We start from the raw sequence: 55,853 nt of genomic DNA on the forward strand, positions 1-55,853 counted from the left end.
CGTGGTGGAGCCGTTCGGACTCTATGACTGCACCCCGCAGAGCGACGGTGCGGCCGCGGTCATCCTCGCCTCCGAGGAGGTTGTGGACCGCTACACCGATCGCCCCGTGTGGGTGCGTGGCGTCGGACTCGGCATGGATCGGGTGATGCATCAGCACAAGAGTGATATGACGACGTTCCCGCCGACGGTGCGGGCGGCCAAGGCAGCTATGACGATGGCCGGCGTGACGCCCCGTGACATCGACGTCGCAGAAGTTCACGATTGCTTCACCGGGGTCGAGCTGATCAGCTACGAGGATCTCGGCTTCGCCAACCGGTTCGAGGCCTACAAGCTGGTCGAGGGTCGCGAACACTACGTCGGCGGATCGATCCCGATCAATCCCAGCGGCGGTTTGAAGGCCAAAGGGCATCCGCCGGGCGCGACCGGTGTCGCGCAATGTTACGAACTGTTCAACCAGTTGCGCGGTGAGGCCGAGAATCAGGTCGACGGCGCCCGCGTGGCGTTGGCACACAACATCGGCGGCCCGACTGCGGTCGCCGCGGTGACCATCCTTTCCAACGAAAAGAACTGACGGGATATCACATGACGACTTCAGAGCTCGCTCCCGACACCCTGGCCGGCTACGAGCAGTTCGCCCCCTGGCTGCTGGTGGAGAAGCGCGGCAACGTCCACGTGGTGAGTATCAACCGGCCCGAAGCGTTCAACGCGGTGACCGAGGAGGTGCACCATGCGTTCGCCACCATCTGGAAGGTGCTCGACGCCGACGACGATGTGAAGGCGGTTGTGACGACCGGCGTCGGTAAGGCCTTCTCCGCCGGTGGTGACATGGTGATGTTCGGCCGCCTGATCGAGGACGAGGCGGCGCGCGCATTTCAGATCCACGAAGCGCGGACGGTGTTCCTCGAAGTGATCAACTTCCCCAAGCCGCTGGTGTCGGCGGTCAACGGGCCCGCGGTAGGCCTCGGCTGCTCGATCGCCCTGCTGTCCGATCTGCTGGTGATGGGGGAGAGCAGCTACCTGGCCGACCCGCACGTCGCGGTCGGGCTGACCGCCGGTGACGGCGGCGCGGCGATGCTGCCGTTGCTGGTCGGCATGATGAAGGCCAAAGAATTTGTGCTGCTGGGTGATCGGATTACCGCGCCGATCGCAGAGAAGCTGAACCTGGTCACCAGGTTGGTCGGCGACGACGCGGTGCTTGATGAGGCGCTCGCACTCGGTGAACGGCTGGCCGCACTGCCACCACAGGCTCTGCGCTCGTCGAAGGTGGCGCTCAACATGCACCTGTCCCGCGCGGCGCACGGTGTGCTGGAGTACGCGCTCGCCGAGGAGCTGACGTCGTTCTCGACCCCCGAGTTCAAGGACCGGGTGGCTGCTTTCCGGGCCCGCTCCAAGAAATAACGGGTCCGATTCAGCGGTAGGCGGTCACCCTCGCGGTGATCGCCGTCTTGCCGTCGTCACCGACAGCTTGCGCGTCGCCGACACCCGTGTTGCGGCCCACCCGCAGGCGGGTGCCCACGTAGCGGGAGTGTGCGCCGGCGAAAAACGGCCGCAGGAAGTTCACCCGTAGCGAGCCGGTCCGCAAAGCGCCGTCGGCCCCGTTGATCGCTGCGGAGGCAGCGAGCTCGAGGCCGGCCGCGGCCACACCGCCGTGCACGATTCCGATGTCGTTGTTCAGATTTGGGTCGACGCGCTGCATCAGTACCGGGCCGGAGTCGTCGTCGCCGACGTCTGCCGCCATCAATTCGGCGAATGACGTCTCGGGTGAGGGTTGCAACGTCTCCGGCGCCCGGGGGATGAGAGCACCGTCAACCGGGATGAAGAAAGAGCGCACGGTGCCGCCGCCGATCACCTTGTCGCCGTAGGTCAGTGTGCAGATTCCGAGCGAGGTCGACCCGAGCGGTCCGAACGCGTGCGCGGTAGCCAGCACAGAACCGTCGAGTTCTTCGACGCCGTCGAGGCTGAGGTCCATCGAAAGCTCGCTGGACACCGTCCACTGACCGGGCCGACGCCGGTAGTGGTTGACGATTCCGGCCGCTGCGTCGATGAGGATCGCCAACGGACCGACCGTCGGGGCGCCCGTGATGGGGTTACGGAAGCGTTCCATCGGCATCGAGTAGACGGCGGTGGCCTCGTCCGGTCGTGATTCCAGGTACTCGATGCCGAACCGAACCTGGACCGAATCCGGAGTCTCGAGGTCGTACTCGGTGGCGCGCTCGTCTACACCCGTCATTCGAGAAGGTCGACGACGGTGGACAATTCCGATCCGGTCAGGACGAACTCCTCCGCCTTCTGCAGATGCTTCTTCCAGAGTTCGCCTGCCTTCTCGGCATCGCCTGCTTTGATCATGTCGAGGACCATCCGGTGCGTCTTGGCCGAGCGGCGGACCGCTTGTTCGGCTCGCGTCCCCTTGGTGGGCTGCAACGACCGGTTGGCCTTTTCGATGATGTGGTGCAGCATGTCGCTGACGATCTGCAATGTGCTGTTGCCCGACAAGCGGGCGACCGCGGCGTGGAAGTCGGTGAGTTGGTCGACGGCTTCGCTTCCTGGGCTCAACTGTGACTCGCGTTCGACGATCTGCTCGAGTTCGGCGATCGACTTCGGGTTGCGGTCTTTGGCCAACTGCTCGACCATCGGAACCTCCAGCGTCACCCGCGCTTCGTAGACGTCCTTGACCGTGACGCCCTCGTATTCGAGGATCAGTCCGGCGTAACGGGCCAGTGTTTCGCGCCGGGGACGGGTGACGCGTGCGCCGCCCCGGACCCCCCGCTGCACCTGAATCAGCGACTCCGATTCGAGCACGCGAAATGCTTCGCGCAGCGTCGGCCGTGAGACCCCGAAGCGCTCCATGAGCTCGGATTCCGGTGGCAGCATCGTGCCCTCGGTGATCTCACCCCGGATGAACATCCGGCGCAGCACCGTGGCCACCCGATCGGCCATCTTCGGCTCCCGAAGACTGGTGACCTCCATGACAACCTCCACAGTTAGTGCAGCGCTCGAAAATAATTAACTATTTTGCAGGTTAACCGAATCCTCGAAGGGATCTGGGGATACGCGGCCCGCCAGTGACCAAGATCATCGCCTCCCGGCCATCGCTAATACCCCATCGCCCGGCCCATGAGGTCTTTCATGATCTCGGTCGTCCCCGCGTACAACCGCTGGACCCGCGAGTCACGCCACAGCCGGGCCACCTCGTACTCGTTGATATAGCCGTAGCCGCCGTACATCTGCAGGCAGCGGTCGATGATCTCCCACTGGACTTCGGAGGTCCACCACTTCAGGCCGGCCGCGTCCTGGTCGCTCAGGGTGCCGTCGTTGACCGAGAGCACGCATTGATCCAGATAGGTCTGGGCTGCATCGAGCTTGGTCTGCATCTCGGCCAGGAAGTGCCGGTTGACCTGGAACTTGCCGATCGGCTGGCCGAAGGCGGTGCGTTCCAGTGCGTACTGCTTGGTGAGGTCCAGCGCGCGGCGAGCGGCAGGCAGTGCGTAGCAGGCGACGCCGACCCGTTCGCTGGGCAGATTGGACACCAGATGATAGAAGCCGCGGTTGAGTTCGCCGACGAGGTTCTCCTTGGGCACCTTGACGTCCTCGAAGAACAGTTCGGCGGTGTCCGCGGAGTACTGGCCGATCTTGTCCAGCTTGCGGCCGCGCGTGAACCCCTCCATGCCGTCCTCGATCATCAGCAGGCTGATGCCCTTGTGCCGGGCCTCGGGATCGGTCTTGACCGCGGTCAGCACCAGTTTGGAGAGCAGCCCGTTGCTGATGAACGTCTTCTGGCCGTTGACCACCCAGTGGTCACCCGCGTCGCGGGCCGTGGTCTTGATGCCCGCCAGGTCGGACCCGGCGGCGGGTTCGGACATCGCGATGGAGCCGATGTACTCGCCCGAGACGAACTTGGGCAGCCACCGCTGCTTCTGTTCTTCGGTGGTGAGGTTGTTCATATAGGGCATCAGGATGTCGTTCTGTACGCCGAGGCCGATGCCGACCGATCCGGTGCCGAACATCTCCTCGGAGATGATCTGGTTGAACCGGAAGTCCTTCACACCGAGACCGCCGTACTTCTCATCGAACTCCCAGCCGATCAAACCGTGTTCGCCGGCCGCGAGCCAGGCCTCGCGGCTGACCTTGCCATCCTTCTCCCACTTCTCGACGTTCGGTACGCATTCGCGCTCGAAGAATGCCCTTGCGGTGGCACGGAAGTCGTCGTGGACTTCTTCGAAGATATTGCGGCGCATGGATTCCCTCCCTAGTTGGCCCAGGTGACGACCGCGGGCAATGCGCGGCCTGGGGCGTAGCTCTCGAAAAGCTGTTCGCTCAAGTACGATTCGAGCTGATCGTAGGAGCCGCACAGCGCGTCCAGCTGGAACCCGCGCGTGACGTAGCGGTGCAGATCATGCTCGGCGGTCAGGCCGATCGCACCGCACACCTGAAGTGCGACATCGCTGACAGCGCGGTGCGCTCGCCCGGCTGCGGCTTTGGCGATCACCGCCGAGAGCCTGCCGCCGTACCGCCACGATTCGCCCAGGAGTGCGCGGGCGCCGGCGATCCTCGCCGCCGCATCGGCGAGCGCGTGTCGGGGCGACTGGAACGATCCGATCGGTCCGCCGAACTGTACGCGAACGCTCACCTGGTCGACCGCTATGCGCAGCGCCTGCTCGGCCAGCGCAACCAGTTCGGTGGCCAGTGCCCGCTGCGCCGCGGCGAGGGCCTGGTTCCACTGGGCGGATGCCTCGGCAAGGGGGACATCCAGAGGTCCGCTGACCCGGGTCCAGAATGTCGACGCGTCGAAGGTGTCGAGACGCTCACCGTGCAGTTGCGACGCGTCGACCACACCGACCGACACGGTTCCCATCGGCCCGGCCACCGGCACCACCAACCGGCCTTCGAGCGGGCCGAGCAGGACGCCTGATACCCGTTGCTCGTCGGAGCCGGGCAGATATCCGGGGGTCAGGCCGGGCAGCAGGACATGGTCGGCGGGCCGTCCGGTTACCCCGGCCAGTTCGGCCAGCATGGTCCGATCCAGGCAGTCGGTCAGGGCCAGCGAACGACCCTGGGCACGGAACAGCAGCTCACACGCCTCTACCGGGTACTCGGCCTCGATATCCGACCAGCCCAGTTCGGCCAGCCGCGGCCCGATCGCGACGTGTTCGGGCGAGCCCTTGCCTGCCAGTTCGTCGAAGAGCCGGAATACCGCCTCCTCGACCATCGGCCACGTGTCGTCGGTCGCGTGCACGCCCATGTTCATCGCCTCTCCTTGGGGAGTCCGAGGAGATGGTCGGCGATGATGCCGCGCTGCACCTCGGCGGTCCCGCCCATCACCGTGGCGGCACGCGAATACCACCACTCGGCACGCGCGGTGTTCAGAGCCGGGCTGCTCTTCCCCGCAATCATCTGTTCGCGGGTGATTTCCAGGATGAGGTCGTTGACTTCTTTCTCGGCCCGGCCGAACAACAACTTGTCGATGCTGCTGTCCGCGCCGACCGCGTCGCCCGCGGCAAGCCGGCGCACGGTGGTGGCGGTGCGGGCTTGCGCGGCCGCCACGTCGACATACACCCGCGCGAAGCGCTGACGCTGCGCGTCGGTGGCACCTGCGGTCACCATGTCCTCCCGCAGCCTGCTCAGTTCGGTGAGCACCTTGTTGAGCACGGCGTAGCCGTACATGCCGCGCTCATACTGCATGAGGTGCATCGCCACGGCCCAGCCACCGTCGACGTCACCGACCACCCGCTCATGGTCGACCCGGACGTCGTCGAAAAACACCTCGGCCAACTCGCGGCGCCCGCTGGCCAGCGCGATCGGGCGGATCGTGACGCCAGGGGCGTCGGCATCGACGAGGAACATGGTGAGCCCGCGGTGGCGGCTCTCGGGTGCGCCGGTGCGCACCAGCGCCAACAGACGCGTCGCCGTCGGCCCCTGGCTGGTCCAGATCTTCTGGCCGTTGATGACGAATCCGCCTGCGCCGTCGTCGGCCGCGCGGGTGCGCAGCGTCGCCAGGTCGCTACCGGACTCCGGTTCGGAGAAGCTCTGGCCCCACCACTCGGCGCCGCCGAGGTAGCCGGGAAGATACCGGGCGCCCAGGTGCGGCGCGAACTTCAACAGGGCCGGACCAAGCGTCTCCAATGTCCAGTGCTGGGCCGGGATCGGCAGCATCGCATGGCTGAGTTCCTCGTAGTACACGGCCCGGTGGATTTCGTTGCCGCCGAGACCCCCCGCAGACTCCGGCCAGCCGTACCGGTTCCAGCCGTCGGCGTACAGGCGCGCCAGCACGGTGGCATCGTGGGCCAAGCCGTCCTCGGCGCTGGTGAACGCGGCCGAGCGCCATTGATCGGCCGTGTCCAGCTCACGCAGATAACGCCGGAATTCCTGGCGATACACCGCGACTTGGGCGACATACTCGTCGTGACGGCGTGCCGTTACTGCGCCGTCGGCAGGGGCGGTCAACCGGTTCCCCCTTCATTGGGTCGAGGACCCGGTCGAGAAACCGAATCCGCTAAACAGTTATCTATAAACGGCTACAATAGCCCACGCTGACACTTCCAGGAGAGGGACTGCCAATGACGGCTTCATCCGTCGCTGCCGCCACCGTCAACTTCAACCCCGAGTCACGGCTGCTCGTCGACGGCCAACTGCGTGACGCAACGGCCGGTCGGACCGCTGACAACATCAACCCGGCCACCGAAGAGGTGCTCGGCGTCGCCGCTGATGCCGGCGCCGAGGACATGGACGCCGCGATCGCCGCCGCCCGGCATGCGTTCGACAGCACCGACTGGTCGACAAACCGGGACTTCCGTCAACATTGCCTGATGCAGTTGCACGAGGCGCTGCAGCAGGAAAAGGAGGACATGCGCGCCGAGCTGGTCGCCGAGGCCGGCGCGCCTCTCGGCATGACCTACATCGCCCAGTTGGACTGGCCGCTTGCCGATGCGATCCGCTGGCCGGCCGAGCACATCTCGGAGTTCGCCTGGGAACGTCAGCTCGGCGAGGACGCCAAAATGGGTGTGCCCTACAACCGCATGGTGGTCAAAGAGGCCATGGGCGTTGTCGGGGCGATCACACCGTGGAATTTCCCGGTCGAGATCGTCGCTAACAAGGTCGGTCAGATCCTGGCAACGGGTAACACCATGGTGCTCAAGCCGGCTATCGAGACGCCGTGGAGCGTGCTGCGCTGGGGTCGCATCATCGCCGAAAAGACCGATATACCCCCAGGTGTTGTGAATATCGTGACCGCTGCCGACAACAACGTCGCCCAGCGTCTGTTGACCGATCCGCGAGTCGACATGATCTCGTTCACCGGTTCCACCGCGGTCGGCGAACTGATCCAGCAGCTCACCGCCCCGACCATGAAACGCAATCTGCTGGAATTGGGTGGCAAGTCGGTCTACCTGCTGCTCGACGACGTCGACCTTGCCGCTACGGTTCCCGGCTGTATCGGTGCGTTGATGCACTCCGGCCAGGGCTGCGCCCTGACAACCCGGATGCTGGTGCCGCGCAAGCACTATGACGAAGCAGTGGAAATGGCCACCGCGGCGTTCGGCGGTGTGACGGTCGGAGACCCCAGTGACCCGGCGAATTTCTGCGGGCCACTGGTGTCGGCCAAACAGCGTGACCGAGTGCTGGACTACATCCGGGTGGCCAAGGAGCAGGGTGCCCGGGTGACCGTCGGTGGCGGCAAGCCTGAGGGTCTGGACCGTGGATACTTCGTCTCACCAACGGTTCTCGCTGATGTCGCCCCGGAGCACCGGGTGTTCCAGGAGGAGATCTTCGGTCCGGTCATCACGATCACCCCGTATGACGGTGGCGACGACGGTGCGGTCGAGATGGCCAACAACTCGATGTACGGACTGGCAGGCACGGTGCTGGGCTCCAACGAGCGCGCAATGGCCGTGGCCCGGCGCATTCGCTCCGGATCGGTGAACGTCAATGGCGGAATCTTCTATGCGGCCGACGCACCGTTCGGTGGCTACAAGATGAGCGGTATCGGCAGGCAGAACGGCGTCGAGGGATTTGAGCAGCACCTGCAGACCAAGCTGATCGCCTACACGACGGACTAAGTTTCTGACGCCATCGTACATACCGTTGGTGTTGCTAAATATCGTCTCTCTCAGATCAACACCTTCAATTCGGAGTTCTGCTCCGATAGTCTTCTGACAGTACTGTTCACTATATGAAAGGCGATCGCCGGTGGATTTGAATGTCCGCGACAAGGCCTATGTCTTCGTCGGAGGTACGGCTGGGATGGGCTTGGCCGGCGCCGAGGTGGTGGCTGCCGAGGGGGCCGCCGTCGCAGTGATCGGCCGCGACAAGGTGAGGGCCGAAGCGGCCGTCGATTTCCTCACCAGGGCCGGCGCATCCGCGGTGTACAGCGTGATCGCCGACGTGAGTCAGGCAGGCGCGGCCGTCGATGCCGTGACCGAGTCGACGACACTGTTGGGCCGCCTCGACGGCATCGCCGTCACGATGGGCACCGCGGGCATGATGCCGATCGACTCGGACGACGACGCGTGGGGCGGGGCTTTCCGTGATGTGCTGCTCGCGACGACCCGGAGCGTCCAGGCCGCGATCCCGCATCTGATCAGGACGAAAGGGGCGGTCGTCACCACGTCCGCCTACTCGTCACGTGCGCCGCATGAGCCCCGACTGCCGTATGCCAGCCTGAAGGCTGCGGTGGCGACATTCACCCGGGGTATCGCCCGTACGTACGGCAAGGACGGCGTTCGGGCGAACTCCATTGCGCCTGGCGCAGTGGAAACCGATGCACTGCACGCCATTCGCGGCTACGTCGCCGAGAACAAGGGCTATCCGTACGAGGAGGCCCTCGAGCGAGCCCTCGTCGAAGACTTCGGGTTCGATGCGGCCCTGGCCCGCCCGGGGCAACCCGACGAGATCGGCGCGCTGATCGCGTTCCTCTTGTCGGACCGGTGTGGGTTCGTGACGGGCCAGACCATTTATGCCGACGGAGGAGCGCCGTAGCCATGGCCGATCGTGCAGAGGTCGAACGTGAATTCCGGCATTACTACCTGACCGGCCCGGTTCTGGAGGACTGGGTCGGCTGGGCCAACCTGTTCACCGACGACGCCCCCTATTTCGATCACTTCTACGGAACATTCGTCGGCCCCAGCGAGATTGCGCCATACCTGGAAGGCACCATGGGCGCCTCACCCATGGTGTACACGGTTCTGAAGTGGTACGTCATCGATGGCGACCGCGTCGTCTACGAGTGCGTCAACCGGGCTGACAACCCCGAACCGGGAGCGCCACCCATCGATTTCTCGTCCTATCAGATCGTCGACTACGCCGGCGCCGGCAAGTGGAGCCGCGAGGAGGACATCTGGATCATGGGCGAGATGAAGGATTTTGCCCAGCGTTACGTGGCAGCCGAGCGTGCGTTTCCGCAGACCCTCGAGGACAAGCTCAGCCGGGCAGATTGGGGTCCATGGGTCGACTGGGCCCGTCCACAAGCCGGGCACCAGGCCCGTCCGTCGTGGTACGGCAGACCTGATTTCACGCCGTTCCGCAGTATCCGCGACATCGATTTCGGAATCCGATCCCACTGACCAGCAGCCCCAGATCTGAAGCGAGGAATCAATGACCGATATTCTCAACGGAATCCGTGTCGTCGAGTTGGCGGCATGGACGTTCGTTCCGGCCGCAGGTGCGGTGCTCGCCGACTGGGGGGCCGACGTGATCAAGGTCGAACATCCCGAGACCGGAGATCCCCAGCGGGGTTTGATCAGCTCCGGAATCGTCACCGGCGCAGGGGGAGTGAACCACTTCATCGAGCAGCCCAACCGCGGCAAACGCAGCATCGGCCTGGACACCTCGACACCCGAGGGCCTCGAATTGCTGATGAAGCTGATCGAAACCGCCGATGTGTTTGTCACGAACCTACTGCCGGATTCGCGGCAGCGAATGGGCATCGATGTCGATCAGGTCCGGGCGCGCAATCCGAAGATCATCTACGCCAGGGGCCATGGCTACGGGACCAAGGGCGACCAGGCCTCCCAAGGCGGCTTCGACCTCGCGGCCTACTGGGCACGCGGTGGCATCGGCGATGCGTACTCCGACGGTGCCGGCTCCTATCCGCCGATCCAGCGGCCGGCGTTCGGCGACTCGTACGGCGGCCTGGCGATCGCCGGTGGCATCGCCGCGGCTTTGGTCAAGCGCGAGCGCACGGGTGAACCGTCGGTCGTCGACGTGTCGCTGCTCAACGCTGCGATCTGGCAGCTGGGTCCGGACATCGTCGGGTCCGGGGTCACCGGTGAGGACATCCCGAAGTTCAATCTGGACGAGATGCCCAACCCGATCGCCAGCATCTACAAGACCCGCGACAACCGATTCATCGCGTTCGTGCTGCTGCAGGCGGACCGGTTTTGGTCGGATTTCTGTACCCGACTGGGCAGGCCCGAGCTGATCGATGACGAACGATTCGCCAGCGCTGCGGTGCGATTCGGCAACCGTAAAGAGTGCATCGCCGAGCTGCGCCGCAGCTTCGAATCCGAGGATCTGTCGCACTGGGAAAAGGCGTTCGCAGGGTTCGACGGCGTCTGGGACGTGATGCGCACCGCGCGGGAAGTCCACGATGACCCGCAGGTCGTCGCGAACGGCTACCTACCCCGCGCAACGGACGTGAACGGCACTGAGTTCGCGTTGGCGGCCAGCCCGGTGCAGTTCGACGAGGTGCCGTTGAACCTGACCGCTGCTCCCGGCCATGGAGCGCACACCGACGGGCTGCTCGCCGAACTCGGCTTCAGCGAGGACGAGATCATCGACTTCAAGATCAACTCGGTGGTGCTGTAGTAGTGGCTTCCGAAGTGCTGGCCCGGCGTTTCCTGCACGTCAACCTCAACTGCGTTTCGTTGGATACCACCGAGCGGGTATACGGAGATGTGCTCGGTCTGAACGCGCGGATGCGTACCGACCCCGAGGTCGCCACGGACGGGACGATTCTCGGTCTGGACGGTGAAACCTTCTGTGCCACCTCGTTTCTTTACGATGCCCGCGGTGGCCGGGGCGGCTGCGCGCTCGAGGCGATCGAGTATCACTCACCGGCGTTGAGCCGCGACCCGAGTGCTGATCCGGTGCGGGCCGGGATCCGCGCCGCGCAACTGGGCGTCGCGGACGTCGAGAATGTGGCCGCGGCACTACGTGACGCTGGGCTGACGGTGGGGGAGCCGGTCGACGGTCTGATCGGAGGCGGGAAGTCGGTGCTCGCGTTGGACCCCGATGGCGTCGTGATCGAACTGACCGAACTTCCTGCCGGTGCGGATCCGTCCAGGGGTGCTCTGTTCAACGGCATCCGGATCGCGGCGATCGACGCAGCGGCCACCGGCGCGTTCCTGACTGCCATCGGATTCGAGGAGGTGGATGCCCCGAGGGCGGTTTCGGTCTCCGGGACGCAACTGGCTCCTGGCGGATCGGGCGAAACGGACTGCGTTGTGGCCCGTTACGCGCTGGCCGAGGACGGACATCAGTTCACGTTGGTGGTGGTGCAGCACCCTGACACGGCACCGGCACCGGTGCCGTGGGGTGGCAATCGGCAGGGGTTGTACCGCTGCGCACTGCGGGTGGAGAACGTCCGTGACGGGTTGGCAGCAGTGCCCGATTCGGTTGAGCGCATGGGTGATCCGGTGTGGTGTCCGCTGCCGGGGACCAAGATCGAGGGGCTGCACATCGCCTTCCTGCGCTCACCGGACGGTGTGGTTTTTGAGTTCGTCGAGCGACCGCTCGCCTACTTCAGCCGTTAGCTCACGCCGTCTGGCAGAGCGTGAAGGGGATCAATATGGAACAGCTGACAGGCAAGGTCGCGTTGGTTACCGGCGCGGCGCGTGGCCAAGGACGCAGTCACGCCGTGGCGCTAGCTGCAGAAGGCGCCGATATCATCGCGATCGATCTTGCGGCGAACATCGACTCGATTCCGTACGCGTTGGGAACCAAGGAGGATCTCGACGAGACCGCACGACTCGTCCGCGAGACCGGTCGAGGTGTCGCAACGTATGTCTGCGATGTCCGACACCTCGCCGAGCTACAGGCGTGTGTGCAGTCGGGTATCGCCGAGCTCGGAGACATCGATGTGGTGGTGGCCAATGCCGGTGTGGTTGCGACCGGCCGGACCGATCCGCTCGACGAACAGGTCTATCGGGACATCGTCGAAACCAATCTTTTCGGCGCCTGGAACACGATCGTCGCCGGAGTGCCTTCGATCATCCGTAAAGGCACCGGCGGCTCGATCGTCTTGACGAGTTCGACGCAAGGGCTGGTCGGCCGCGGCGGCGACGGATCGGCGGCCGCGTTTGGCTACGCCTCGTCCAAACACGGGGTCGTCGGCCTGATGCGGTCGGCCGCACATGCCTACGCCGAGCACAACATTCGGGTCAATACGGTGCACCCGACCGGGGTTGCCACGCCCATGGTACTCAACGAGCATATGGCCCAGGTGTTTCAGGACAATCCGTCGGCGCCGAAACTCGCGACTAACCTACTCCCGGTTCCGTTCATCGAGGCCCAGGACGTCACCAACGTGGTGGTATGGCTGGCCAGCGACAAGGCGCGGTATGTCACCGGAGCCACTCTTCCGGTGGACGCCGGCTTCACTGCGCTGTAGAGCGCCGTATGGCAATGAACGCAGCGCCCCAGCCCGCATTCGTCTTCATCCACGGCGGTAAGTTCGACGCTCGATGCTGGCAACCGACCATCACCGAAATGGAACAGCGTTCTCCGCACCTGTGGTACCTGTCCGCGAACCTGCCTGGAAGACAGGACATACCAGCCGATGTGCGGACTCTGACGATCGCCGAGTGCGTCGACTCCGTCGTGGGGCAGATCGAACAGGCCGGCCTCGACGACGTGATCCTGGTCGGACACTCTCTGGCAGGTGTTGTCATCCCCGATGTTGCGGCCCGACTCGGCGCCCGACGTGTTCAGCGGACCATTCTCCTGGCCTGCAATGTGCCGCCCGACGGCAAGAGCGTCGTCAGCACGCTGAAACCGCCGATTCGCTTCTTCGCCAGGATGAACATCGACCGACTACCGGTGTGGATGGCACGCTGGATGTTCTGCAACGGGATGACCGATCAACAGCGCGAGCATTCACTGCGCCTCTTGGTTCCCGAATCGCTCAGTATCGTGCATGAACCGGTTGATCGATCGCGGATGCCGATGGAGGTTCCTCGCACGTGGATCCTCACCCTGCGTGATCACGTCCTGCCGGTCGACGTTCAGCGCCGCTTCATCGCCAACCTTGGTGGTGTGGACGAGGTCATTGAGCTCGACACCTGCCACAACGCCATGATTTCCGAACCGGCCGAACTTGCGTCAATTCTTCTGCGCCACCTGGCCGTGGCGCCGACACCGAAGTGAGGTCCGATGGGCAAGACGATCATCATCACCGGAGCCAGTGACGGGATCGGCCGCGCGGCAGCGCAGGCTCTTTCCGGAGCTGGACACACGATCGTCGTGGTGGGGCGTTCGCCCGACAAGACAAAGGCCGTCGCCGACGAGGTCGGCGGTCGATATCACGTCGCCGATTTCGCCCGGCTCGATGACGTTCGCCGGCTGGCCGCAGAGCTACTCGAGCGCTATCCGGTTGTCGACGTGTTGTGCAACAACGCCGGTGGTATCATGGGGCCGCGCCGCACCACTGTCGATGGTCACGAAATGACGTTCCAAGTCAATCACCTTGCGCCGTTCCTGCTCACCCAGACCTTGTTGCCGTGCCTGGCAGCCAGTAGGGCAACGGTTATCGCCACATCGAGCAGCGTCAATCGTCGTGGCCGGATACGGCTGGACGACGTGGACGGACAGCGAAAGTATTCGGCCACCGGCGCGTATTCGGCGGCCAAGTTGGCGAATATCCTGTTCACCAAAGAACTTCACCGCAGATACGCCGACGCCGGAGTTGCCGCCGCGTCATTCGAACCGGGTCCCGTCGCGTCGAACTTCGGGGCCGAATCAACGCTGCTGATGCGGCTTGTGTACCACTCGTTTGTACACCGATTCCTGCTGTCGCCATCGCAGGGTGCGGACACCCTCGTGTGGTTGGCCGGCTCAGAACCGGGGGTCGACTGGGCCCCTGGTCAGCACTATGGAAAGCGGAAACCGGTGAAGGTAAACAGGTCAGCCGACGACGCGGTGCTCGGGAAACGTCTCTGGGAGCAGACCGAGCAGATGGCACAGTGATGCACGCGGCAAACGTGGCTGATTTCCTGCGCCACAATCGCCGCGCGTTTCTTTTCTGCCGAGACGGGTCGGGTCGGCCGATCGGCTACGCGATGCAATCCATCGGGTACAAGCCCGCAAACCTGTACTTCGCGACCTACGTCAAGAGCCCGAAAGTGAAGCACCTGCTTGCCGATCCCGCGGTGGCGTGCATTGTGTTGGGGGAGTGTGACGGCACCGTTCGGCCTTGGGTTTCGGTCCGTGGTACCGCGGAAGTCTATCGACCATCCGTCGAGGAGATCCACGAGATGATCGGGATGGCACCGTCAGACCGGCGTGTTCCGGAATCGGTGGTGGCTTCCGTGCGCGATCGATTGATCGTCGGCAAGCGGTGCTTCATCCGCCTGGCGCTCGACGAAGTCGTAGCGGCCCGGCTCTGCGGCGGGGATAACGATGTCAGGCAGGGTGATCGTGCCATCTGAGCGCAAGGGCGGGCCGGTCCCCATGTCGCCCGACGAGCTGGCCGCGTTTCTCGGCGCGCAACCGACCGGGGCCATCTGTGTGACCGACTCCGACGGCGGGCTGGTGGCGCTGCCCGCGCGCGTTCTCGGTCAGAAAGAGGGCTTCCTGGAGGCCGAGGTGGAAGGGCTGGACGTTGCGCCCGCGCCATCGACAGGCACGTGTGTCGTCGCCGACCGCTTCCCGTCCTACGAGGCGATACGCGGGGTCATAGCGCAAGGTTCAGTTGCGTCCACCGATCACGCCGCGGATGGGATATCGACCGTTGCAGTGGCAGTTTCCCGGACGGTCACGTTCTCTTTCGCCAACGTCACCTTCTGACCGTGGGACCTACGTGCTGGATTGCAGGTATGCGCCGTCGATTTCCACGGTGGTCGCGGTGATGAAGCTGGCCGCGTCCGAGAGCAGGAATGCCACGACATCGGCGACCTCCTCAGGGCGACCCATGCGGCCCATTGGGATGATCCGTGCCCACTCGTCCTGCATCTCCTGCGGAAAACTAGCCATCTGGGGCGTCTGGACCGTCCCTGGCGCTACCGCGTTGACGCGGATGCTGTTGCGGGCGTAGTCGAGTCCGGCGTTGCGGGTCAGTCCGACGACTCCGTGTTTGGCCGCGACGTAGGCGTGCAGGCCGGACGCCGCCTTGAGCGCGGCTCCGGAGGCGGTGTTGACGATTGCCCCACCGCCGTGGTCGATCATGTGCGCGATCTCGGCCCGCATGCAGAAAAACGTTCCGCGCAGCCCAATTCCGGTGATCGTGTCGAACAGCTCGGTGCTCAACTCGTGGAGGGGGGTTGGGACGTGGCCGATGGCCGCATTGTTGTGCGCCAGATGCAGTCCACCGTAAGTGGAGACGGTGAAGTCGATCAGGGAGTTCACGTCCTCTTCGAGGGAAACGTCAGTGCGCCGGAATACGGCATTGCCACCGCGTTCGGTGATCTCGGTGACCACGCGGTCCCCGCCATCCTCATCGATGTCCGCGACGACCACTGTGGCCCCGTGTTCGGCGAGTCGTTTGGCAGTGGCTTCCCCGATACCTGATGCCGCGCCGGTGACGACCGCGACTTTCGAGTCGAAATTGATGAAGGTCACGTCGCTCCTGCTGCGTAGTAAATCAACACTGGCACCGACCCGGGTCCAGCTACGAATATTTGACAGTCTACTGTCAAATATGTGAACCATGGATGCACACTGGTCGAATTGCCGCCGGGCCGACCCTAATCCGCGTGTGACCGCAGTAACGAGCGCTGGAGAAGGCGCACCATGAGTGCCGCGGTGCGGTCCACATCATCGTGGGGCGACGACGACTCGGTCATCCGTCCGAGGACCGCCATGAAGATGGCGGTCGCGGCCCGCCGGTCCATGTCGCCCGGTAGTGCGGCGCCATCGAGTACCGCGGTTGCGGCGGCGCTCATCTGTTCGATTCCGGCGCGGAGTTCTTCGCTCGACAATTGTTCGGCCACAGCGCCGTCGAACCACGCCCGGATGACGCCACTGTATGTGCGGTGGAACGTGACATAGCGCCTCATCCAGGTTTCGAGCGAAGCCGTGGCGTGACTGAGCTCGGCGAGCGCGGACAGCTCGGCGGCGAGGCGTGAGCTGTGGCTGATCGCTGAATTGGTGAGTTCGGCCAGTACCTTGGTTTTGCTGTTGAAATAGCGGTACAGCGTGGCGCGGCTGATGCCGGCGGCCGAGGCGATGTCGTCCATCGAGACCGAGTAGTAGCCGAGCTCGGCGAACAGGGTTGAGCTCACTGACAGGACATCCTCGCGTGCCGGCCAGTCGTCGCCCTCGGCCGACACCGACGACTGGCCCGGTTCGGCGATGCCGGCATGGGGCAACCTCTTGACGGGCGGGGCCTGTCCCGCCCCGATCACTGCCGTGGGGGTGTCAGGGAACAACATCAGCTGCAAGGCGATGGCCAATGCGTCCGAAGTTGCGGTGCGGCTGGGCAAGTCGAACATTGCGCGATAGCGGTACAGATTGACCATGTGCGAGATCCGCATCAGCACACTGGCCGCGTCCGTGGGATCCAGCCCCTCGATCCCGATGCCCGTGAGGTGATCGGTGATCAGGGCACGGAACTGCCTGGCGACGGGGCCCGCATCGGTGACCGGGAGGCTTTCGAAGGTGCCGATACCGGGGAATTCCAGAAGCACTACCGCGTACCTGTCGTAGATGTCCGCCCATTCGTACAGCCAGCGGCGGAGGTTGTGCAGGCCATGGGCGTGCGGGCCGAGAGCGGTGAGGGTGCGGGCGTGCGTCAATACGGCGGCCTCGCACTCACGAACCAGTTCGGCGTAGATGTCTTCCTTGCTGGTGAAATACTGGTAGATGGTCGCGCGGGATCTCCCCATGGCTTTCGCGATCGCCTCGACCGACGTTGCGTGATAGCCGTTGACGATGATGAGGTCCGCCGCATGGGCTTTGATCTTGTTCCTGGTGCGGGCGCCTCGCCGGCCCACAACGGACTCCGGGGCTGTCGCGTAGCCGGGACGCCGACCGGCCCGGAGCGGCGGGTCGCCGTTGGTTGGTGTTGGCACCACTTCAGTCAACCGCAGGGCCCGGTAGATTTCGCTTCGCTCTCCCGGGGTAGCCGAAGAATTTTTCGAAGTTGACGTCGTTGATGGGCTGTGCCGCGTTGCGCTGGGCCGCAGCGCGCAATACGACCAGCCGCGCCCGGGCAGTTTCGATACCTGTTGGCGTGCCCGATATCTGAAGCTGGTCGAGATGCGCCGACGCGGCTGCGATCTCGAGCCGCAGTCGCTCGCCGGCTTCGCCGAAGGTCAGCAGGTCGTGATCGTCCTCATCGACCTTCTGGCGGGCGTCCCCGTTCACGGAGGGGTCCTTTGAGGCGGACATTCTTTCCTTTCGGGTGTGGACGACTGTGACTCCCATCATATACTCTCGTGAGACGCACCGTCAGGTTTTGAGACTGACCGTCAGGCGTTAGACGTTATGAGGGAGACACCATGCCGCTTCAAGACGACCATCAGATCGTGTCAGTTGACGACCATCTCATCGAGCACCCCCGGGTGTGGCAGGACCGGTTGCCTGCCAAGTGGCGCGAGGCGGGTCCGCGCATCGTCGAGACGGACAGCAAGCATCTTTGGCACTACGACGGGCAGGTCTACCCGACGATCGGTCTGAACGCGGTGGCGGGTAAGCCTCCCGAGGAGTGGGGGATGGATCCCGTTCGCTACGAGGACATGATCCCCGGTTGTTACGACCCGGTCGCCAGGGTCGCCGATATGGATCTCGACGGTGTGCAGTCCGCGCTGTGTTTCCCCTCGTTCCCGGGTTTCGGCGGCGGCACCTTCTTCCGCGCCAACGACAAGGAGTTGGCCTTGTTGTGTGTCAAGGCGTGGAACGACTTCTACATCGACGAGTGGTGTGCCACTGCGCCGGATCGCTTCATCCCGCTGGCGATCCTGCCCGTCTGGGACATCGACGCTACCGTGGCCGAGGCGCAGCGGGTCGCGGCCAAGGGTGCGCGCACGATTTCGTTCCCGGACAGCCCGGTTCCACTGGGCCTGCCGTCATTCCACTCCGATCACTGGGATCCGCTGTGGCGGGTGTGCTCGGAGACTGAGATGCCGGTGTCACTGCACTTCGGCTCGGGGTCGTTTGTTCCCGGGTTCTCGTTCTCCTCGTTGAAGCCGGACAACAGCATGACGAAGGCGTTGCCGGATGCGCCGTTCGTTGTGGCGACCACGCTGTTCTCGTGCAACTTGATGTGGAGCACAGTGGATTTGTTGTTCTCCGGCAAGCTGCAGCAGTTCCCGGACCTGCAGATCTCATTGGCCGAGGGTGGGATCGGTTGGGTGCCCTACATCTTGGAGCGTGCCGACTACGTGTGGGAGCGCCACCGTTACTACCAGAACATTGATTTCGACGCCCGGCCGTCGGATCTGTTCGGTAAGCATTTCTGGGGTTGTTTCATCGATGACGAGCACGGGTTGAAGAACCGTCACGAGATCGGTATCGACCGCATCACCTTGGAGATCGACTTTCCGCATTCGGATTCCAACTGGCCGAACTCGCGCAAGCGCGCCGCCGAAGTGCTCGCCGATGTTCCCGACGACGAGTGCTCACTGATCGTCGAGGAGAACGCTCGCCGCATGCTGAACTACCCGCGCGTGCAGACGGATTCACCCGTTTTGGTTTCCCAGTAGACCGTGACGGGCCGGACAAAGCTGGTAATCGGTGCCAGCGGCTTCTTGGGGTCGCACGTCGCACGCCAGTTGGTGGAGCGGGGGGAGTCGGTGCGGGTTCTGCTCCGCCGGACCAGTTCAACCAAGGCGGTCGACGATCTCGAGGTCGAATGCAGGTACGGCGATATTTTCGATATCGCCGCGGTGCGCGAGGCCATGGACGGTTGTGACGATGTGTACTACTGCGTCGTTGACGCGCGAGCATGGTTGCGCGACCCCGCCGATCTGTTTCGTACCAACGTCGAAGGGCTGCGTCAGGTCCTCGAGGTTGCGGCTGACGCCGAGCTGCGGCGCTTCGTGTTCACCAGCACGATCGGCACCATCGCGTTATCCGAGCATGGCGGACCCGTCACCGAGGACGAGCCGTTCAACTGGCTCGATCGGGGCGGGGGCTACATCCGCTCTCGCGTCGAAGCCGAGAACCTGGTGCTGGACTACGCGCGCGACCGCGGGCTGCCTGCGGTCGCACTGTGCGTGTCCAACACCTACGGTCCCGGCGACTGGCAACCCACCCCGCACGGCTCGTTGGTGGCCGCAGCCGCCGCGGGGAAGATGCCTGTCTACGTCAAAGACATGGCGATGGAAGTCGTCGGCATCCAAGACGCCGCCCGCGCGCTGATCCTCGCCGCCGACAAAGGTCGCGTGGGGGAGCGCTATATCATCTCGGAGCGGTTCATCACCGCTCGGGAACTGTACGGAACCGCGGCGGACGCCGCCGGTGCCAAGCGACCGCGGTTCGGGATTCCGCTCAAGGTGATGTACGCCTTGGGGTTTGGCGGGGATGTGGTCGCAACCGTGCTTCGCCGCGACATGTTGCTGTCCACGCTGAGCGTGCGATTGATGCACATCATGTCACCGATGGATCACGGCAAGGCCGAGCGGGAACTGGGATGGCATCCCGAACCCGTCCACGACTCGATCCGCAAGGCCGTGGAGTTCTATCGCGGCCGGGCGGCTGGTTAGGCCGGTCCGAGCTGCAGACTCTGGCAGATGTCGGCCAGCGCTGATCGCAGCTGCCCGAGGCGCCGGGCACCGATGATGTCTGCGATCTCGGCATCGAGTCGCTCACCGACCGCGGCGGCGTCGGCCATCATGTCGACCCCCTGCCGGGTGTATCGAACGACCTTGGCGCGCCGGTCCTGAGGGTCGGCGACACGCTCGACGTAACCCAGCTTTTCGAGTTCGTCGACGAGCTGTCCGATGGCGTTCTTCGAGACGTCCTGGGCTCGGGCGATATCGGAGATGCGGCTGCCCTCCCAGCTCAGGAAGACCATCAGCCGGGCATGTGCGGGCCGCAGCCCGGTGTGCCCGAGCGAGTGGGCGCGTTCGAGGCTGGCGCGCATCATCCACTCACCGAACTCGATGGCATGACGCTGCAGCGAACTCGTCTGAAACAACACGAGTTCGCGCTCTGGCCTGGCCCGAGACGTTTCGCTGTTCACCCGGTTGACATTACAGCCGCAAATGGTGAAGCTAGGTTCACCATTTGTCCGCACTGGAGGGCCCTGTGTATCTCGCCGCCGACCAGCTGGTGCCACCGGCCACGCTTGATCCCAGCGGAGTCTGGGTGTTCAACTGGGTGATCCCGATCGCGGGCGGCATCGTCATCGTGCTGGCCATCGCCGATGTCATCCGAAGAAGACGACTCACCTGGGGTTTTCTGTTCCTTTTCAACAGCATCGCCGTGTACTGGATGGAGTCCATCGGCGACTGGGGCCAGCAGCTGTTCTACAGTCCGGCGTTCACTGAGCACCACCTGCTGGAATGGCTGCCGTTGAAGACGCCCAACGACCCGTTGTTCATGCCCTTCGCCTACGCAGTCTACTGGGGTGTGCATGCGCTGCTGGTGCTGTGGCTGAGTCAGTGGGTGTCATCCAAGTTCGGCTGGAGCATGCTGAAATCGATGCTGGTGCTGGCGATCCCGGTCAACTATGTCTGGGATTTCCTCGTGGAGGGCACCGCTACCGCGATGGGTTGGTGGACCTACGATCCCGGCATCGGCCCGGTCCTGGAATGGGACAACGGTGGCCGGATCACGCTGCTGTGGACCATCGGCATCATGTGCACCTGGCCGAATCTGATTGCCTATTGGGCCGGTAAGCCCCCGATCCGGGGACTCAACCACCTTGAGCGGTTCTGTCGCTTGGATCGGTTCACCAGACCCAAGTCTGCATCGAGCGGGCCGGCCGACGGTGGCGTCACACCAAAGGGTGGTGTCGCAGTGGCCGCGGTGCGGGCGATGACAAAAGAGCATGAGTTCGACAGCTTCCTCAACTACGAGGTCACCATCGCGCGTTGGCGGTTCGAACTGATGCGCCTGGGCGCATGGTTCATCGGCTTCCAGGTGACGTTCCTCGTATTCCTGGTTCTGCCATTGGTGATCATGCGGTGGGCGACCGGATCCAGCAGTCCCTACATCCCGTGACTCGAAAGGGCGACATGTTCTCCGAACCGCGCAAGCGCACGAGCATGAAGGACATGCCTGCCGAGTTTTTCCTCCCGCCGCAGACCAACACCGCACTGTGGGCCGAGACGGTCAAGCTCGTCGTCGGCTGCGTGGCTTATCTGGTGGTTCTCGGTATCGTCGTGGCGCTTACCCAGGGCATCGTCGTGTCAGTGTGATTTCGCGGAACGGTAGGCACACCGCTACAACGCAGGCAGGGGACCGGCCAACCCGCGCGGCGACGTGCCATAGAGCCAGCTGACTGCCTGGCCGATCTCGGAGAAACTCAGCGACTCACCATCTTTGGCGTGGTACGCGCCCGGCGCTTCGGTGAAGCTGTCGATCCGGGTGAGTTTGTCGCCGTCGATGCGCAGGATCTGCCCGGTCAGCCAGGATGACTGCGCGGACTGTAGCCATGCCACCACGGCCGAGCTGCGAGCGGGATCCAGCGCGGGATCGTCGGCGCGGCCGCTGAACACATCTTCGGTCATCCGGGACCTTGCCAACGGTGAGATCGCGTTGACGGCAACGCCATAACGTTGCGCCTCCATTGCGGTGACCACGGTCAGGTTTGCGATGGCGGCCTTGGCGGCGCCGTATGCACTTTGCCCGACATTGCCCCACAACCCCGCACCCGAGACGGTGTTCACGATATGCGCATCGATCTGGTTGCCGGCCTTTGACTCTGCGCGCCAATACTCGCAGGCGTGCCGGGTCACCGTGAACGTGCCCTTCAGGTGCACGGCTATCACCGCGTCCCAGTCCGACTCCGACGCGGTCGCGATCATGCTGTCGCGCAGGATGCCCGCATTGTTCACCACACCGGTGAGCGAGCCGAACGTGCTGACCGCTGTGGAGATCATGTCGGCAACGTCGTCCCACGACGACACCGACCCGGTGTGCGCCACGGCCTTGCCGCCAGCCGACTCAATCTCGGCAACGACGTCAGCGGCGGGACCAGATCCGTCGCCGCTGGAGCCGTCCCTGCTGACGCCGGGGTCGTTCACCACGATGGCAGCGCCCTGTCGGGCCAGTTCGAGGCAGTGGCCACGGCCGATGCCGCGACCGCCACCGGTTACGAGGACAACCTTGTCGGTCAGGGAACCCTCAGGCATAGCGCGTTGTCTCCTTCGTTACGAGAACAATTGAGTGATGAGCTGTTTGCGCTGCGCCCAGTCGGCACCGCGCAGATCTGCGTGACCGGATTCGGTGACGATCATGTCCACATCGTGGGCAGGTGTGGACACTGGTCGACTCAGCTGATCCACCAAGGGGGAACGACCTCGCGTCGAGGAGGGGACGGCGATGATCGACAATCCGCCGCAACTCATTCGGGCAGCGGCGCAGTAGTCGGGGTGGCCGCCGATCCCTCCGAACACCTTCTCGCCCACGCCTTCGACATTGACCTGTCCGTACGGGTCGAGTTCGACAGCAGTGTTCACTGCGATCAGCGGTGCGCCCCGCGATAACCGGGTGAAGTCGTGGGTATACGCAAGTCCGTGCAAGATGGGCCGGCCGTCGGCCCAGTCGTACAACTCCGCACCGCCGAAGAGGTAAGTCGCCGACGGGATGCTCGCCAGAAGTCCTCGCCGGTCGAGGTCGACGACGCCATCGGTGAGCATGCCGGTATCGATGTGCAACGGCACCCGGGCCCGCCGAAGCAGGGCGACGCCGAGCTGTCCGGGGCCGTACTGCAGGCGAGCACCATCGGGTATCAGTGCCAGTACCGCGTCGGCCAGCGCATCGTGAACAGGTTCCGGGGCGCGCTGCGGCATGCGGACGGGTCCGTTGCCGACCGTGCCGAGCACCTCGACCTTTGACGGGTCCAACGGCGGTTCAGCCGACGCCCCCGGTGCACTGCTGTCGACAACAGCCAAAGTCCTTGCCCCGCCATCGATCACCGCACGTTTCCAGGACACCTCGGTGCCGAACTGGAGCTGTCCGTCACGGTGAATCAGGCTGGTGAGCAACAGCTGGGGGCGCAGCACGTCGGCGAGGAGGGCAGGGGTGGCGGCCAAACGGCTCGGCAGGAACCGGGCCTTGGGGCTGCGGAGCACGTCGCGCACACCCCAACCGGGCATCAGGGCGATCACCTCGGTGAACGCATCGGCATCCAGGCCGTCCATCGGTTCGGGCAGCCAACCCAGCACCAGTCGCACCGAGCCCACCGCGCGCGCCGCGGCGCTCAGCGTCGCACCGATCGATGTGCCGTCATCGAGGCAACGCAGCTGGCCCACACCGTCGCCGAGGGCGACCGTCATGCCGGGCAGAAGTGCATCACGCAATGCAGCCTCGAGCGTGGCTGCGGTCAAACCAGGCTTCACCGTGGCTCTTTGGGGAGACCCAGAACCCGCTCACCCAGGATATTGCGCTGAATCTCGCTGGTACCGCCCAGAATCGTCTGTGCGTGCCCGACCAGCATGTGGTGGACCAGGTCGGCAGCGTCACCTGAACCCGTTGGATCGGTACACGCGTCGGTGCCCAAAACCTCGGTGGCCATGTCACCCAGGTCCCGGTCGGTCTCCGACGTCATCAGCTTGAGCACCGAGAACGCCGGTGAGGTCAGGTCGCCCGAGTCGATCGCACGCTGCCAAGTGAAGCGCAGCAGCCACATCCGTGCCCACAGCCGCGTCATCGACCGCGACAGCACCGGGTCGAGCAGGTCGCGGTCACGGGCAGCGGCGACCATCTGCTCGTGCAGTTGGAACATCGCCACCGCCTGTGTGCCCAGCGTCAGCCGCTCGCGGCCCAGCGTGACCATCGCCACCGCCCAGCCCTGACCGACCTCACCGATCAGAGCGTCATCGCCCAGTTCAGCGCCGTCCAGAAAGACCTCGTTGAACTTGCTCTCGCCGTCCATCTGAACCAGCGGGCGAACCGTGACACCCGGAGTGCCCATCGGCACGACGAACATCGACAGGCCTCGATGTTTGTCCGGACTGGTGCGGGCGAGCAGCAGACCGTAGTCGGCGGACGCCGCGGCTGAACTCCACACCTTCTGACCGTCGATCCGCCAGCCGTTCTCGGTGTGCTCGGCCCGCGTGCGCACACCAGCCAGATCCGAACCCGCTCCCGGCTCGGAGAAGAGTTGCGTCCAGATGTCGTCGCCGAGTCGGATGCCATCCAGGTAGCGGTCCTTCTGGTCTTGATTCCCGAACTTGATCAGGACCGGGCCGACCAGATCCACCCCGGTGATGTTCAGTTGACGCGGCACACCTGCGCGCGCGCATTCTTCGGCGAACACAGCTTGGTACGCGACAGATGCTGCAGCACCGCCGAACTCGCGTGGCCAGTGCAGGCACGTGTAACCGTGGTCGGCAAGATAGCGGTGCCACAACTGGCCCGGCTCCACATCGGCGGCGGTGGGCGTTGGCCCGTAGTTCCGCAGGCCCACCGGCTTGGGTGCATCGTCCAGAAACTCGCGCACCTGGACGCGCACCTCGTCGATATTCTCGACGAGGTCAGCGGAAGCCGACACGTTTACTCCTTGGCCTCGGCCGGGTGGCGGTCACTTCCCGGCCAGATAGTCGTTGTATTCGTTCCGCGTGGACTCCATGGCATTGAGCCGGCGTTCCAGCAGCGCGATCTCGGCTGGGTCGCCGGAGGCCGCCCTGACCCCGTCGAGCCGGGTCCGGGTGCGGGCGATCTCCTCGACAAGCCGCTCCCGCGCCTCGTCTTTGGTGAGGAGATCCTGATCGGTCCAGTCAGACCGAGGAAGTTGCTCGATCCGCTCCACATCGTCTCCGGTCACGCGGCCCGCGGAAAGTTATAGAAGTCGCGGGCATTCAACTCGACCATGCGATGCACCTCATCGTCGGGCACCTTCTCCAGGGCCTGCGCGGCACGCTCGCGACTCTGCGGCCAGAATGAATCCGAGTGCGGGTAATCGCACTCCCAGGTGATCTTGTCGATGCCGATCATGTGTCGCATCTCCACACCGAAGTCATCCTCGATGAAGCAGCCGTGGATGTGTTTCTTGAACAGATAGCTCGGCGGGTGGTCCTGGTTGATGTTGTTGTAGAAGCGGTGTTTACGCCATACGCTGTCGCAGCGCTCCAGGATGTAGGGGATCCAGCCGATGCCGCCCTCGGACAGGCCGATCTTCAATTTGGGATGGCGATACAGGGTGTTGGAGAACAGCCAGTCCGTCATCGCGGTCATCGACATGGTGCCCATCAGCGTGATGAATACGGCGAACGGAGCATCCGGCGCGATCGGGGGCGGGAATCCGCCGGAACCGAAGTGCTGAGCCAGCACCATGTCGGTCTCTTCCATCGCCGAGAGCACAGGGTCCCAATGATCGGAGTGCACCGACGGCAATCCCAGCCGGTCGGGCAGGTCCGGAAATGTCACGCATTTGGCGCCCTTGGCGGCGACGCGGTGGATCTCCTTGACGCTCGCCTCGACATCCCAGAACGGCAGCATCGCGACCGGGATGAACCGGTCCGGTGCGGTGGCCGCCCACTCGTCGAGGTGGAAGTCGTTCCACGCGGCCGAACACAGCTTGGCGAGTTCCTTGTCCTCACCTTCGGCGAACACGGCGCCGGCGAACCGCGGGAACGACGGGAAGCACGTCATCGCCTGCACACCGTCGATGTCCATATCGGCCACCCGTGCCTTCGGGTCGTAGCAGCCCGGGATCATGTCGTCGTAGCGCACCGGTTCGATGCCGTACTCCTCGGGCTTCTTACCGGCGACGGCGTTGAGGCCGATGTAGGGATAGATCCGGCCCTCGTACTCCCAGACCTGGCACATCGCCTTGGTGTCAGGGCGTTCCCACTCGATGATCTTGGGGCCCGCCTCCAGGTATTTGGAGGGCAGTCGGTCACTCCACACTTTCGGGTGTTCGATCAGGTGATCGTCGACGGAGATCATTTCCATCCAGGGCTGCAGCGGCACAGGTGCCTCCTCGGGGCGGGTTCGGACGGGCCGAGAAAGAGAAAAACATTTAGTTATTTAGCTGTGAGTCTAGTCGCCCCCGGTGGAGGCGGGCAAGCGGATCTTGACGGGGTTGCACGGCGAGGTCAGACCAACTTGATCAACGTGGCCAAGCGGTCCCAGTGTTGGGCCGGTGAGCCGAACAGCACCTCGTCGGTCCGGGCCCGCCTGAGGTAGAGATGCGCTGAATCCTCCCAGGTGAACCCGATGCCGCCGTGAATCTGGACGTTGGCATGGACCGTATTGCGCAGTGCCTCCGAGCACACCGCCTTGGCCATGCTGGCCCGCCAATCCGCTTCGCCGGCGCCGCTGTCCGTGCCGTCGAGAGCCTGCAACGCCGCCTGCGACGCCGACCGGGCCCACTCCAGATCGACCAGCATGTCGGCGCACTTGTGTTTGATCGCCTGGAAGCTGCCGATGGGGCGGCCGAACTGTTCTCGGGTGCGCGCGTAAGCGGTCGCGTTCTCGAGCACCCGCTCGCACGCGCCGACCTGCTCGGCTGACAGCACCGCAATCGCCACGTTGACATTGCGCTCGATGACCTCGTCGACGGGTTCCGCGCCGGACAGGCGAACCGCACGGGCTGCGCGCAGTGTCATGGTGGCCATCGGTCTGGTGCCGTCGAGCACGTCTTCGGGCTGTACGACGACGGTTTCGTCCGCCGGGTCGAGGAGGAACACCGCGGGTTCGCCGTCCTCGGCGTTGGCGACCACCACGAGATCGTCGGCGACGGCGCCGCCGAGCACATGTTGTGCGGTGCCGTTGATGCGCCATTCGTCATTGCTGCGAATCGCCCTCAGCGTCACCGCATTCCGGTGCCAGAGCCCTCCGTCGCCGGTGAGTGCTGCTGCGGCGGTGCGCCCGCCCTCGGCGAGACCGGCGAGCCGCTTGTCGGCGTCGGGATCGCCCTCGCCCAGGTCGAGCAGCAGGCCCGTCGCCAGCACCGTGGAACTGACGAACGGTACCGGCGCCAGCGCGCGGCCCAATTCGTGGGCCACCACGCCAAGCGCCGACGCGCCATAACCGGCGCCCCCCAGATGTTCGGGCAGCGCGATAGCGGCCACCCCGACCTGGTTGCACAACGCGTCCCAGAGGGACGGGTCGAAACCGGAGCCGCCCTTCCTGTCGTCGCCGGCCTCGCCGTAGGCGACGGCACGCACCCGCTCCTCGGACGCCATCCGTTCGCAGGCGGCACGTACCGACTGTGCGAGTTCCTGACGCTCGTCGTCCGCCAACGCGGTCATCGGGTTCCTCCTGTGATCTGCCGGGCCAGTTCGGATTTGGCGACCTTGCCTAACCCGGTCAGTGGGAACTCGTCGACCAGGACGAGCCGTTCCGGCCACTTCTGCTTCATCAGTCCGCGCTCGTCGAGGAAGCTGCACAGCTCATCGAGGGTGACCTCGCGGTGCCGCGGCGAGCGCCGCACCACCGCGCACACCAGCTCACCGCGCAGTTCGTCAGGCTGGCCCAGCACCGCGATCTCGTCGACGAGCGGATGCGCGAGCAGCTCGTTCTCGATCTCGTCGGGCGCGATGTTCTCGCCCTTGCGGATGATCAGATCCTTGGTGCGACCGGTGACCACGATGCGACCGTCCGGACGCAGGTGGCCGCGGTCTCCGGTGCGGAACCAGCCGTCGGCGGTCAGGGCCCGGTCCCAATGTTCGGAGTCGACATAGCCCGGTGTCAGGTTCCCCCCGCGTAACTCGATCTCGCCGGCCGGCCCGATCCGGACCTGCGATCCGGGGATCGGCCGTCCCGCGCTGTTGGCGAGTTGTTCGTCCGAGTCGGTCGTCTCACTGACGCAGACCATCGGAGCCTCGGTCATGCCATACGCGTGCACCACCGGGATGCGCAGCTGCCTGCGTACCTGCCGGTGTACCTCCGGTGGGCAGGCCGCGCCCCCACCGATCAGCATCCGTAGTGACGGCATCAGCAGTTCGTCTGTCGGAGTGGTGTTTTGGGCGGCAACGAGCATCTGGTAAAAAGCGGTGCTGGCGCCGGTCACCGTCACGCGGTGCTCGGCGAGCAGGCCGGGCAGGCTCTCGGTGACCTTCGGGACCAACAGCACCGGGAAATCACCGAGCAACGCGGCCGCGAGATAGACCATCCCGCCTACGTGTGCGATGGGGAAGGCGATGGTGCCGACCTCCTGCGGATGACTGCCCACCCCGAGGTGGGTGACATAACCGCGGGCGGCGCTGAGCAGGGTGGCGTCGGTGTGCTTGACGCCCTTGGGGCGACCGGTGGTGCCCGATGTGAAATACACCCAGTGCGGGTCTGTCGAGCTGCGCGCGCCGTTCGAATCCGGTTCCGGCGCTGCCTGCACAATGTCGAGCAGGTTTTCGGGCAGGAGGACGGTAGGTACGTGTGCGGGAGCATTATCCGCTGTCGTCTTGTCTACCAACAGGATATCGGCTCGAGCGACGTCGAGTGCCGTGCACACCTCGCGCTGACGGTAGAGGTGCAGCACCGGGGCCTGGGTGACCGGCATGCGGGACAGCGCCAGCATCACCACGGCTGCCGTGACATGCGAGGGTAACTGCCACGCGACGGTCATACCGGGCCGCACACCGGCGTCGCGCAGCCATCGGGTGGCCTCCGAAGAGAGTGCAGCAACGTGAGCCACCGTCAGCGTCACTCCGTCGGTGTCGCGTAACAGTGGCCGGTCCGGCCGCGCGGTCGCACATTCGTCCAGCAGACCGGCGACGCTGACTGCCGGCACCGGCTGCCGCTCTTGGGTATTCACCGGCTCAGCCGCCCAGGAACTGGCGAATCAGGGCCGCGGTCTGCTCGGGACGATCCAGCATCACATACGTGGACGAGCCGGCGATCCGCTCCAGTCTCGCGTTCGGGAAAGCATCGGCCAGTCGCCGGGCGTGGGACAGGGGAAACATATCGTCGGCGTCACCCCAGGTGAACAGAACCGGTTTGGTCCACTCCTCGATGGCACCTGCGGCCGCCATGGTGTGGCGGGGTTGCAGGTCCGCGGTGAAACGCACTGCGTCACGACGAACGGCCGCGGACGACAGGAAGCCGCCGAAGATCGCGGCGCGGCGATCGGCGTCGATGCCGTCCTTGGTGACGGCCCCGATGAAGACCTTCAGGCCGGGCGGGGTGGTCAGCAACCGCATCAACGCCGCGCCGACGAAGCGGTTCAGTCGGCACAGCCGCACCATCGGGGCGAAGCCGGCGGGCGGGAAGTGTTCGTAGCTGTCGCAGTTGGTGAATACCAGTTGCGACACCCGGCTCCAGTCCAGCCCCTTCGCCCCCAGCGCCGCCAACACGATGCCACCGCCGGTGTCGTTGGCCACCAGCGTCACGTCGGACAGGTCCAACGCCTCGAGCAGCGCCGGAATGCGCCGCCCGGCCGCTTCGACCGAGAGGTCGACCGCTTCTCCGAGTGGGGTGCGCTGCGCGCCGAACGGCCAGGTCGGAGCAATGCACCGATGTGTGTCGGACAGTCGGCGGGCAACGTCATCCCACAGGGCCCCGGTCACATACGCGCCGTGCACGAACACCACCGGTGGGCCGGTGCCGGATTCGGTGTACGCGATCGTGGCCCCGTCCACGTGCACCGTGGACACGGATACCTCCAACGTCAGCTCGCCCGCGGGCCTGGAGTGAACTTGACCGGCAGCTGCCGTACGGCGTACACCTCGCCGGCGTCTTCGAAGAACTTGGGCTCGCCGTCCAGTTCGAAGTCCGGGAGGCGCTTCAGTATCTGGGTGACCAGGACATCGAACATCATCTTGGCGTAGTGCGATCCCAGGCAGCGGTGCATTCCGATGCCGAATGCCATGTGCTTCTTGGCGTTCGGCCGGTCGAGGTCCAGCGCGTTGGGATTCTCGAACATGGCCGGGTCGCGGTTCGCTCCCGCCCACATCAGGATCGCCCGGTCACCCTGGCACAGCTGCTGGCCGTGGAACTCCGCGTCCCGCGATACCGTGCGTGCCAGCCCGAGCGTGGGGGTGTACAGCCGCAGCAGTTCGTCGGTGGACTTCTTGATCAGGCTGGGATCGTCGATGAACTTCTTCCGCAGCTCGGTGTCCTCGCACAGGCGACGCAGCACGTTGCCGGTGAAGCCGCTGGTGGTGTCCATACCGCCCAGCATCATCAGCACCGTGTACATGGTGATCTGGCCGTCATCGAGCGGCTTACCGTCCACCTGGCCACGCAATATGTCGCTGAACAGGTCGTCGCCGAGACCCTCGGCACGCCGCTGCTCCATGTGTTTGACGATCTCGCCGAACATCTCCATGCCCGAGATCCCGGCTTTTTCAGGGTCGGACGCGCGATCGTGGACGACGCTGTGCACCCAGTGCACCCAGTCCATGGCACGCGATTCGTCGAAGTTCAGCAAGCGCAGAATCAAGCGGGCAGGCAGCGGCGTGGTGAGCTCGGTCACCAGATCGCAATGGCCACGCTCGATGAACGCGTCGATCGCCTCGTTGGTCATCTCGATTGCGGCATCACGGAACCGTTCGGCGGATCCGGGGGAGAACCGTTTGAGGGTGACCTCGCGCAGCTGCTGGGTCTCCGGCGGATCGGATTCGATCGGCAGGATTGGCAGCGGCAGCTCGCTCGCGGGCACACCGACCGATGGGTAGGAGTTGAACAATGCGTCGTCGCGGGCGGCTTCGAAGACCGAGGCATAGTCGGTGAGCGCCCAGAATCCTTCGTAGTGATCGGAATGCGCAACCGGACAGCCGGATTCGCGCATCTGCCGGAACTTTCCGAGAGGATCGTCGCGGAACTCGGGCGAATGGTGATCGAGGTCGACCGTGGCGCGCGGACGCGATTCGGCCTGGATGTCGGTCATCGGGTACTGCTCCCTTCGTCGGGCTATCTGGACAGGATGGCGACGGCGGCGGTTCCGGGCGCCCCGTACAGCTGAGCGAGCCCGACCTGTGGGTCATCGGGCACTTGACGCTCCCCGGCCGTACCGCGCAATTGCTGTACGAGTTCGTAGATCTGGCGCAGACCGGATGCACCGACCGGCTCCCCGTTGGCGAGCAGGCCGCCGTCGGTGTTGATCGGCAGCCTGCCGCCGATCTTGGTGGCCCCGTCGGCAAGCAGCGCTTCCTGCTCGCCGTCCTTGCACAGCCCGGTCTCGGCCATGTGGATGATCTCCGAGCCGGAGTCGGTGTCCTGCAGCTGTGCGACGTCGATATCGTCGGGACCGATGCCGGCCAGTTCGTATGCCGCCGCGGCGGCTTCCGCGGTGGTGCCGGGCACGATGGGCAGCTCGATCGACGTCCGCAGCAGTTCGTAGGCTCCTTCACGACGGCTGCGCAGGGCCGTCGAACGCAGGTAGATCGGTGTGTCGGTGTACTGCTTGGCTTTGTCGGCCCGGCAGACCACCACGGCGGCGGCGCCCTCGTTCGGGTTGCAGTACATGTACTGGCGCAGCGGCGCGTTCACCACTGGTGAATCGAGGATCGCCTCGACGCTCATCGGCTTGCGCCGCCAGGCGTGCGGTGCCAGCGCGCCGTTGTCGAAGTTCTTGGCCGCTACCCGGGCGAGTGTCTCTTCGCTGATGCCGTGATCGTGCATGTAGCGCGTGATCTTGGTGCCGAAGTAGTGGGTGGTCAGGAACATGCCCTGATCGCCGTACCACTGAGGCAGCCCGGATACCGACGGGTCGGCGCCGAAGGCGCCGCGGGGGTGCTTGTCCAGGCCGACGCCGACCGCGATGTCGGCCTCTCCGAGTTGAACGTCACGGGCCGCCAGTGTCAGCAGGGAGTTCCCGGTGGCGCAGCCGCTGAGAGTCGCTCGCGCCGGAAGACCGGTCATGCCGGCCAGCCCGGTGACCGCCTCGGGGTTGGCCACCTCCAGACTGCCTGCATAGAGGCTGCCCACGTCCGACCATTGCGCCCCGGCGTCACGCAGTGCCCTGCTGATGGCCACGGCGCCCATCTCCAGCGCAGAGCGGTCCTCGTACCGCCCGAACGGATGGAGTCCGACGCCGATGATAGCGATATCGGGCGTGCTGCTCATTGTGCTCCTGAGGTGTGCTTTGACTTGAGTACGCTAACTCTATAACTATATAGCTGATTCTCGGCCTCCGGGTCTAGAATCGCGTCATCGCCAGCCGGCGGTGGACTGGTCGGCAAGCGTGAAAGCGGAGGACGTTGAGTATCTCGTTGCTTCTTGAGATGGCTGTTTCGGGCGATCCGGACCGGGTTGCCCTCGTGGACGGCGATATTCGGCTGACCACGGCCGCGCTGAGCCAACTCGCCGATGGCGGCGCGGGTGTGGTGGCCGCCTCGGGGGCGTCGCACGTCGCCTATGTCGGCACCGGGGGTGCGATGCTGCCGCTGCTGATGTTCTCGGCAGCACGCGCCAACGTTGCGTTCACCCCGCTGAATTACCGGCTGAGCGCCGACGGGCTGGGTCAGCTTGTCGACCGGCTGGCCGACCCGTTGATCGTGGTCGAAGACGACTATCGCGATATGGTCGCCGTGGCAGGGGCTCGCGTACTGAGCCCAGAAGAGTTCATGGCCTCCGCGCGATCCGCGGAGCCCGTTCCGGAGTTCGCCGATCCCGACGGTGTGGCGGTCGTACTGTTCACCTCGGGGACCACGTCGCGGCCCAAAGCCGTTGAGCTGACGCATAACAATCTCACCAGCTACATCACCGGAACCGTTGAGTTCGGTGCGGCCGACCCGTCGGACGTGGCGCTGGTATGTGTGCCGCCGTATCACATCGCCGGAGTCATGTCCGCGCTGTCGAACCTCTATGCCGGTCGGACAGTCGTGTACCTGCGCCGGTTCGATCCGCGTGAATGGGTGCGTCTGGTAGCCGACGAGCGGGTCACCACCGCGACCGTGGTGCCGACCATGCTGGACCGCATCGTGTCGGTTTTGGAGCAGCAAGCCACCGAGCTGTCGACGCTGCGCAGCCTGGCCTATGGTGGATCGAAGGTGCCACAGCCGCTGGTGCGCAAGGCGCTTGATCTGCTCCCACACGTCGGCTTCGTCAATGCCTACGGGCTGACCGAGACCAGCTCGACCATTGCGGTGCTGACCCCGGACGACCATCGCCAGGCGCACGGCGCCCACGATGACGCCGTGGCCCGGCGGTTGAGCTCGGTCGGACGTCCGGTCCCCGACATCGAGGTGCAGGTCCGCGCGGACGACGGCACGGTGCTCGGACCCGGTGAGACCGGCGAACTGTTCGTGCGCGGCCCGCAGGTGTCGGGCCGGTACGCCGAGATCGGTTCGGTGCTCGACGCGCAAGGGTGGTTCCCGACCAGGGACATCGCGATGGTCGACGACGAGGGCTACCTGTTCATCGGCGGCCGGTCCGACGACACCATCATCCGTGGCGGAGAGAACATCGCCCCTTCGGAGATCGAGGACGTGCTGGTCGAGCATCCCGACGTCCGCGAGGTCGCGGTCGTGGGCCTGGAGGACGCCGAATGGGGCCAGATCATCGTCGCGGTGATCGTGCCCGAGCCCGATCGCGATCCAGCACCCGAGCAACTGCGCGAATTCGCCCGCGCGAAACTGCGCGGGTCGCGCACTCCCGACCGCATCGTGTTTCGCGAGCAATTGCCGACCACCCCGACCGGCAAGGTGTTGCGCCGCGAGATCCTGGACGACCTCAGGGTCGCCGCCGCTGAGCAATGAATAGTTTCACCGGAAAAGCAAGGAGCACAACATGATCAAGAATGGCACCCGGTTGCAGAGCCAGGTATGTGACACCCAGGTGATCGTTGTCAAGGCCAGTGAGAGCCTCGACGATCTGCGCTGCGGCGGTCAGCCCATGGTTCCGATGGGCGCCGATCGACCGGTCGGCGCCTCGCCGGACCCGGCCTTTGCCGACGGTAACGCGATGGGTAAACGCTATGTCGACGACGCCGACGCCGAGGTGCTGGTCACCAAGGCCGGCGCAGGAACCCTCACCGTCGGCACGGTCACGCTGGCGCTCAAGGAAGCCAAACCACTGCCCGCCAGCGACTGATCGATCGCACCGATCTCTCGCGAACAGACGCGAAAACCCCCATTTCCGCCCATTTTCGGGGGTTTTCGCGTCTTCTCGCGCCGGAATGATTAGGCGTTCGCCAGCACCGGCGGCTTCACGGCTTGGGGGTCGGGGTTGGCGATCGGCAGGCCCATGAATCGCCGGGCATTGTCACCCATGAAGTCGTAGGTGCGCCGCACATCCATGCCCTCGGCATACTTGAAATAGCCCTTCGGGGTTGCGAGGCCTTCGGGATGCGGCCAGTCCGAACCGAACAGCACTTTGTCCCACCCGACGGTTTTGACGACGTCGGCCACCGAGCCCTCCCAGAACGGGCTGACCCAGATGTTGCGGCGGAAGACATCGTGTGGATGCTCGGGAAAGTTCTGCGGCATCTTGCCGTAAGTCGACGCCAGATCGTCGAAGAGCGGCTGGATCCACGAGCTGCCGTTCTCCACGCTGGCGATCCGCAGCTTCGGGAACCGGGTCAGGGTGCCGTGGCAGATCAGGCTGGTCAGCATGTCGGCAATCTCGCGGTGTCCCAACGCCGTCCACTTGAATGCCGACATCTCGAACGCGCTACTGGTGGTGGGTGGCTCCCACATGTCGATGTACTCCTGCAGCGGGGGCTGGCTGGCATGGAGCACGATCGGCAGCCCGGCGTCCTCGACGTCGCGCCAGAACGGATCGAACTCGGGCAGGGCCGGCGAACGCCAGCCTTTGTAGCCCTTGACCGGTGCAGGTTTGATCAGGGCCACCTTGGCGCCGTTTTCCAAGATGTACTCGAGCTCCCGGCGGCCTTCGTCGACGATGCCCAGGTTGATCACCGGCGTGGAGTAGATCCGGTCGGCGTGGCTGAATCCCCAGTGCTCGAGCATCCACTGATTGAGGGCGTGGATGATTGCCGCCGTCAACTCGGGATCCTCCGCGGAGGAATGCTCGACGAGGTTGGCCAGCGTGGGGTAGTTCAGGCACGCATCGACGCCTTGACCGTTGAGCTCGGCGATCCGGTCCTCGGGGTTGCGGGCGCCGGGGGGCGTGTCGATGCCACGTCCGGACATCTCGCGCATCGTCAAGCCCTCGGGGTTCTGGCCCGAGTAGAACTTCTCGTGCGCACCGGGGGCAGCGACCCGCTCGAACGTCGGATTCGGCATGTAGTCGGTGATCTTGTTCAGGATCGCGATCCTGGTGTGCCTGCCCATCTGCACGAACTGGACTGCCCTTTTGTACTGCTCGGGCAGGTACTTGAGGAGCGCCTCCGGCGTCTCGTACATGTGCTGGTCGGCATCGAAAATCGGAGCATCCGTGAACTGGGCCTGTGTCATCGCCGTCTTTCTCCCTCAACTCGAAGTGGCTCAGTTAGAGCATCGCCCATACTTGACACTACTGTCAAGTAGTCCTCTAAAAGGTGTAACGAATCGTGTTGAACTGGGATGCTTGAACTTGACAGTTACGTCATATATGGTCGCTCCATGACGGTGATCTCGGGTGCAGCGACGGATACGCAACCGGACGGCAGTCGCGGTGAACGCACCCGGTCGGCCATATTGGAAGCCAGCCGTCGGCTGTTCCTGGAGCGTGGCTACGCCGGCACGCCGATCAACGCGATCACCGAGGCGTGTGGCATCTCGCGGGCCGGCTTCTACACGTATTTCAAGGACAAGCGGGAGATTTTCAACGTTCTGGGCAAGACTGCATACCGCGAGGTTCTGGCTGTCATTGCCGAGTGGGCAGGGGCCGATAAACCGTTGGGTGCGAACGACATTCGGATCTGGGTCGGCCACTACTTCGACTACATGGACCACCACGGGGCGTTCGTGCTGGCCTCCACGCAATCGGCGCCCGATGACGACGCGTTCCGAAACTCCCGCAACCGCATGGTGTCCCGCGCGTCGTGGAAGCTGGGTCAGGCCATCGCCGGCGACGGCGAGCACTCGCCGGACGTCATCGGCGTCACGGTGATGGGATTGCTCGATCGCGCCTGGCACACGGTGCACCGGCAGACAGTGGCCGTCGAGCGCGACGAGATGATCGCCGTCGTGGCCGAGATGATCGTCCCGATGGTGCGCCGATAAGCCCGCATGCTCGACTGCATCATGGCTCGGGTGCACGGCTCTCGGGGAATAGTATTCCCTTTGCGTGCTGAATTGTGCGGGAACGCCATTCCCGTTATGGTACCTATATCACCGAGGCCGATCTCAACGTCGACGGTGGTTCAGGCTTTCGGTAAAGCTCACCGAGCGGCGATCGCCGCCGGGCCGGCAGGCGCACCGGTGGTGCGGAGAGTCCGGTCAACACCAGCGCTACCACCTGGTCGCGAACCTCGGTGAAGTCGGTGTCCAGGCGACCACGGATGCGTGCCTCGACGTGACGCACGGCGATTGCATGAATGGCGAAGGAGTCGAATTCGGGCCGGGCGTTGGGCAGGGTGCCGTCGGCCAGTCCCGCGGACAGTGCGGCGGTGAGCACCTCGCGGTGGCGGGCATAGGTGGCTTCGAGACCCGCGCCCATGCCCGGAGCGCCGGCCACCTCCGAGGACATGAACGCCAGCGCGTCGCGGAATCGTGTTTCCCGCCAGCCGATGCTCAGGTAGTCCTCGATCCAGGCGGTGACGGCCGCTGACGGGGTTTCGGCAGAACTGACGGCCTTGCGCAGGTCGGTCAGGATCAGGTCGCCCGCCCACTCCTGCATCGCGATGATCAGGTCGTCCTTCGAGGCGAAGTGCCGGTAGAAGATCCGCCGGTTAACTCCCGCCGCTTGCAGGATCCTCTCGATTGATGTGCTCGCCGTGGGCGAGGTGGTGCCGCTGATCAACCGGTACGCAGCACGCATGATCGCATCGCGCTCGGACTGGTTACTCATATGTGCACTCCACCTCCGGAGAATCCAATTCCCAAAATACACGGGTGTTGTGTGGGAATGGCATTCCCGATACCGTCTGAGTGTGCCCGGAAGGCCGCAGATGTCACAACGAAGGGAGTAGGCATGCCCGTGCACATCTTGATTTTCAATACGGTGTCGGTGGTCGGCGCCCTCATGCTCATTACCCACTTCGTCACGCTGAGTCGGCGTCAGCACCGCATCCATCCCGGAGTGTGGGCGATGGTTGGCAGCTTCTCGATCTTCTGGCATGAAGGGCCGTACGCCTTTGCCGGATTCTGCAATTACTGTCCCGCGCGGTTTGGGACCGCTGGGTGCACCAGGGCGACCATGCCGAGGGTGCCGACCGAGCCTGTCGCCCAGTAAATACAACAGTGAATCCCTCACCATCCCGGCACAACCCCAGCCCTGAGGGGCGCGATGACCGTCGGCGACACGATGTCGACATCGAAGGAGTCAACATGAAGGGCCTGCCCAGCATGCAGCCGACCGGATGGTTTCAGGTCGGCTGGAGCGCGGACCTCGCTGTGGGCGATGTGATCGGTTTGCACTATTTCGGTGTCGAGCTCGTCGCCTTCCGTGACCTGGACGGCGAAGTGCATGTGCTGGACGCGCACTGCCAACATCTCGGGGCCAACCTGACGAACGGCTGCGTAGTGGAGGATGGTATCCAGTGCCCCTTCCATGGCTGGGTGTGGAGCGGCCAGGGCCGCAACGTGCGGATCCCGTATGAGCAGCGTCCCAACCGTGGACGTAAGGTGCGGTCCTGGCCGGTGACCGAACTCAACGAATCCATCTACATCTGGCATGATGCGGCCGGACGCGCTCCGACGTGGGAGGTGCCCGAAGGGCTACGGGTGCTAGGGGATCACATCCATGATCGGGAGTACTTCCCTGTTGGGCCGGAAGCACGGATCAGGTTCGAAGGGATCCATGTGCATCCGCAGGTCATCGCCGAGAACGCAGTCGACCCCCATCACTTTCGATTCGTCCATCACACCCCGGTGAGCCCGACTGTGCTGCGGGAGAGCAGCAATGAATCCACGTGGGCGGCCAAAGTCGGCTTCGGCCGACGGTGGAGCGAGGGCATCGACATCCCCGGGGAGACGATCAACACCCTTGAGATCTACTGGTCCGGTCTCGGTATCGCTTTCAACGGCGAGCACACCCGGGAGGGATACCGGATCATCAATATCTGCGCCACACCGGTCGACGATGAGACGTCAGATATCTTCTCCACGTACTGGATCGACGTGGCCAACGGTAACTACGAGCAACGTCTGACAGCCGCACAGACAGCATTGCCGGACGATATCGCCATCTGGGACAGTCAGGTCTACATGGACCCGCCAGGTCTGACGGCTTCTGAAGCCGCGGGATTCCGACAACTTCGCAACTGGGCGCGCGGCTTCTATCCTGAAACCGACACGGCCGCTGCAGGTCCCACGCTCTCCGACATCCGTTGACCTAGGCGCCGCCCACCCGGTCGATCAGTGCCCCGGCGTCGGCGACGCTGCGCAGCAGGTCATTGAGATGCGTGCACGTGCTGGTGCCGAAGAGTTCCTGGCGGACCCGGAAGTGTAGTTCGGGCAACGTCATCCCGACGATCCGCTCGGCGCTGGCGACCGCGCCGGGGCATTCCTGCCAGGGCAGCACCCGCGGCGTCGCGTGGGACTCTACGATCACCCCGCTCGTCGTATTCACGGCGGCGGTCAGCGTGTACTCGTGGATGATCGTCTCCACCCCGTCGGCCCGCACATACGTGTCGCGAAACATCGCGTCGATGCCGATTCGCTGCGCTGTCTGCTCGAAGACGTCGATGCGTCGTCGTCGTCGCATGCCGTGACGCGACAACTGCGAAACCGGATGCCAGGCAAGGGGATCGTCGGTGTGGTCGAGGTCGGGCGCTGCCGGGCCGGTGACGACGGCCGGATCGCCTGCCTCGAACGAGGTCATCAGCAGCCCGCCGGTCGCGAATCCCGCGCATTGATCGGCGACGGGTAGATAGCCGGACTTCCCGACATCACCGAGTACGCCGGACGCAGACAATGCGTGGCCCGAGGTCAGCGTCGCGACCGGGACGTCGTCGAGCAGTGTGTAGCGCAGGTCGCGGGCTCGCCGCAACTCTGGGGCTGCCTTGTCGGCCGCGGCGCGGAACCCGCTCATCGCCGGTGCGCCGGAAAGACGCGACGCCGCGGCGACCGGTGGTGTGACCTCGACGTGACGCACGACCCGGGCCACCAATTCGATGGTGGCCGACAGTCCGGCCGTACCGAATTCAGTTGCCGTGCCGTCGTCCTCGGTCCAGATATCGCGGGCCCGCCCGGTCAGGAACACGGGATCCAGAGAGCCCTTGTCGCGGGTCATATCGATCGACGTGGTCCGACGTGCGGAGCCACGGCGACGCGGCGGATTGCCGGTCGTGGGATGGTGCGGGCCGTGCAGGGGATGCAGCCCGAAAGGCGGGGTGCCCAGATCGGTCATCCCCTCGACCCTAGCCCTCCGGACGGAACGCGAAGGTCACCAGCGACGTGCCGTCAGGGGTCTCCAACGTGGTGGTGGTCGATACCAGGGGCTGGCCGATCTGCAGGTCGGCAGGGTCCGCATCGACGATCAGTGACTCGACCAGCACGCCTTCGGCCAACTCGACGAAGCCGACAACGTAGGGCTTGAACACTTTCGGATCCCGATTGCCCTTGTACGGCAGCGGCGGCGGGAACTCCTGTGTGGTGAACGTGTAAAGCGAACCGTGTGTGGACAACTCGATGGCTTCGATGTCGTCCTGGATCTCCGGTGCGCCGTCGAAGAGCTCCGGCCGCTCGGCCGGGAACTTCACCGCGCCCGACGAGCGCCTGCGTGACGCGAACAAGACCGCGCGCTCGCCGTCGACTCTGAACAGCCCCTCGGTGATCAGCGTCGTCATCTCAGGCCACCTCGATGACCATCGCGGCACCCATGCCGCCGCCTGCGCACATCGACAATACGCCGATTCCGCCACCGCGCCTGCGTAGTTCGTAGATCGCCGAGGTGACCATCCGGGCGCCTGTCGCTGCGATCGGATGTCCCAGGCTGATGCCCGACCCGTAGACGTTGACGATCTCCTCGTCGAGTCCGAGCTCACGGGCACACGCCACCGCCTGCGCGGCGAACGCCTCGTTGATCTCGAACAGCGCCACGTCCTCGATTTTGCGGCCGGCCAGCTCCAGTGCCTTTGGTATCGCCTTGATCGGTCCACTGCCGGTGCGGGTCGGGTCCAGCCCGACCTGGGTCCACGACAATACGTTGGCCAACACGTTCTGCCCGGTGCCGGGCGAGGCCAGCGCGACGACCGCTGCCGCGTCGTTGATGCCCGACGAGTTTCCCGCCGTCACCGTGAAGCCCTCGATCTCGGGATGCAGCACCTTGAGCCCGGCCAGCGACTCCATCGAACTGCCCCGCCGTGGATGCTCGTCCTCGGCGAACGTGATCGTGGTCCCGTCGGCCTGGGGCACCTGAATCGGGATGATCTCATCGGTGAACGACCCGGCGTCGATGGCCTTGATCGCACGTTGATGGCTACGCAATGCCCACTCGTCCTGGTCCTCGCGGGTGATCCCGTACTGGACGTTGCAGTTGTGCGCCACGGTGATGGACATGTCCATCGCGGGCGCTTCCGCGGTCGGCGGGTGCGATTCGGGGAACCACTGCTCGTAATCCTCGGCTGACTTGCCGTTGGTGAAGGCCTTGCGCTTCTGCAATATCGGCCCGGTGGAGATCGACTCCATGCCGCCGGCCAGGATGGCGTTACTCATGCCCGCCGCAATCTGTCCGGCGCCGATGGCGATCGCCGACAGGCTCGACGCACATTGGCGGTTGACCGCGATCCCGGGAAGATCGGTCAGTCCGAGGGCCACCGCGATGTAGCGGGCACTGTCGCCGCCGCCCTGCATGCTCTCGGCCAGGACGAAATCGTCGTATGCGGCGGCATCCAGACCGGAGCGTTCGATGACGGCTGTCACCACCGGTTTGGCCAGTTCGACAGCTGCCATATTGGCCAGCGTGCCTTTGCGTGCCGTTCCGATCGGTGTGCGAGCTGCGGCCACGATGGCTGCGCGGGACGTGGTGGTGGCCATGGGTCTCCCTGATCGTCGTGGGGCTGGCTGCCCGATGAGTTGGCTCAGTCTATACCGTTATATAGATAGCGGTATTTTGGGTAGGGACGACAGGAGCAGTCAATGAAGGTGATCGGGTCGATTGACGAAGCAGAGCAGGCACTCGGAGAAGAGCTCGGCGTCGGTGAATGGCGGCTGGTCGACCAGAAGATGATCGATGCCTTTGCCGACATCACCGACGATCACCAGTGGATCCATGTCGACGTGGAGCGGGCGAAGGTTGAAAGCCAATACGGGGCGACGATCGCGCACGGTTTCCTGACGCTGTCCTTGATTCCGACGCTCTCCGCGGACAATTACCGGATCGTGAACTCGAAGATGCGGCTCAACTACGGGCTGAACAAGGTCCGGTTCCTGGCGGCGGTGACCGCGAACAGTCGCATCCGTGCCCGGTCGGTACTCAGTGAGGTTGCGAGGGTCGATGATGCGACGGTCAATCTGACCATGCGCCACACCGTCGAACTCGACGGCTCGGAGAAGCCCGCCGCGGTGGTGGATGTGATCGTGCGCGCCATCTTTTGAGCCAGTCGCGGGGGACGTACGGTGAATGCGTTAAACATATGACGAGAGCGGAGCGGGATCGCACATGAGTAGAGGTCCGTTCGACGGGAAGGCCGTCCTCACCGGGGCGGGTAAGTCGCAGGTCGGTCGCAGGCTGGGCCGAACCGGGCTCGACCTGACGCTGGAGGCGGTGTTGCGGGCCATCGAGGACGCCGGTCTCGGCGTCGACGATGTGGACGGCATCGCGAGCTACCCGGGACCGGGTGTGCCCGATGCCGGATTCTCCGGCGCCACCGTCCAGGAAGTCCGCAACGCGCTGGGGCTGCGTTCCCGCTGGTACATGTCGGCGATGGAGACCGCCGGTCAGATCGGTCCGGTGATCGAGGCGTGCATGGCGGTGAGCCTCGGGTTGGCCAACCACGTGGTGGTGTACCGGTCGGTCTGGGAGTCCACGGCGGCGCAGCAGGCCGGTGGCGGCCGCGCCTCGGTGCTGTTCGGCGGCGGTGAACTGCCGCCGCACCTGGAGTGGACGGCACCGTTCGGCGCGCTGTCGGCGGCGAACTGGCTGGCGATGCCCGCACAGCGCTATATGCACGACTTCGGTTTGACCCGTGAACATCTCGGCCGCATCGCGATCAACGCCCGCACCAACGCCGGGCGCAACCCTGACGCGGTGTACCGCGATCCGATGACGATGGAGGACTACCTCGGCGTCCGGATGATCTCCGAGCCGTTGTGCCTGTACGACTGCGATGTGCCGTGCGACGGAGCGACCGCCGTGATTGTGTCTCGCCGCGACGGCGCGGCAGGCCTGCCTCGGCAGCCGCTGACGGTGGAGTCCGTCGGACCGGGCATGTTCGAACGCGCCACCTGGGACCAGCGTGCAGACATCACGACGATGGCTGCCCACGATTCGGCCGCCACACTGTGGGAGCACACCTCTTTGACGCCGGCAGATGTGGACATGGCGCAGCTCTACGACGGCTTCTCCTTTCTGACCGTGATGTGGTTGGAGGCGCTGGGCTTCTGCGACCACGGCAAGGTCGGCGAATTCTTAGGAGATGGTTCGACCATCTCCCTGGATGGCGCGCTGCCGATCAACACCAGTGGCGGTCAGCTCTCCGGCGGCCGGTTGCACGGCATGGGCTTCCTGCACGAAGCATGCGTGCAGATGTGGGGCGAAGGTGGCGAACGGCAGGCCCCGAAGACGCCCGAGGTGGTGGCGGTCGGTGTGGGCGGAGGACCGGTTGCCGGTTCGATGCTGCTGAGTAGCAGGTAATCCCGTCGATATGGGGAGCGCCGACACCGGAGACATGACGCTCGGCGACATCGTCACCGACAACGCCGTGCGCTTCCCCGACGTGGCTGCCTACCGGCACGGTGATCGCAGCGTCAGCTACGCGCAGTTGCGTGAGCGGGCCGTGCGGCTGGTGTCGGCGATGGCCGCGGCCGGGGTGCGTCGTCAACAGCGCATCGCGGTGCTCAGCCGCAACAGCATCGAGTTCGGTGAACTGAACGCCGCCGTCCACCTCAGTGGAATCGTCATGGTCACCATCAACTTCCGGCTCTCACCGCCGGAGATCGACGGCATGCTGCGCCGGGTGGAGCCGTCGATCGTATTCGTCGCCGACGAGTTCGTTCCTGTCGTCCTCGGTCTCGTGGCCGGCCTGCCGTCGCGGCCGGCGGTGGTGGCGATCGGCGGTGAACCACAGCCGGGGGCCGTCGACTACGAAGCCTTCCTCGGCAGCGGGCGGGGTGGCGAGCTCGCGTTTGTTGCCCGGCCTGAGGACATCGCGTACCTGCTGTTCACCAGCGGTACCACCGGTGCGTCGAAGTGCTGCATCCTGGGGCAGCGTGAGATGCGTGCGGTCGCGCTGACCATGAACAATGAGATGTGTTGTGGCACTGCCGATTGTGCGTTGATCACCATGCCGATGTTCCACGTCGGGGCGCTGGCGATCGTCGGTGGGCTGCATGCCCGCGGCGGAACTGTGGTGCTGCAGCAGCAGTTCGACGTCGCCGACGCGGTTCGGTTGATCGCCGCCGAGCGAATCACGGTGCTGCACCTGGCGCCCGTCATGCTGAGGGCACTTCTCGACGAGATGGTGGACGGTACGGCGGTGGAATCGGTACGCACGGTGGTGTACTCGGCAGCGCCGATAACGGCGGCCATATTGCGGCGCGCGATGTCGGTGCTGCCCGGAGCGGGGTTCCTGAACCTCTACGGACAGACCGAGGCCATCGTGTCCGGGCTGCCGAGGGAACTGCACGCGCTCGACGGCCCGGATGCCGAGCGGCGGCTGTGCTCGGTCGGGTTTCCGTTCCCCGGCACGAGGATTCGCATTGTCGACGAGCATGGGCGCGATGTGCCCGCCGGGCAACCGGGCGAAATCGCCGTGCGATCCGGCTCGATGTTCCGCGGCTACTGGCAGGACCGGCCGGCGACCGAGGTGACGCTGCGCGACGGGTGGTGCCACACCGGCGATGTGGGCCGTGTGGACGAACGCGGGCTGCTGTACCTGGTGGACCGCAAGAAAGACGTGATCATCAGCGGTGGGGAGAACGTCTACTCGCCCGAGGTCGAGGACGCCGTCAGCGCGCTCGACGCGGTGGCGGCCTGTGCAGTGGTCGGCGTGCCCGACGACCGATGGGGCGAGGCGGTCTGCGCGGTCGTCGTGCCGACGGCCGGCGCCGCACCGACGCTGGAGACGTTGCAGGAGGGCATCCGAGAGAGCCTGGCCCGCTACAAGATTCCGCGGCGACTGGTGCTGGTCGCCGAATTGCCGGTGTTGGCCAGCGGCAAGGTGGACAAGAAGCGGCTCCGCGCCGATCTCGCGGGCTGACTACAGCGCGGGCTGCCCGTACACCGCGACCACCACGGAGCGGGCCAGGCTGTTCTCCGACCACACCCCGATGGCGGTGTTCGCGCAGTCCTGCATGATGGCCCGGCGCGGTGGGTCGTACCACCATTGGCCGAGGATCTCGATGCCGCTGATCGCCAGGGCCGGATTGATGGCCACGGTCTCGGTGGCTGTGCCGACGAAGCCCTGCCCGTTGGCCCGGTCCTGCGGCGTGGAGCCGTCGGAGCCGATGTCGCCGTCGAGATTAGGGTTGTTCAGCACGTCGAGGGCGTGCACGCGGGCCGCCTCGACCAGTCGACCGTCGAGCTTCGGCTCGGTCGGGCAGCCGTTCTGCTGCTGGGCGGTATAGATGTTGACGAACACGCTCTCGTTCAGCCGCTTGTTGTCGGCATGTGCCGACGGCAGCGCGACGGCAGGTGCGAGCCCGGACACCAGCGCCAGCGCCATCGCGCAACGTCGGGCAGTGCGGGAAACTGACATGGTTGAGCAGACTACCCGTAAACAGCTAAATGAATTACGCTTTGGTCCGTTATGAAGCGACTCATCTGGTCGGCCGGACTCACCGCACTGTGCGCTGCCGTTGTCACCGGTACGCCGGTGGCGCACGCGGATAACGTGGGCTACCTCGTCAATGTGACGGTGCGGCCGGGATACAACTTTGCCAACGCGGACGCGGCGCTGGCCTACGGCCACGGGGTCTGCGACAAGATCGCCGCGGGCAGAACCTATGCCCAGCTGGTCGGCGATCTCAAGGCCGACTTCAATACCACCGACGAATTCCAGGCTTCCTATCTCATCTCGCAGGCCGCTCAAGAGCTGTGTCCGGCCCAGATCTGGCAGTTGCGCAATTCGGCGGCAGGCTACGTCGGCGCACCGCGCTGAGCTCCAGCCGATCGCAGCAGGGAGCGTCGCAGCAGGTTCGTGATGAGGTGAGCGGCGCGTGCGTCGGTGTCGGCTTCGTCGGCCGCTGTCGGCTCGGTCATTCGGCCCAGCACCGCGAGGAACACCGCACCGGCCACTTTGCGGTCGATGACGGGTGGCAGTTCGACGGTGTCCAACAACGCGTTTACCGCCCGGTGGATCGCCCCGATACCGTGCTCCACCGCAGCGTCGGCGAGCTGCTCGGCAACGGTGCCGTCGAACCACGCCCGGATGACTCCGCGGTAGCCGCGGTGAAATCGCACATAACCCAGCATCCACCTCGTCAGCGCATCGGTGTCGGCGATCCGTGGCAGGGTCGCGGCGTGCTCCCCGACCTCGACCACCGCCCGGCGGGTGAGTTCGGCGAGGATCCTGTCTTTGGTGCTGAAATGCCGGTAGAGGGTGGCGCGGCTGATATCCGCGGCGGCCGCGATGTCCTCCATGCTGACCGCGTAATACCCGAGCTCGGCGAACAGTGCCGAGCTCACCGACAGCGCCTCCTGCGCGATCGGTGACAGTTCGACGTCCAGCGCGGCCGGCGTAGGCGCGGCTTCTTCGACAGACGCCTGCGGCATTTCCACCGACTCGGCAGCATCGCGCGCTGCGACAATCACCCCGTCGGGGGTGTCAGGAAACAACATCAGCTGCAACGCAACTGCCAGCGACCGCGCCACCACGTCGCGGGCAGGCAACGCGAACATAGCGCGGTGCCGGTAGAGATGGACCATGTGCGGGATGCGCATCAGCACTGCGGCCGCGTCGTCCGTGTCGAGCCCCTGAAGTTGTGCGGCGTGAAGCCGCGCGGTCACGCGCCGGCGGTACTCCTCGGCTACCGGGCCGGCGTCGATCACCGACAGTTCGGTGCCGATACCCGGGTACTCCGCGAATGCTGCTGCGTGGTCGTCATAGATGTCGGCCCATTCGGTGAGCCAGTCGTGTAGCGCGCCGAACCCGACCATCGTCGGGCCCAGATCGCCCAGACGTTCGCCGTGGTCGAGCACCGCCCGCCCGGCTGCGTCACTCAGTTCCCGAAAGATCTCCTCCTTGCCCGCGAAATACTGATACACGGTTGCCCTGGAGCAGTTCGCGGCCTTGGCAATGGTGTCCAGCGAGGTGCTGTGAAAGCCGTTGGCCAGGAACGCGTCGGCCGCACGGGCGACGATCCGTTCGCGTTTGTGCAGGCCGCGCCGACCGACGCCGACGTTGGAGGTAGGGGCATACCCGGGACGGCGTGTCTTGTCGGGAGTGGGCGCCATAGGAGAAGTATCCGGGTTGCGCAGCCTGAACGAGGCAAGCCCTGCCGCCGTCGCCATGATTCAGGCAGGTGGTGCCGGGAGGTTGCGTTTGGCCTTGCCGGGGTAGCCGAAGAACTTCTCGAAGTTGGCGTCGTTGATGGGCTGGGCGCTGTTGCGCTTCGCCGCGGCACGCAGCGCTTCGAGACGAGCGTCCGCCTTCTCGACGCCTGCCGGAGACCCGGTACGTCGCAGTTCCGCCAGCGCCGCCGCGGCTGTCTCGACCTCGATCCGCAATCGTTCGCCGGCCTCCCCGAAAGTCAGCAGGTCATGGTCGTCCTCGTCGATCTTCTCGCGTGCGCCCGCGTTGTCGCCGTGATCCGAGGTGTTCATGTCGTGGCTCTCAATCGGTAGACGAAAGTGTCCTGCGCCATATAGTCTGTGAGATGAACCGTCAGAAAACAAGACGAAATGTCAGAAAAGAAGGAGCGCGTTGTGCCGCTTCAAGATGAGCACCAGATCGTGTCCGTCGACGACCATCTCGTCGAGCACCCGCGGGTATGGCAGGACCGCCTGCCGCAGCGGTTCCTCGAGGCCGGGCCACGGATACTCGACATGGACGGCAAGCACATGTGGAGCTATGACGGGCAGATTTTCCCCACCATCGGGCTCAACGCGGTGGCGGGTAAGCCGCCCGAGGAGTGGGGGATGGACCCGGTTCGCTACGAGGACATGATCCCCGGTTGTTACGACCCGGCCGCCAGGATCGCCGACATGGACGTTGACGGCGTGCAGGCCGCGCTGTGCTTCCCCTCGTTCCCGGGGTTCGGCGGTGGCACCTTCTATCGCGCCAAGGACAAGGAACTCGCGCTGTTGTGCGTGAAAGCGTGGAACGACTTCTACATCGACGAGTGGTGTGCCACCGCACCGGATCGGTACGTCCCGTTGGCGATCCTGCCGGTGTGGGATATCGACGCGACGGTCGCCGAGGCGCAGCGAGTGGCGGCGAAAGGGGCACGGACGGTGTCGTTCCCGGACAGCCCGGTGCCGCTGGGTCTGCCGTCTTTTCATTCCGATCACTGGGATCCACTGTGGCGGGTGTGTTCTGAGACCAGGATGCCGGTGTCGCTGCACTTCGGTTCGGGGTCGTTTGTTCCCGGGTTTTCGTTCTCGTCGATGAAGCCCGTGCCCGGCCAGATGGTCATTCCGGACGCCCCTTTCGCCGTGGCGATCACCCTGTTCTCGTGCAACTTGATGTGGAGCACAGTGGATTTGTTGTTCTCGGGCAAGTTGCAGCAGTTCCCGGAGCTGCAGATCTCGCTGGCCGAGGGTGGGATCGGTTGGGTGCCCTACATCTTGGAGCGCTCGGACTACGTGTGGGAGCGCCACCGTTATTACCAGGACATCGATTTCGACGCCCGCCCGTCGGATCTGTTCGGTAAGCATTTCTGGGGTTGTTTCATCGATGACGAGCACGGGTTGAAGAACCGTCACGAGATCGGGATCGACCGGATCACCTTGGAGATCGACTTCCCGCACAGCGATTCCAACTGGCCCAACTCGCGCAAGCGGGCTGCCGAGGTGCTCGCCGATGTGCCGGACGACGAATGCTCACTGATCGTCGAGCAGAACGCCCGCCGCATGCTCAACTTCCCGCGGGTGACCACCGGCGAACACGAATTGGCCGGCGTCTGAACGGGTTCAGGCCTTCGCCGCCGACACCATGTCGGCTACGGCGGTGAATTTGACGCGGGGCCGGGACATCTCGGCCCCGCGTCGACGTTCGGCGGCGTCGATCGCCCGCCAACCCGCCCATCCGATCGGCGCCGATCCGCGTTCGTCGAGCAGGCGTCCGATGCCTGCAGGGTCAGCCACTGCGGGGGCCAACCTGTCGGCATGAAAGTCCTCCAGCAGAGCGGCGACCGTTTCGTCCGCGCAGACTCGGTTGGTACCGATGACGCCACGTGGTCCGCGTTTGATCCACCCCGTCACGTAGACGCCGGGTACGGGCTGCCCATCTTCATCGCTGACGCGCCCGCCCTCGTTGGGAACCACGCCTCTTGCTGCGTCGAAAGGCAGCGGCTCGATCGCCGATCCTTGATATCCGATGGCACGCAGAATCAGTGACGCCGCGAGCTCGCTTTCCGCCGCGCCGTTGGTTGCCACGCGTAGGCCTTCGACTCGGTCGGAGCCGACCACTTCGGTCGGAGACACGGCAAATCGGAAGACGATCCGCTTGTTCGAACCGGTGCTGGACCGGTCTGCGTACTCGCGCGCGATCCGGAGTTTCAGGGCAGTCTCGACATCGTCGTCCGGGCAGATCGCCAAGTCGGCGCTGTCGACGACGATGTCGACTCCGGGGAGGTGACCGAGGGCGAGGAACTCGCCTGCGGAGAACGCCGCGTCACGGGGGCCGCGTCGTGCAAGAATCACGACCTCGCGAATCCTGCTGTCGGACAGGGCAGCCAAGGCGTGTGGTGCGATGTCGGTGGTCGCCAGATGGTCGGTGTCGAGCAACAGCACTCTCGCGACATCGAGCGCGACATTACCGTTACCGATGATTACGGCTCGCTCTCCGGACAGCTCGAACACATGGTGGGCGTGCTCCGGATGACCGTTGTACCAGCCCACGAAGTCGGCGGCTGAGTGATTGCCGGGTAGTTCGCTACCGGGTACGTCGAGATCCCGGCTGCGTGATGCACCGACCGCATAGATGACGGCATGGTGATGCGCCAACAACTCGTCGTGGGTCAGGTCTGAACCGATCTCGACGTTGAGATGACATTCGAAGCGCTTGTTGCTGAAGGTGTGCTCGAAGATTCGCACGACAGACTTGGTGTGCTGGTGGTCCGGCGCGACACCGGCGCGGATCAGCCCGAAGGGTGTGGGGAGGCGTTCGAAAAGATTGACCTCGACGCCGTCGACCCCGATCAGCGCGGTAGACGCATAGCAGGCAGCGGGACCGGCACCGACGACGGCAACCCGTAGCGCACCTGGTTTGACTGCCTGCCGCTCCAACGGTGTTTCTCGGCTGTGGGTCTGCAGTGGATTCTGTTCGAAGTAACCGGCGTTGATCTCGCGGAACCGTTCCTGGTCGGGTGGCAGGTCCTCGTCGTAGAAGATCGCGTCGACCGGGCATTCCTCGAGGCACGCACCGCAGTCGATGCAGGCTTCGGGATCGATGTACAGCATTTCGGTGCCGGTGAATTCGCCCGCGCCGCCCACCGGTTGGATGCAGCTCACCGGGCAGACCGGGACGCAACTGCCGTCTTTGCAGCAGTTCTGCGTGATGACGTAGGCCATGGTCGATCCCCCGTTCGCTGCGTGGGTTACAGGGCGCCGCGGGAGACCAGTTGCGCGGCGATGACGTTGCGCTGGATCTCGTTCGTGCCTTCACCGACGATCATCAGTGGGGCGTCGCGGAAGTAGCGCTCGACGTCGTACTCGGTCGAATATCCGTAACCGCCGTGGATGCGGACGGCGTCCAGGGCGATCTGCATGGCGACCTCGGAGGCGAACAGTTTGGCCATCCCGGCTTCCATATCGCAGCGTTCACCGCTGTCGTAGCGTTCCGCGGCGTGCCGGGTGAGTTGTCGGGCAGCGGTGAGTTTGGTCGCCATATCGGCCAGATAGTTGCCCACCGACTGGTGTTTCCAGATCGGCTGACCAAAGCTCTCGCGTTCCTGCGAGTATTTGAGGGCGTCCTCGAATGCCGCGGTGGCCACGCCGAGAGCTCGAGATGCCACTTGAATACGGCCTGTTTCAAGACCTTTCATCATGTGAGCAAATCCCTTACCGGGCTCGCCGCCGAGTATTGCGGACTGTGGCACCCGGCAGTCGTCAAACGAGAGTTCGCAACTCTCCACGCCTTTGTAGCCGAGCTTCGGCAGATCCCGCGATACGGTCAGGCCCGGCCCGTGCTCCACCAGCACCACCGAGATGCCGCGATGCCGCGGCGAAGCCGCCGGGTCCGTCTTGCACAGCAGGGCAATCAGATTGGATCGACGGGCGTTGCTGATCCAGGTTTTCGTGCCGTTGACGACCAACTCGTCGCCATCGGCGCGCGCCGTGGTCGTCATCGCCTGCAGATCCGACCCGCCACCGGGTTCGGTGAGTGCCATCGTCGCCCGGATCGCGCCGGTTGCCATGTCCGGTAAATACTTTCGACGCTGTGCCTCGGTGCCGAACAACGAGATCAACTTGGCGACCACGGTGTGTCCACCCATCGCACCGGCCAAACTCATCCAGCCTCTGGCGAGCTCCTGTGTCACCTGCACGTAGCACGGCATCGACACGGGTGATCCGCCGTACTCCTCGGGTACGGCCAGGCCGAAGATCCCGATGCGCTTCATCTGCTCGATCCACGCGTGCGGGTACTCGTTCGCGTGTTCGATCTCGCGCACCGTGGGTTTCACGTCACGGTCGATGAACGTCCGCACCGTGTCGACCAGCATGGTCTCTTCGTCGTTGAGTTCGGACGTCATTCGTGGACCTTCCTGCGAGCATCGGCGACGCTTCATTCGTAGCGTATATCGATGTCAGAAGCAAGTGATTGATCGCTTCGGCTTGAGGCTCATGAAGAAGGATAACTGCATGGTATAGCGCATATCTAATACAGTGGAAATGATGACGGTTATGTCAGAAACGGCGAGTTGCCCGGATCGGGCCGCCGGGTGGACCCACCTTTTGACCGACGCCGTGGGGCGCGGTCGACGATCGGCGATCCGGTGAAAAGTAAATAGTTAATCCTTTAGTCTTATGGCGTTGAGTTTCGGCGCCGCCACCAACACTGGCGGTCGAGCGGAGGAGGTCGCATGAAGGTTCGTCTTGAGCAGTCGAAATGTGTGGGGCACGCACAGTGCTACGCCGTTGATCCGGAGCTGTTTCCGATCGATGACTCGGGCTACTCGATTCTCGAGTCGACCGAAGTCAGCCCTGAAGACGAGCAGCGCGTCCGCGACGGTGTTGCCGCATGCCCTGAACTGGCTCTGGTGCTCGAAGAAGGGTGACCAGGGCTTGCCAACCGGCAGCACCCTCGTCACTATGCTTACATAGTTAACCAGGTTGTAGTAGTAACGAGGTGTGATGCAGACAGCTGATTGGCGCGCCCGACTGGAGTCGCTACTCGCCGAGTTTCGTGATCGCCAGAATCAAACCGTGCGGCCCGGCGTCACGTTGGACCGGATCGAGTCGGCGCGGGCATGGCATGCCGAATTGGTGGACAACGGGTTGGCCGCGCCGGGGTGGCCGCGTGCGGTGGGTGGTCTGGACCTGTCGCTCGCCGACCAGTTGGACTACTACCGGATGACCACGGACGCCGGTGCTCCGCCGCATCCGTGCCCGCTGTCGTTCATCCTGGCCCCCACCCTGATCACGCACGGCACTCAACAGCAGAAGGATCGCTTCCTCCAACCGCTGCTGCGCGCGGACGAGTTCTGGTGCCAAGGCTTTTCAGAGCCGGGCGCGGGTAGTGACCTGTCATCACTGTCCACCCGAGCGGTTCGCGACGGAGACGTGTATCGGGTCACCGGCCAGAAGGTGTGGACCACGATGGCCGACCGGGCCGACTGGATGTTCGCACTGGTACGCACGGGCGCCGGCGATAAACCCAGCGACGGCATTACCTACCTGCTGATCCCGATGAACAGTCCCGGGATCACGGTGCGGCCCCTGCGCGACATCAGCGGAGCAGCGCACTTCGCCGAAGTGTTCCTTGACGACGTGGCCGTACCGGTCGAGAACCGGGTGGGCGACGAGGGCGCAGGCTGGTCGATCATGCGGACCTCGTTGGGGCACGAGCGGGCCACCGCGTTCCTCGCCGACGAATTCAAGTACCGGCGCACCGTCGACCGGGTGGCCGAACTGGTCGCGTCCCGTGCGCTCGACCACGATCCGCTGGTCCGCCAGGACGTCGCCCGACTGGAGTCCGGGGTGCGCACCATCGCCGCCAACAGCGCCCGCGCGCTGGCCGCGGTACTGCGCGGTGAGGACCCCGGCGGGGTGGCCTCGGTGAACCGGCTGGTCAAGTCGGAGTTCGAACAGCACCTGCACGCCCTCGCGCTACGCGCGGCGGGTCCGCACGCTGCGCTGGGCAGTCGGGCGCCGGACGCGGTGGACAACGGGCGCTGGACATTCGGGTACCTGATGAGCCGGGCCACGACGATCGGCGCAGGTACTGCCGAGATCCAGCGCAACACCATCGCCGAGAGTGTGCTCGGCCTGCCGTCATACCGCGGTGAGGGCGTCCGGCCTGCGGCGGTCTCCCCGGGCGCACCGCTGGCTGTGCCCGAGGAAGACGAGGGTGAACTTCGCGATGTGCTGGCGAAGACGCTTTCCGCCAAGGTGGACGTGACGACGCTGCTCGATCGGAAGCGCCCGGTCGATGCGACCGACCCCGCCGTATGGTCGGCGCTCGTCGAATTCGGGCTGCCTGGCCTGGCTGTCGCTGAATCGTCGGGCGGCGGCGGTGCGCGGCCAAGGCTGCTCTACGCTGCCGTCGAGGAGGCCGGCAAGGCACTGGCGGCCGCACCATTGGTCCCGACCGTGACTGCACTCGACGTCGCTGTGCAATGCGCGGCAAAGGATTTGGTCCAGCGGATCACTGCGGGTGCACCGGCTGCGTTCGCCGTGCCGCTCAATGACGGCGGCTGGGTGACCCGCGGACCGGAGTTGCCCGAATGGGACGGAGCGGGACTCACCGGTGTGGTGCCGATCGTGGCGGGAGCACCGACTGCGGAGTGGTTGATCGTCCTGGCGCGCACCGCCGACGGAGCCGGTGCGAGCGCAGCGACGGGAGATGATCTGGTCCTCGTTGCCGTCGACACCACCGCGACCGGCGTCGCGGTGACCGCGCATCAGCCGCTCGATCTCACCGCAACGATCGGCGCCGTCACACTGACCGCCGCATCGGGCGAAGTACTGGCGGACGGAGCCGACGTGGACCAGGTGCTACGTATCGCGCGTCGGCAGGCCCTGTTGGCAGTAGCGGCCGATTCGGTTGGGGTTGCCGCCCGCGCCCTGGCGATGGCGGTCGAATGGGCGGGCGAGCGGCACCAGTTCGGCCGCGCCATCGGAAGTTTCCAGGCGATATCGCATCGGTGCGCCGACATCCTGGTCGCGCTGGAAGGCTCCCGCAGCCAGGTGCTGGAAGCCGCGGAGGCCGGTCTCGAAGGGGCCGAGTACCTGGTGGATCTTGCCGCTGCGTCCGCACTCGATGCCGCAGTCACCGCCACCGAGGGTGCACTGCAGATCCACGGGGGCATCGGATTCACCTGGGAGCACCCGATCCACCTGCTGCTGCGTCGTGCCCGGTCCAACGCCGTGCTGGTCGGTCGTGCCGACGCGTTGCGGGACCGCGCCGCGGGCGAGTTGCTCAGAGCGCTACAGGAGAAGCGCGTCGAGCAGGCACTGACTCGCTGACCACCACATCGAACAGGAAGACTGAACGTGGAATACGGTATGGGGCCCGAGCTGGAGGCTTTCCGCGCGCAGGTGCGGGCATTCATCGCAGAACACGCGCCGGCCATCCCGCCGCGGGCCGGGGTGCGCAGCGCCGAGAACGAGACCGAGCTCAGAGCGCTGAAGGACTGGACCGCAAGGCTGTTCGACGCGGGCTACGCCGGCGCGGACTGGCCCGTGGAGTTCGGCGGCCGAGACGACCACTCGGCCGAGCATGCGATCGTCGTCGGGGAGGAACTGGCCCGCGCGGGAGCTCCCGGGGTACAGAGCGGCAGCACCCTTGCCTCACACGCGCTGATCCACTACGGCACCGATGAGCAACGCCGTAGGCATCTGCCCGAGATCCGCGCCGGCCGCCAACTGTGGTGCCAGTTGTTCAGTGAGCCGGGCGCAGGAAGCGACCTGGCATCACTGCGCACCCGGGCGGTGCCCGACGGTAACACCTACACGGTCAGCGGACAGAAGGTGTGGACCACTGACGGGCACTGGGCCGACTACGGATACCTGTTGGCGCGCACAGATTCTGATGCGCCCAAGCACAAAGGCATCAGTGCCTTCGTCGTCGATATGTCCAGCCCCGGTATCACCGTTCGGCCACTGCGGGAACTGACCGGAACCTCGGATTTCAACGAGGTGTTCCTCGACAACGTCACGGTACCCGCCGACGCCATGATCGGTGTGCCAGGACAGGGGTGGGCGATTGCGAATGCCACGCTGGCGCACGAGCGGACCGGTGTGGGCGCGGTGGTGGTGAAGCTGCGGCTGGCAGTTCAGGCGCTCGCGGATCTGGCACGCCGGGTGCAACGCGGTGGTCGCCCGGCCATCGACAGTGATCTGGTGCGGGATCGGATCGGTGAGTTCAGCGCGGAGGTCGAAGCGCTGTCGGCATTGACCTACGCCAATGTGACGCGCTGGTCGCGCGGCACCGAGCGCATGCATGACGCCGCCATGGCCAAGCTGATGTTCAGTGAGCTCAATCTCGAAATGTCGCGGTTTGCCGTCGAACTCGGCGGAGAGGACGGGCTTCTGGTGGAAGGCGACCCCAATGCGCTCGATGCCGGCCGCTGGCAGGACGAGTGGCTCTACGCCCGCGCGTACACCATCGCCGGCGGCAGTTCGGAGATCATGCGCAACCTGATCGCCGAACGCGGCCTGGGACTACCCCGTGCCCGCTAGTTCGTCACCCGAGGACGAGCGCAGCGCGGTGATCGGCGACGGTGCCGTTGAGCGCCTCGTCGACCTTGATCCGGCGCAGCAGCAGATGCAGGTCGTGTTCCCAGGTGAATCCGATGCCACCGTGCACCTGAAGGGCATCGCCGGCCACCCTGGCGGCCGCCGATTTCGCGTACGCCGCGGCCGCCGACGCTGCGCGCGAGCGGTCGGCGCCGACTGCGGTGTCCAGGGCGAGGGCACCGGCCCACAGTGCCGCGCGGCCGGCCTCCACCGCGGTGACCATATCGGCGCAGTGATGCTTGACGGCTTGGAACGAGCCGATGGGCGCACCGAATTGCTCACGCTGACCGGCGTATTCGACCGTCATGTCCAACAGTCGGGCCGCCGCGCCCAGCGCGTCGAACGCCCGGTGCACCGCCAGCGCGTCCCGCGCCGCGGTCAGC

At 65.0% G+C, this 55,853-nt stretch carries 59 protein-coding genes (2 of these 59 only partly in view); 29 read left to right on the forward strand and 30 right to left on the reverse strand.

What is annotated here, in order from left to right; all coding sequences use genetic code 11:
• Positions 1-571 carry the final stretch of a thiolase C-terminal domain-containing protein gene (locus M1247_RS06165; RefSeq protein ID WP_317155386.1) on the forward strand. Its footprint begins 590 nt before the window's first position, so the window shows 571 of its 1,161 coding nt (coding positions 591-1,161); its start codon lies off the left edge, out of view; its stop codon occupies positions 569-571.
• A gap of 11 nt (positions 572-582) precedes the next feature.
• Positions 583-1,398 carry an enoyl-CoA hydratase/isomerase family protein gene (locus M1247_RS06170; protein WP_317155387.1) on the forward strand — a complete coding sequence of 272 codons (816 nt, stop codon included), beginning with the start codon at positions 583-585 and terminating at the stop codon, positions 1,396-1,398.
• 10 nt (positions 1,399-1,408) lie between these two features.
• Here the strand turns inward: M1247_RS06170 and M1247_RS06175 are convergent, their stop codons facing one another.
• The 5 genes from M1247_RS06175 to M1247_RS06195 form a co-directional block, all read right to left on the reverse strand.
• Complete coding sequence (locus M1247_RS06175) at positions 1,409-2,230, reverse strand: PaaI family thioesterase (RefSeq protein WP_317155388.1); 822 nt, start codon at positions 2,228-2,230, stop codon at positions 1,409-1,411.
• Entirely contained in the window at positions 2,227-2,967 is a 741-nt protein-coding gene (locus M1247_RS06180) for a FadR/GntR family transcriptional regulator (RefSeq protein WP_317155389.1), read from the reverse strand. The genes M1247_RS06175 and M1247_RS06180 overlap by 4 nt, the downstream gene beginning before the upstream one ends.
• A 125-nt stretch (positions 2,968-3,092) precedes the next feature.
• The gene (locus tag M1247_RS06185; protein WP_317155390.1) at positions 3,093-4,235 is read right to left on the reverse strand and encodes an acyl-CoA dehydrogenase family protein; all 1,143 of its coding nucleotides are present in this window, start codon (positions 4,233-4,235) and stop codon (positions 3,093-3,095) included.
• A gap of 11 nt (positions 4,236-4,246) precedes the next feature.
• Positions 4,247-5,245: an acyl-CoA dehydrogenase family protein gene (locus tag M1247_RS06190; RefSeq protein ID WP_317155391.1), complete on the reverse strand. Its 999-nt coding sequence runs from the start codon at positions 5,243-5,245 to the stop codon at positions 4,247-4,249.
• Positions 5,242-6,441 carry an acyl-CoA dehydrogenase family protein gene (locus tag M1247_RS06195; protein WP_317155392.1) on the reverse strand — a complete coding sequence of 400 codons (1,200 nt, stop codon included), beginning with the start codon at positions 6,439-6,441 and terminating at the stop codon, positions 5,242-5,244. The genes M1247_RS06190 and M1247_RS06195 overlap by 4 nt, the downstream gene beginning before the upstream one ends.
• A 113-nt stretch (positions 6,442-6,554) precedes the next feature.
• Here M1247_RS06195 and M1247_RS06200 point away from each other — a divergent pair, with 113 nt between their 5' ends.
• From M1247_RS06200 to M1247_RS06245, 10 genes are all read left to right on the forward strand, one after another.
• Positions 6,555-8,051 carry an aldehyde dehydrogenase family protein gene (locus M1247_RS06200; RefSeq protein WP_317155393.1) on the forward strand — a complete coding sequence of 499 codons (1,497 nt, stop codon included), beginning with the start codon at positions 6,555-6,557 and terminating at the stop codon, positions 8,049-8,051.
• A gap of 130 nt (positions 8,052-8,181) precedes the next feature.
• On the forward strand, positions 8,182-8,970 hold the full coding sequence (locus tag M1247_RS06205) for an SDR family NAD(P)-dependent oxidoreductase (protein WP_317155394.1): 789 nt from the start codon (positions 8,182-8,184) through the stop codon (positions 8,968-8,970).
• 2 nt (positions 8,971-8,972) lie between these two features.
• On the forward strand, positions 8,973-9,554 hold the full coding sequence (locus M1247_RS06210) for a nuclear transport factor 2 family protein (RefSeq protein ID WP_317155395.1): 582 nt from the start codon (positions 8,973-8,975) through the stop codon (positions 9,552-9,554).
• 31 nt (positions 9,555-9,585) lie between these two features.
• On the forward strand, positions 9,586-10,797 hold the full coding sequence (locus tag M1247_RS06215; RefSeq protein WP_317155396.1) for a CaiB/BaiF CoA transferase family protein: 1,212 nt from the start codon (positions 9,586-9,588) through the stop codon (positions 10,795-10,797).
• A 2-nt stretch (positions 10,798-10,799) separates the two neighbouring features.
• Entirely contained in the window at positions 10,800-11,744 is a 945-nt protein-coding gene (locus M1247_RS06220) for a VOC family protein (protein WP_317155397.1), read from the forward strand.
• A gap of 35 nt (positions 11,745-11,779) precedes the next feature.
• The gene (locus M1247_RS06225) at positions 11,780-12,601 is read left to right on the forward strand and encodes a mycofactocin-coupled SDR family oxidoreductase (protein WP_317155398.1); all 822 of its coding nucleotides are present in this window, start codon (positions 11,780-11,782) and stop codon (positions 12,599-12,601) included.
• A gap of 14 nt (positions 12,602-12,615) precedes the next feature.
• Positions 12,616-13,356 (forward strand): alpha/beta fold hydrolase, encoded by a 741-nt coding sequence (locus M1247_RS06230; protein ID WP_317155399.1) that lies wholly within the window; start codon positions 12,616-12,618, stop codon positions 13,354-13,356.
• A 6-nt stretch (positions 13,357-13,362) separates the two neighbouring features.
• On the forward strand, positions 13,363-14,175 hold the full coding sequence (locus M1247_RS06235) for an SDR family NAD(P)-dependent oxidoreductase (RefSeq protein WP_317155400.1): 813 nt from the start codon (positions 13,363-13,365) through the stop codon (positions 14,173-14,175).
• Between the two features lie 14 nt (positions 14,176-14,189).
• Entirely contained in the window at positions 14,190-14,636 is a 447-nt protein-coding gene (locus M1247_RS06240; RefSeq protein WP_317155401.1) for a pyridoxamine 5'-phosphate oxidase family protein, read from the forward strand.
• Positions 14,626-14,994: a hypothetical protein gene (locus M1247_RS06245; RefSeq protein WP_317155402.1), complete on the forward strand. Its 369-nt coding sequence runs from the start codon at positions 14,626-14,628 to the stop codon at positions 14,992-14,994. Before M1247_RS06240 ends, M1247_RS06245 begins: the two co-directional genes overlap by 11 nt.
• A gap of 9 nt (positions 14,995-15,003) precedes the next feature.
• On the opposite strand, the gene M1247_RS06250 is transcribed toward M1247_RS06245, so the two are convergent.
• The 3 genes from M1247_RS06250 to M1247_RS06260 form a co-directional block, all read right to left on the reverse strand.
• Positions 15,004-15,765, reverse strand: coding sequence for an SDR family NAD(P)-dependent oxidoreductase (locus M1247_RS06250; protein ID WP_317155403.1), 762 nt, complete (start codon positions 15,763-15,765; stop codon positions 15,004-15,006).
• A gap of 125 nt (positions 15,766-15,890) precedes the next feature.
• Positions 15,891-17,216, reverse strand: a complete 1,326-nt coding sequence (locus M1247_RS06255) for a TetR/AcrR family transcriptional regulator (protein ID WP_317155404.1) — start codon at positions 17,214-17,216, stop codon at positions 15,891-15,893.
• Positions 17,217-17,220: 4 nt separating this feature from the next.
• A complete protein-coding gene (locus M1247_RS06260; RefSeq protein WP_317155405.1) occupies positions 17,221-17,535 on the reverse strand; it encodes a KH domain-containing protein in 315 nt (104 codons plus the stop codon).
• 110 nt (positions 17,536-17,645) lie between these two features.
• Between M1247_RS06260 and M1247_RS06265 the strand changes: the two genes are divergently transcribed.
• Both M1247_RS06265 and M1247_RS06270 read left to right on the forward strand, forming a co-directional pair.
• The gene (locus M1247_RS06265) at positions 17,646-18,848 is read left to right on the forward strand and encodes an amidohydrolase family protein (RefSeq protein WP_317155406.1); all 1,203 of its coding nucleotides are present in this window, start codon (positions 17,646-17,648) and stop codon (positions 18,846-18,848) included.
• A gap of 3 nt (positions 18,849-18,851) precedes the next feature.
• Complete coding sequence (locus M1247_RS06270) at positions 18,852-19,850, forward strand: NAD-dependent epimerase/dehydratase family protein (RefSeq protein WP_317155407.1); 999 nt, start codon at positions 18,852-18,854, stop codon at positions 19,848-19,850.
• On the opposite strand, the gene M1247_RS06275 is transcribed toward M1247_RS06270, so the two are convergent.
• Positions 19,847-20,329: a MarR family winged helix-turn-helix transcriptional regulator gene (locus M1247_RS06275; RefSeq protein WP_317155408.1), complete on the reverse strand. Its 483-nt coding sequence runs from the start codon at positions 20,327-20,329 to the stop codon at positions 19,847-19,849. The two genes, M1247_RS06270 and M1247_RS06275, sit on opposite strands and share 4 nt — an antisense overlap.
• 44 nt (positions 20,330-20,373) lie before the next feature.
• On the opposite strand from M1247_RS06275, the gene M1247_RS06280 reads away from it, so the two are divergent.
• Complete coding sequence (locus M1247_RS06280; RefSeq protein ID WP_317155409.1) at positions 20,374-21,312, forward strand: spirocyclase AveC family protein; 939 nt, start codon at positions 20,374-20,376, stop codon at positions 21,310-21,312.
• Positions 21,309-21,509, forward strand: a complete 201-nt coding sequence (locus M1247_RS06285) for a DUF7156 family protein (protein WP_317155410.1) — start codon at positions 21,309-21,311, stop codon at positions 21,507-21,509. Before M1247_RS06280 ends, M1247_RS06285 begins: the two co-directional genes overlap by 4 nt.
• A gap of 24 nt (positions 21,510-21,533) precedes the next feature.
• Here the strand turns inward: M1247_RS06285 and M1247_RS06290 are convergent, their stop codons facing one another.
• From M1247_RS06290 to M1247_RS06335, 10 genes are all read right to left on the reverse strand, one after another.
• Positions 21,534-22,445, reverse strand: coding sequence for an SDR family NAD(P)-dependent oxidoreductase (locus M1247_RS06290; RefSeq protein ID WP_317155411.1), 912 nt, complete (start codon positions 22,443-22,445; stop codon positions 21,534-21,536).
• An 18-nt stretch (positions 22,446-22,463) separates the two neighbouring features.
• Positions 22,464-23,591 (reverse strand): acetyl-CoA hydrolase/transferase C-terminal domain-containing protein, encoded by a 1,128-nt coding sequence (locus M1247_RS06295; RefSeq protein WP_317155621.1) that lies wholly within the window; start codon positions 23,589-23,591, stop codon positions 22,464-22,466.
• Between the two features lie 59 nt (positions 23,592-23,650).
• The gene (locus M1247_RS06300) at positions 23,651-24,808 is read right to left on the reverse strand and encodes an acyl-CoA dehydrogenase family protein (RefSeq protein ID WP_317155412.1); all 1,158 of its coding nucleotides are present in this window, start codon (positions 24,806-24,808) and stop codon (positions 23,651-23,653) included.
• Between the two features lie 30 nt (positions 24,809-24,838).
• The gene (locus M1247_RS06305) at positions 24,839-25,081 is read right to left on the reverse strand and encodes a hypothetical protein (RefSeq protein WP_317155413.1); all 243 of its coding nucleotides are present in this window, start codon (positions 25,079-25,081) and stop codon (positions 24,839-24,841) included.
• Entirely contained in the window at positions 25,078-26,229 is a 1,152-nt protein-coding gene (locus M1247_RS06310; RefSeq protein ID WP_317155414.1) for an amidohydrolase family protein, read from the reverse strand. The genes M1247_RS06305 and M1247_RS06310 overlap by 4 nt, the downstream gene beginning before the upstream one ends.
• Positions 26,230-26,354: 125 nt before the next feature.
• On the reverse strand, positions 26,355-27,512 hold the full coding sequence (locus M1247_RS06315) for an acyl-CoA dehydrogenase family protein (RefSeq protein ID WP_317155415.1): 1,158 nt from the start codon (positions 27,510-27,512) through the stop codon (positions 26,355-26,357).
• Positions 27,509-29,014, reverse strand: coding sequence for a class I adenylate-forming enzyme family protein (locus M1247_RS06320; RefSeq protein WP_410506819.1), 1,506 nt, complete (start codon positions 29,012-29,014; stop codon positions 27,509-27,511). Before M1247_RS06320 ends, M1247_RS06315 begins: the two co-directional genes overlap by 4 nt.
• 4 nt (positions 29,015-29,018) lie before the next feature.
• Positions 29,019-29,852, reverse strand: coding sequence for an alpha/beta fold hydrolase (locus M1247_RS06325; RefSeq protein WP_317155416.1), 834 nt, complete (start codon positions 29,850-29,852; stop codon positions 29,019-29,021).
• A 14-nt stretch (positions 29,853-29,866) separates the two neighbouring features.
• Positions 29,867-31,087 (reverse strand): cytochrome P450, encoded by a 1,221-nt coding sequence (locus M1247_RS06330; RefSeq protein WP_317155417.1) that lies wholly within the window; start codon positions 31,085-31,087, stop codon positions 29,867-29,869.
• Positions 31,088-31,110: 23 nt separating this feature from the next.
• A complete protein-coding gene (locus M1247_RS06335) occupies positions 31,111-32,265 on the reverse strand; it encodes a thiolase family protein (RefSeq protein ID WP_317155418.1) in 1,155 nt (384 codons plus the stop codon).
• Between the two features lie 134 nt (positions 32,266-32,399).
• Here M1247_RS06335 and M1247_RS06340 point away from each other — a divergent pair, with 134 nt between their 5' ends.
• Together M1247_RS06340 and M1247_RS06345 are read left to right on the forward strand one after the other, a co-directional pair.
• Entirely contained in the window at positions 32,400-33,899 is a 1,500-nt protein-coding gene (locus tag M1247_RS06340; protein WP_317155419.1) for a class I adenylate-forming enzyme family protein, read from the forward strand.
• Positions 33,900-33,930: 31 nt separating this feature from the next.
• Positions 33,931-34,233 carry a hypothetical protein gene (locus M1247_RS06345; RefSeq protein ID WP_317155420.1) on the forward strand — a complete coding sequence of 101 codons (303 nt, stop codon included), beginning with the start codon at positions 33,931-33,933 and terminating at the stop codon, positions 34,231-34,233.
• 89 nt (positions 34,234-34,322) lie between these two features.
• On the opposite strand, the gene M1247_RS06350 is transcribed toward M1247_RS06345, so the two are convergent.
• A complete protein-coding gene (locus M1247_RS06350; RefSeq protein ID WP_317155421.1) occupies positions 34,323-35,558 on the reverse strand; it encodes an amidohydrolase family protein in 1,236 nt (411 codons plus the stop codon).
• A 147-nt stretch (positions 35,559-35,705) separates the two neighbouring features.
• On the opposite strand from M1247_RS06350, the gene M1247_RS06355 reads away from it, so the two are divergent.
• Complete coding sequence (locus M1247_RS06355) at positions 35,706-36,308, forward strand: TetR/AcrR family transcriptional regulator (RefSeq protein WP_317155422.1); 603 nt, start codon at positions 35,706-35,708, stop codon at positions 36,306-36,308.
• A gap of 103 nt (positions 36,309-36,411) precedes the next feature.
• Here M1247_RS06355 and M1247_RS06360 read toward each other — a convergent pair whose 3' ends face one another.
• The gene (locus M1247_RS06360; protein WP_317155423.1) at positions 36,412-37,095 is read right to left on the reverse strand and encodes a TetR/AcrR family transcriptional regulator; all 684 of its coding nucleotides are present in this window, start codon (positions 37,093-37,095) and stop codon (positions 36,412-36,414) included.
• A 123-nt stretch (positions 37,096-37,218) separates the two neighbouring features.
• Here M1247_RS06360 and M1247_RS06365 point away from each other — a divergent pair, with 123 nt between their 5' ends.
• Both M1247_RS06365 and M1247_RS06370 read left to right on the forward strand, forming a co-directional pair.
• Positions 37,219-37,479 (forward strand): hypothetical protein, encoded by a 261-nt coding sequence (locus tag M1247_RS06365; RefSeq protein ID WP_317155424.1) that lies wholly within the window; start codon positions 37,219-37,221, stop codon positions 37,477-37,479.
• A gap of 95 nt (positions 37,480-37,574) precedes the next feature.
• A complete protein-coding gene (locus M1247_RS06370) occupies positions 37,575-38,579 on the forward strand; it encodes a Rieske 2Fe-2S domain-containing protein (RefSeq protein ID WP_317155425.1) in 1,005 nt (334 codons plus the stop codon).
• A 1-nt stretch (position 38,580) separates the two neighbouring features.
• Here M1247_RS06370 and M1247_RS06375 read toward each other — a convergent pair whose 3' ends face one another.
• The 3 genes from M1247_RS06375 to M1247_RS06385 are packed head-to-tail and all read right to left on the reverse strand — an operon-like array spanning position 38,581 to position 41,225.
• Entirely contained in the window at positions 38,581-39,597 is a 1,017-nt protein-coding gene (locus tag M1247_RS06375) for a DUF2889 domain-containing protein (protein ID WP_317155426.1), read from the reverse strand.
• Between the two features lie 10 nt (positions 39,598-39,607).
• A complete protein-coding gene (locus tag M1247_RS06380) occupies positions 39,608-40,036 on the reverse strand; it encodes a Zn-ribbon domain-containing OB-fold protein (protein WP_317155427.1) in 429 nt (142 codons plus the stop codon).
• 1 nt (position 40,037) lies between these two features.
• Positions 40,038-41,225, reverse strand: coding sequence for a thiolase family protein (locus M1247_RS06385; protein ID WP_317155428.1), 1,188 nt, complete (start codon positions 41,223-41,225; stop codon positions 40,038-40,040).
• A gap of 102 nt (positions 41,226-41,327) precedes the next feature.
• Here M1247_RS06385 and M1247_RS06390 point away from each other — a divergent pair, with 102 nt between their 5' ends.
• The 3 genes from M1247_RS06390 (at position 41,328) to M1247_RS06400 (ending at position 44,608) form a co-directional block, all read left to right on the forward strand.
• Positions 41,328-41,786: a MaoC family dehydratase gene (locus M1247_RS06390; protein WP_317155429.1), complete on the forward strand. Its 459-nt coding sequence runs from the start codon at positions 41,328-41,330 to the stop codon at positions 41,784-41,786.
• A 64-nt stretch (positions 41,787-41,850) separates the two neighbouring features.
• Complete coding sequence (locus tag M1247_RS06395) at positions 41,851-43,044, forward strand: thiolase family protein (RefSeq protein WP_317155430.1); 1,194 nt, start codon at positions 41,851-41,853, stop codon at positions 43,042-43,044.
• Between the two features lie 10 nt (positions 43,045-43,054).
• Positions 43,055-44,608, forward strand: a complete 1,554-nt coding sequence (locus M1247_RS06400) for an AMP-binding protein (protein WP_317155431.1) — start codon at positions 43,055-43,057, stop codon at positions 44,606-44,608.
• Here M1247_RS06400 and M1247_RS06405 read toward each other — a convergent pair whose 3' ends face one another.
• Positions 44,609-45,106 (reverse strand): CAP domain-containing protein, encoded by a 498-nt coding sequence (locus tag M1247_RS06405; protein WP_410506820.1) that lies wholly within the window; start codon positions 45,104-45,106, stop codon positions 44,609-44,611.
• Positions 45,107-45,157: 51 nt separating this feature from the next.
• Here M1247_RS06405 and M1247_RS06410 point away from each other — a divergent pair, with 51 nt between their 5' ends.
• A complete protein-coding gene (locus M1247_RS06410) occupies positions 45,158-45,508 on the forward strand; it encodes a DUF732 domain-containing protein (protein WP_410506821.1) in 351 nt (116 codons plus the stop codon).
• On the opposite strand, the gene M1247_RS06415 is transcribed toward M1247_RS06410, so the two are convergent.
• Positions 45,487-46,803 carry a TetR family transcriptional regulator gene (locus tag M1247_RS06415; RefSeq protein ID WP_317155432.1) on the reverse strand — a complete coding sequence of 439 codons (1,317 nt, stop codon included), beginning with the start codon at positions 46,801-46,803 and terminating at the stop codon, positions 45,487-45,489. The two genes, M1247_RS06410 and M1247_RS06415, sit on opposite strands and share 22 nt — an antisense overlap.
• Before the next feature lie 60 nt (positions 46,804-46,863).
• Entirely contained in the window at positions 46,864-47,172 is a 309-nt protein-coding gene (locus M1247_RS06420) for an acyl-CoA synthetase (protein WP_317155433.1), read from the reverse strand.
• 102 nt (positions 47,173-47,274) lie between these two features.
• Between M1247_RS06420 and M1247_RS06425 the strand changes: the two genes are divergently transcribed.
• Positions 47,275-48,474 carry an amidohydrolase family protein gene (locus M1247_RS06425; protein WP_317155434.1) on the forward strand — a complete coding sequence of 400 codons (1,200 nt, stop codon included), beginning with the start codon at positions 47,275-47,277 and terminating at the stop codon, positions 48,472-48,474.
• Between the two features lie 6 nt (positions 48,475-48,480).
• On the opposite strand, the gene M1247_RS06430 is transcribed toward M1247_RS06425, so the two are convergent.
• Complete coding sequence (locus M1247_RS06430; protein WP_317155435.1) at positions 48,481-50,082, reverse strand: FAD-dependent oxidoreductase; 1,602 nt, start codon at positions 50,080-50,082, stop codon at positions 48,481-48,483.
• A 26-nt stretch (positions 50,083-50,108) separates the two neighbouring features.
• Complete coding sequence (locus tag M1247_RS06435) at positions 50,109-51,263, reverse strand: acyl-CoA dehydrogenase family protein (RefSeq protein ID WP_317155436.1); 1,155 nt, start codon at positions 51,261-51,263, stop codon at positions 50,109-50,111.
• 330 nt (positions 51,264-51,593) lie between these two features.
• Here M1247_RS06435 and M1247_RS06440 point away from each other — a divergent pair, with 330 nt between their 5' ends.
• The 3 genes from M1247_RS06440 (at position 51,594) to M1247_RS06450 (ending at position 55,413) form a co-directional block, all read left to right on the forward strand.
• Positions 51,594-51,788, forward strand: a complete 195-nt coding sequence (locus M1247_RS06440) for a ferredoxin FdxE (RefSeq protein ID WP_317155437.1) — start codon at positions 51,594-51,596, stop codon at positions 51,786-51,788.
• Positions 51,789-51,864: 76 nt separating this feature from the next.
• Positions 51,865-54,198 (forward strand): acyl-CoA dehydrogenase family protein, encoded by a 2,334-nt coding sequence (locus M1247_RS06445; RefSeq protein WP_317155438.1) that lies wholly within the window; start codon positions 51,865-51,867, stop codon positions 54,196-54,198.
• 27 nt (positions 54,199-54,225) lie between these two features.
• Positions 54,226-55,413, forward strand: coding sequence for an acyl-CoA dehydrogenase family protein (locus M1247_RS06450; protein ID WP_317155439.1), 1,188 nt, complete (start codon positions 54,226-54,228; stop codon positions 55,411-55,413).
• A 4-nt stretch (positions 55,414-55,417) separates the two neighbouring features.
• On the opposite strand, the gene M1247_RS06455 is transcribed toward M1247_RS06450, so the two are convergent.
• Positions 55,418-55,853 carry the final stretch of an acyl-CoA dehydrogenase family protein gene (locus tag M1247_RS06455; RefSeq protein ID WP_317155440.1) on the reverse strand. It continues 536 nt past the right edge of the window, so 436 of the gene's 972 nt are visible here — the last part of the coding sequence; its start codon lies off the right edge, out of view; it ends in the stop codon at positions 55,418-55,420.

The sequence above is a fragment of the Mycobacterium appelbergii genome (assembly GCF_032883035.1).
Lineage (GTDB): Bacteria > Actinomycetota > Actinomycetes > Mycobacteriales > Mycobacteriaceae > Mycobacterium > Mycobacterium appelbergii.

What these genes read in the sequence shown, in the direction of transcription:
- M1247_RS06230 (WP_317155399.1), top strand. Translation starts at nt 12,616, where the DNA reads ATGAACGCAGCGCCCCAGCCCGCATTCGTCTTCATCCACGGCGGTAAG.
- M1247_RS06175 (WP_317155388.1), bottom strand. Translation starts at nt 2,230, where the DNA reads ATGACGGGTGTAGACGAGCGCGCCACCGAGTACGACCTCGAGACTCCG.
- M1247_RS06435 (WP_317155436.1), bottom strand. Translation starts at nt 51,263, where the DNA reads ATGACGTCCGAACTCAACGACGAAGAGACCATGCTGGTCGACACGGTG.
- M1247_RS06225 (WP_317155398.1), top strand. Translation starts at nt 11,780, where the DNA reads ATGGAACAGCTGACAGGCAAGGTCGCGTTGGTTACCGGCGCGGCGCGT.
- M1247_RS06405 (WP_410506820.1), bottom strand. Translation starts at nt 45,106, where the DNA reads ATGTCAGTTTCCCGCACTGCCCGACGTTGCGCGATGGCGCTGGCGCTG.
- M1247_RS06335 (WP_317155418.1), bottom strand. Translation starts at nt 32,265, where the DNA reads ATGAGCAGCACGCCCGATATCGCTATCATCGGCGTCGGACTCCATCCG.
- M1247_RS06200 (WP_317155393.1), top strand. Translation starts at nt 6,555, where the DNA reads ATGACGGCTTCATCCGTCGCTGCCGCCACCGTCAACTTCAACCCCGAG.
- M1247_RS06400 (WP_317155431.1), top strand. Translation starts at nt 43,055, where the DNA reads ATGGGGAGCGCCGACACCGGAGACATGACGCTCGGCGACATCGTCACC.
- M1247_RS06215 (WP_317155396.1), top strand. Translation starts at nt 9,586, where the DNA reads ATGACCGATATTCTCAACGGAATCCGTGTCGTCGAGTTGGCGGCATGG.
- M1247_RS06440 (WP_317155437.1), top strand. Translation starts at nt 51,594, where the DNA reads ATGAAGGTTCGTCTTGAGCAGTCGAAATGTGTGGGGCACGCACAGTGC.
- M1247_RS06445 (WP_317155438.1), top strand. Translation starts at nt 51,865, where the DNA reads ATGCAGACAGCTGATTGGCGCGCCCGACTGGAGTCGCTACTCGCCGAG.
- M1247_RS06315 (WP_317155415.1), bottom strand. Translation starts at nt 27,512, where the DNA reads ATGACCGCGTTGGCGGACGACGAGCGTCAGGAACTCGCACAGTCGGTA.
- M1247_RS06365 (WP_317155424.1), top strand. Translation starts at nt 37,219, where the DNA reads ATGCCCGTGCACATCTTGATTTTCAATACGGTGTCGGTGGTCGGCGCC.
- M1247_RS06395 (WP_317155430.1), top strand. Translation starts at nt 41,851, where the DNA reads ATGAGTAGAGGTCCGTTCGACGGGAAGGCCGTCCTCACCGGGGCGGGT.
- M1247_RS06385 (WP_317155428.1), bottom strand. Translation starts at nt 41,225, where the DNA reads ATGGCCACCACCACGTCCCGCGCAGCCATCGTGGCCGCAGCTCGCACA.
- M1247_RS06370 (WP_317155425.1), top strand. Translation starts at nt 37,575, where the DNA reads ATGAAGGGCCTGCCCAGCATGCAGCCGACCGGATGGTTTCAGGTCGGC.
- M1247_RS06265 (WP_317155406.1), top strand. Translation starts at nt 17,646, where the DNA reads ATGCCGCTTCAAGACGACCATCAGATCGTGTCAGTTGACGACCATCTC.
- M1247_RS06260 (WP_317155405.1), bottom strand. Translation starts at nt 17,535, where the DNA reads ATGTCCGCCTCAAAGGACCCCTCCGTGAACGGGGACGCCCGCCAGAAG.
- M1247_RS06290 (WP_317155411.1), bottom strand. Translation starts at nt 22,445, where the DNA reads ATGCCTGAGGGTTCCCTGACCGACAAGGTTGTCCTCGTAACCGGTGGC.
- M1247_RS06235 (WP_317155400.1), top strand. Translation starts at nt 13,363, where the DNA reads ATGGGCAAGACGATCATCATCACCGGAGCCAGTGACGGGATCGGCCGC.
- M1247_RS06410 (WP_410506821.1), top strand. Translation starts at nt 45,158, where the DNA reads ATGAAGCGACTCATCTGGTCGGCCGGACTCACCGCACTGTGCGCTGCC.
- M1247_RS06170 (WP_317155387.1), top strand. Translation starts at nt 583, where the DNA reads ATGACGACTTCAGAGCTCGCTCCCGACACCCTGGCCGGCTACGAGCAG.
- M1247_RS06180 (WP_317155389.1), bottom strand. Translation starts at nt 2,967, where the DNA reads ATGGAGGTCACCAGTCTTCGGGAGCCGAAGATGGCCGATCGGGTGGCC.
- M1247_RS06350 (WP_317155421.1), bottom strand. Translation starts at nt 35,558, where the DNA reads ATGACACAGGCCCAGTTCACGGATGCTCCGATTTTCGATGCCGACCAG.
- M1247_RS06210 (WP_317155395.1), top strand. Translation starts at nt 8,973, where the DNA reads ATGGCCGATCGTGCAGAGGTCGAACGTGAATTCCGGCATTACTACCTG.
- M1247_RS06355 (WP_317155422.1), top strand. Translation starts at nt 35,706, where the DNA reads ATGACGGTGATCTCGGGTGCAGCGACGGATACGCAACCGGACGGCAGT.
- M1247_RS06360 (WP_317155423.1), bottom strand. Translation starts at nt 37,095, where the DNA reads ATGAGTAACCAGTCCGAGCGCGATGCGATCATGCGTGCTGCGTACCGG.
- M1247_RS06345 (WP_317155420.1), top strand. Translation starts at nt 33,931, where the DNA reads ATGATCAAGAATGGCACCCGGTTGCAGAGCCAGGTATGTGACACCCAG.
- M1247_RS06185 (WP_317155390.1), bottom strand. Translation starts at nt 4,235, where the DNA reads ATGCGCCGCAATATCTTCGAAGAAGTCCACGACGACTTCCGTGCCACC.
- M1247_RS06330 (WP_317155417.1), bottom strand. Translation starts at nt 31,087, where the DNA reads ATGACCGACATCCAGGCCGAATCGCGTCCGCGCGCCACGGTCGACCTC.
- M1247_RS06295 (WP_317155621.1), bottom strand. Translation starts at nt 23,591, where the DNA reads ATGACGGTCGCCCTCGGCGACGGTGTGGGCCAGCTGCGTTGCCTCGAT.
- M1247_RS06415 (WP_317155432.1), bottom strand. Translation starts at nt 46,803, where the DNA reads ATGGCGCCCACTCCCGACAAGACACGCCGTCCCGGGTATGCCCCTACC.
- M1247_RS06390 (WP_317155429.1), top strand. Translation starts at nt 41,328, where the DNA reads ATGAAGGTGATCGGGTCGATTGACGAAGCAGAGCAGGCACTCGGAGAA.
- M1247_RS06190 (WP_317155391.1), bottom strand. Translation starts at nt 5,245, where the DNA reads ATGAACATGGGCGTGCACGCGACCGACGACACGTGGCCGATGGTCGAG.
- M1247_RS06420 (WP_317155433.1), bottom strand. Translation starts at nt 47,172, where the DNA reads ATGAACACCTCGGATCACGGCGACAACGCGGGCGCACGCGAGAAGATC.
- M1247_RS06375 (WP_317155426.1), bottom strand. Translation starts at nt 39,597, where the DNA reads ATGACCGATCTGGGCACCCCGCCTTTCGGGCTGCATCCCCTGCACGGC.
- M1247_RS06380 (WP_317155427.1), bottom strand. Translation starts at nt 40,036, where the DNA reads ATGACGACGCTGATCACCGAGGGGCTGTTCAGAGTCGACGGCGAGCGC.
- M1247_RS06430 (WP_317155435.1), bottom strand. Translation starts at nt 50,082, where the DNA reads ATGGCCTACGTCATCACGCAGAACTGCTGCAAAGACGGCAGTTGCGTC.